The sequence below is a fragment of the Ruegeria sp. YTSC230 genome (assembly GCF_059609665.1).
In genome coordinates this window covers 172,779-230,449 of sequence record NZ_JBXWMC010000005.1, presented here as the reverse complement: position 1 = coordinate 230,449, position 57,671 = coordinate 172,779, and the positions used below count along the sequence as shown (strand labels likewise).

Here is a 57,671-nt window from a genome sequence, read left to right as displayed (position 1 = left end):
GCCGAGTTGGGTTGGACCACAGTTGTGTTTTCGCGGTTCAATCCGACTTCTTCCAGAACAACCATGCTCCAGCCTGACATGCGGCAAATGGTAGAACCTACGAAGTCCTCGAATTTGGTCGCGCTGGCGTAGTCGCTTTCCGGCAATGTGAAGAAGCCGCCTACGATGTCGTATACAGGGACAGAAGCCACAAATTGCGTACAACGCGCTTCGGTTTCTGACGACCATTCGTATGTGCGGTTCGTACAATCCGGAACGGTCCATGCGATCGAAATATCGAACGCGCCAAGCGGCAACAATGTGTCCAGATGCGAGCTCCAGTCATCGACAAAACTGACCGAGTAGTCGCGGCTGTTGCCGGCACGTTGAAGACTGGTCGTAGCCAGACGGGTCATGATGCCGCCGCCGCCCAGTGCTTCACTGGTAAAGGGTTCCCAGCCGTTACCCGCAACCATTTTGATCGGCGGGGCATAGACATTCGAACGCTTGACGCTTGCTGCACGTTGCTCTTCCGCAGCGATCAGCTCCTGCGCGGATTGACCGTTTGGCAGGCTGCCATCTTCACAGGGCAGGGCCAGAACCAGACCTGGCGCAAGGTCGTTCGGGTTGGTGATGATGTTACGGTTTGCGTTGAAGATGGGCTGATAGTTCGACGTTCCGTAGGCAGCGATCGCGATGGTGGCCATCGTGTCACCGTCCGAGACCGTGTAGTTTGAACAGGCTTCCTGCGCTGCCGCTGCGCCTGCGGTGAGTGTGAGGACGGCAGTCGCCGTCATCACCTTGGTGTTAAATTTTTGTTTGTGCATTGTTTTTCCTCCCGTGGGTTGGAATTTGGAAAGTGGATCCTTAGCCGGATGAGGCTATTAGTCGTTCATTGTGCTCATTCAGTGTGTCCGAGATGATGGCGTACCATTCGCCAGACTCCCGCATTTCGTTCAGGCCTTTGTTCAGCATCGCCAAGTATTGTTTACCCATTGGGTTGGACCGGTGAGTAATGAACCGCAAGGCTGAAAGTGTCGTGACATACGGGTTTTCGACGAGATCGTTCTCGTTGAGACCCATTTCAGCCATTGCGTCGGCAAAAAGCTGAACTTCGAAGGTCGCGACATCCGCGGAGCCAGTTAGGACGGCATCCAAGCATTCCCGCGCGGTAACGGGTTGCAGCAGATCGATGGTTTTTTCTGGTTGCAGACCTTCTTGTTCGAGGTCGTGGATGAACCAACCTTCCATACGGCAGACGGTTGCACCTTTCAGATCTTCAAAGCTTGTCGCACTGGCGTAATCGCTTTGGGGAAGTGTGTAGAAACCCAAGACGATGTCGTACACAGGTGCTGACGCGTGGAATTGCGTACAGCGGATTTCTGTTTCCCAGGACCATTCGTAACTACGGTTGGTGCAATCGGGCATGTTCCACGCCATCGACACGTCAAACGCGCCCAGCGGAAGCAGGGTTTCGATATGCGAGTTCCAGTCATCGACAAAGCTGATCGAATACTCGTGCGCATTGCCTGCCCGTTGCAGAGCCGTTGTTCCCAATCGAGTGATGAAACCACCGCCGTTCAGGGTCTCATCCGCGAACGGAGCCCAGCCGTTGCCCGTAACCAGTTTGATTGGGGCTTTGAACGAACTTGTTTGGGTCGAGCTCGCAAAACGTTCTTGCTGTTCAGCAATAATCTCGCGTGCGCTTTGGCCGTTCGGCAAGCTGCCGTCCTCACACGGAAGCACAAGCGCCAGACCAGGTGCCAGATCGTTGGGGTTGCTAATCGAGTTCCGGTTTGCGTTGAAAATTGGCTGGTAGTTTGACGTACCGTAAGCAGCAATCGCAATGGTGGCCATCGTGTCACCATCCTGTACCGTATAATTCGTACAGGCTTGCTGGGCGGCGGCGGCTCCGGCGCTTAACGCGATGACGGCAGCAGAGGTCATCGCAACGTTATGGAGCGGTAGTTTAGGCATTAGTTGTTTTCTCCAGAGATAGTAATTGAGAAGGCTTAAAAGTGTTTCAGCCGTTTTCCATTTGATGGCGTAGGGCGGTTGACACGATGTCGCGCCATTCGCCGGATTGCTGCATGATTGCCAGACCTTGATTCAGCGTCTCCAGGATCGCTTCGCCATCTGGATTATCTTTATGCGTCATGACGTTAAGGGACTTGATCGCCGCCAGGTTGGGGTTTTCAACAATTCGGTGTTCGTATCCCAGCCGTCCGATTGCTTCGATCGCCAGATGAGCTTCGATTGCGACGATGTCGGCTGTCCCGTCCATAACGGCGTGAAAGCAGTCATCAGGTGAAACCGGGCGCACAAGCGAGATTGCCGGTTCATACAACCCGACCTCATCCATGTGTGACAACGACCAGCCTTCCGGCCGACAGATGGTTGTCCCGGCGAAGTCAGCATAGGTCAGTGTTTGCTCATAGCCCGATCCTTCGCGGGCAAAGAACGTGTCCACAACTTCGTAGAACGGGTTAGAGAAGTCGTACGTTTCGCACCGCGTACGGTCCTTTTCCGACAAAGTCTCTGCTGCCTCGCAGTTCGGACGCGACCATGGGAAGGTGGCATCGAACGCCAGTGTCGGCATCAGCAGGTCCAGATGCGATGACCAGTCATTGACGAACTGGATCTTATAAGCCTGCTCGGGTGCGGCACGCAGCATCGCTGTCTCGACAAGGTAGGTGTAGAGCCCGCGATTGGGCAGGGCCTCGTCGGTGAAAGGCGCATAGTTACCGCCAGTGATAAGCAACAACTGACGGTCGCGGATCTCTGGGCGTTCGCCGGCGTCTGCATTACGGATCAGCGCTGCGGCTTCTGCCCGCGCGGATTCGATCTCATCCTTGGCAGCCGATTTTGCAGCGATCACTGCATCTTCGCTTGCCTTTTTGGCTTCAGCTTCGGCTTCGGCAACGCGGGCTTCAGCCTCTGCGATGGCTTTCGCCGCGCGATTCTCGGCTGCCTTGACCAGCTCGGCTGCCATTTCGGCGGCCATGGCTTCGGCTTCAGTCTGCGGCGCGGCCGGTGCACGCCCGATCTCTTCCAAACAAGGCATGGTCAGAACGTCGCCTACCCGAATGATGTTCGGATTGTTTCCGATCACGTCCCGGTTTGCATCGTAAATGATACGAAAGTCTTCAGTCGAATAAACTTCGATGGACAACTCGCGCAGGCTGTCGCCGCGTTGGATTTCGTAGGTTGAGCATGCCTGTTGTGCCGAGGCGGTACCCGCAGCGGCAGCAAGTGCCAGGCTTGATATGATCAGATGGTTTCTCATGGGTCCTGTTGCTTTGCCTTGTTTAGTTTTTTGTAAGTTTGACAACACCGATTGAGATGTTGTCCTGATCTGGGTCGCCCTTAGCGTTCAGCGCGGCCTGCAGCGCCCCGGCTATGTCTTGTGCAAGCCCGCTGGTATTGGATTGAAGAATGGACCGAATTTCAGCGTTGCTGAGATATTGGAGGCCGTCGCTTCCCAGAACCAAAACATCCGAAGGTGTCAGGTCCAGCGGGGTTTCCGGGCAATCGACCTTTGGAATTGCCGCACCCATGATGACCGAAGTCAGTTGGTTGCGGTCAGGATGCGCCAGGGCTTCGGCCTCGGTCAAAGTCCCTTCGGCCAATTGTGCATCAATCATAGGAGCCATCGAGTGATCTTCGTTGATCTGCGACAGCTCTCCGTCCCGGAACAGGTAAAGCGGGCTGTCGCCGATCGAAATCCAGAACAGCCGCTGGCCCAACAACAAAGTGCCCAACATGGTTGAGCCCATGTTGAATCCAGTACCTTGTTCCTCGGAATAACCGGCAATGGACGCATTGGCTTGCATTGCCGCAAGGGGCAACGCGTCGATCAAAGCAGACTCGGGTGTCGTTGAACCTTCAAGCTCGGCATCTAACGCGTCACGCCAGGCCTGGATCACAAGGTCCGAGGCGACTTCACCTGCCGCATGCCCGCCCATGCCGTCAGCGACGACGACATAGCTTGCATTCGCCGCATCGAACGTGCGCGAAGCAACCGCGTCCTCCTGCGTGTCACGCTGGCCCTTGTCCAGGATCAACGCAATATCATATGCCGGTGTCGCCAGCATCTATTAGGAATCCCGCCAGTCAAAGCCATCGTCACAGAAGGCGGCAAAGCGGACTGATGTTTCGCTGATGCGGATCAGATCCCCGCTGGACAGTGGGACGGTGCTGAGAACCGGCTTCCCGTTCAGACGCACCAGGTTGGCCTTGCCGCCGTGTCCCAGATAACATTTGCGGTCCTCGGGGTCATAAGCAATCACCGCATGGTTGCTGCGGGAAATACCAGTGTCTCCAAAGTCGAGCTGAATGGCCTGATCGTCGTTGCGGCCAATCTGCATCAAGCCCTCGGTCAGTGTTACGCTCGCACCCCGGCCCGGACCACCAGTGATGACCAGCCAACCAACCGGGAAAGACTGTTCGGCATTGTCTGTCTTGGCTGCAGGTTCTGCTGTCTCGATCAGGTCCTGCACATGCGTGTCGGCGCGTTCGAAACCCAGGAAGGTTGTCTTGACGCGACCACGACGATCTTCGGCAGCCGCGGGCTGCGGAACCGGTGCAACCTCAGCCAGTGTTTCTTCGGCGACCGGTGCTTCTGGCACCGGTTCTGCGGCGGGTTCGTCAGCGATTACCTCGATGATCTGTTCCGGCTCGGGTTCCTCGACTTCAAGTACCTCGTGCTCGACAATCTCTTCGACTTCTTCCTCAACTGCCGAGTGCAGCGTCAACACGGTTTCTTCTTCGAGCGCGGGTACTTCGTCTGCCACGTCCTGAACTTCTGCGATAACTTCAGCGACGACGACATCATCTTCAGCCTCAGTTGCATCTGCTACGTCTTCCTCAGAGAATTCCGGCATTTTCTCTTCGGGCACCAACTCATCGGTTTCTTCGTAGCTGTCCGAGGACATATTGCCGCCTGCCAGCGCTTCGCGCAGGGCATTGAAATCGGCGATTGGTTCGGCCTTTTCCGCCTCTGGCGCTACCGCTTCTTCGGCTTCGTTCTCTTTCGGTTTGCCGGCACCTTCGAGAAGCCGGCTAAGAGGGCTTTTGTATTTGAACATGGTGTCGACACCTTTATTCCTTGGCACAGGACAACGGTCCTATGGGGCTGCTTCTTACCTCTGTGCGCGGTTGCACAACGGCACGGATATTTGTGACAACAAGGTCACTTTCTATTTCCGCGACGGGCCGGTTCCCGTCAGGGGTGCCGAATTTGGCGCTACCCTCAGCAAATACATACTGGCAGATCACATACGAACCGGTCAGATCACTCCTGCGCTAATGGCATGTCAGCATCCGTCTCGACGCCACTGCGCAAAACGCTGAAACGGGCCTGCGGCTGGTCTTCGGAAACGAGTTTGGCCAACAAAACATCAAGGCTGTCCGAGCTATCAATGCCAGTGCCAGAAATTGTCTCTGAGACCAGGACATCCCCTTCCTGCAAGCTGCCTGCCGCCTCCGGCGGAACCGAGCTTAGAACTGTTGTCCAACCCGCACCGTCTTTGTTCAGAATTGTGAAAACGTAGCCATTTTCCAAGCCGATCACGTGCATTGCGGGCAGTGCCAACAATCCGTTCTGAGGGCGGGTTTCACCCAATGTGCGATAGCGGGCAGAAACGCGGATGTAGCCGTCCGGGTCCACATTCAGATCGTTCAACACCTGAGCAGCAAAAGTCGTATCTGCCTGCACTGGCTTGCCGTTCAGAGTGAAGATCGTGGCGCCGCGCGTGACCCACTCACCCACAATTGACGCGTCCATATCCTGGTCAACACCAGTTATCGCAATCACGTTGCCGGTCGAAGCCCGGCGGCGTGATGTCTGAAACGGGATGTCTACGTCCCAGTGAGAGAATGCGATCTGCTGTTCTGCGAGGTTCACCGGTTCCGCCGGAACAGGCGGTGTCGGCTCGACGGTCCCGGCTTCAGCCGTTTCCGTCGCCGCAGCTTCTTCCTGCTCCGTGGCAACCGGATCTTCATGCGCCTGCTCGATAGGCTCTGGAGTGGGTGCGACCTCGGCCTGCGTGGTCTCAGTTGGTTCTGATGCCGGCTCCACTTCGGCTGCGGTCACTTGCTCGACCGGTTCCTGCTCGGATGTTTCGACTGCGGCGGTTTCCTCCACCGTTTCCGTTACTACGGGCGTTTGCGTCGATGCGGTGTCTTCGGCCGGAGTTTCCTCTCCGGACATCAGAAAGAACCCGCCCGCCGCCAAAGCGGCGACCACGGCCACACCCGCAACAATTTTGCCTGCACCACTGGACCCGCTTTTGACCACGGTATCCACCGCGACCGGAACTTCATCCTTCGATGTGAACGTGGCTAGCCCGTCGTCGTTCTTGTCCTCATTGCCCAGTGCAATGTCAGTGTTTCCGGCAAGCAATGCGGTGACAACGGCTTCGGCGTTTTCGCTTTCAGCCTTGATCCTGGCTTTCTCTTCTTCTTCGTCTTTTTGGTCCATCGCCACGATCACCGACACCGGCCGATAGTCAAAGCTGTCGAACATCACGCCGGGGCCGCGGAACATGCGTAGCCAATCTAATGCGGTCTGCAGGCGATCCGTTGCGTGAACTTCCATCGCCTTGTCAATGGCTTCCAGGAACCCGTCGGGGTAGCCTTCGATACGCCCCGCCAGCGGTGTGTAGGGGTCCGTCTGACCGTTGTTGAATGCGTTCAGGCGAGTCTGACCGTCGATCGGACGTTCGCCGCTGATGGCGTGATACAGGGTCGCCGCAAGAACATAGAGGTCACTGCTTGGCCCTTGTTCCGCGCCGCGTACATAAAACTCATGCGGCGAATAACCATCCTTGATAACCCGGAGGGTCATCAGCGCGGCGGACTGGTGCGCAGCCTGTTCGCGCGCGGCGCCAAAGTCGATCAGTACCGGATCACCATTTTCGTCGATCAGGATGTTGTCGGGCGAAATATCGCGGTGCAGCATGCCGCTTTGGTGGATGAAAGACACCGCCGACAGCATTTTTTCAGTGACCTGAACGATAAAGTCCGGGCCAGCTTTGTTTTTGGAATCTTCAACGTAGTCCAGCAGATCGCAGCCACGGATAAAATCCATCGCGATATAAGCGGTCTCGTTGTCTTCGAACACCTGATGAACGTCGACGATATTGGGGTGTACCAAGCGAGCGTGATTGCGTGCTTCGAGGATAAACAAGTCGATGATTGCGCGCAGATCGTCCTTGTAGTCCGGCTCGACCGGTTCAACCATATCGCCGTTACGACGGCAAAGGGCACCGGGATAGCACTCTTTGATCACAACTTCGCGTTCCAGACTGTCCCGCGCGAGATAGGTGATCCCAAATCCGCCATTGCTGATAAAACGCAGGATCTCGTACTGCCCGCGCAACAGCTTGGCGCCTGGTTGAAGACCTTCGATTTTCGGTTCGTCGTGCGTCGCGCCGACGGCCTGGTTGTGGCTCATTTCTTTCCGCCCGTTCTAATCGTTTTGCGGCTTACTTAACTGGGCTTTCAGCCCGCGAACTCACAACCAAACACAACCGCAGGACACTCATGTACGTTAGACGTTTCAAATTTGACTTTATTGGGGCCGCCCGATGGCTTCACTAAGAACCCAGCGCAAAGAAAATCTATATATCGTGCTCTTTCCCATACGAAAATCTAAATGTTGATTTTCTAGCGGCAATACTTGCGGACTGAGTGCCTGTTTTTTGCGGATTGGTCACTAAATCCGAAACAATAAACGCGCGATTCTGAGGGCTTCGAATCGCTGCATTGCGGCTCAATTAAAACGGGTAGGCGTCAGGTTCCGGTTTTTGCCTGAACGGAATCGACGCGGCTGCCGGCCCAGGCGAGGTTATCGCTGAGCTGGGCGAGGATGCTGATTGCATCCTTCAGTGGCGCGTCACCGCTTTCGAATTGCAGCAGCAAAAGAAGATCAGTGGCCTTTTCAAACTCACCGGGAATCCAGTCGGCTTCAGTGGCGATTTCGCCCCCTTGCTCCAGACGCTCTGCAAAATCTTCGACGATTTCCTGACAACTGTTCAGGAATGCGGCGGGTTCAATATCCGATGTCTCGCGCAAGTCGTCATAGATGCTGGCAATTGCCGCCAGCCAGTCTTCAAGGATCGGGTTTTCAAGCGGGGGAAGGGCGGATTCCAGCGTCGCATGAATTGAGGGCGCTTCGACCTGCGCTGGTTCAGCTTCTGCGATGTTCAGGCTGGCCAGAAACGGAAGAAACTCCTGCTCGATGTCATTTTGGGCAGCTTCCAAATCCTTCAAACGCCGCTCGGATGCGACTTGCAGGACCTGTTCGGCCAGATTTTGACCGCCACAGGTCTCCCACAGATCAAAATCAGGCTCGGGTTCTTGCGCCATAGCCTTGACGGCGACCGGTGTGCCAATGGGCACGACAGACCGGAAGAATTTACCTTTTTCTTTTTCCAACCGGTGCAGAACACGGTCCAGCGCGTCCCGAACCGGGGGGAGATCCGCGTGGGTTACGGCCAGCAAACTGTTCGAGCGCAACTCTTGCGGAACTTGTGCCCACAGGTGGCGCTCAGTCTCACGCCAGGCATTGGTTCCGTTCGTGCACCAGATGGCACAATCGACATAGGACAATAGGTCCAGAGTGGACTTGTAGGTGTCATCCAGGGCGCCGGTTCCCGGCAGATCGAATAATGAGATCTCTTGCAGGGCAGGGGTATTCAACCCAACCGAGATAAAATCAGGGTTATCAGCTGCGGCTTTTTCCAGCGCAATGCCGGAATAGACTTTGGGCTCTTTGTCCCACCAGCCAACCGTGGTTTCCGGTGCGTCCGCATAGGCCACGATGACCAATGGCAGTTTCAGATGCTGCGGACCCGTTGGCAGAATGTCCGCCCCGGCCAGCATGTTTGCGAGGCTGGATTTCCCGGCCCCGAATTCCCCGGCAAAACCGATATTGACCGCATTCGAAAGCCGTTCGGCATGGAACAAGGCGCGCTCGCGCATCTTGTCCAGACCGGCCTCTGACGGCAGGTTTTCGGTGGCGGTCAGGAAGCGTTCAAGCTTGCGTACTTCCTGTTCGGTTCCGGGAAATTCAATCATTCCGCAGCCTCTGCTAATTTCTTGTCCGCGCTATTGCCGCCGAATACCGCATCCAGATCATCTGCGACACGTTGCGCCTGATCGAATGCTGCCTGTGCTTCTGCACGAACATTGGTTTGGCCGGTTCCGACCCGTTGTTCAAGATGTCCGGCCAACAATGCCATATAATGGTCAAGAACGGTGTTCAGACGCTCAAGCAGATCGGCGCGCGCCGTGTCCACCAGATCGTCCCCGATCATTTCGAATTCCTGAACGATCATCCGCTCGGCCCGAGCGACCACACTTTTGCGCGAAATCAGCCGGGACAACCAGCTGACGCGCAATTCCACGGTGATGCCCCGGGTCAGTGCAGTGGTATCCGGACGGAACCACCGAACCGCACTGGTGTTCATCCGACTATCGGCCGGGTCCTGCCAGCCGGGCAGGGCGCGAAGCGCGGCATTGCTGTTCATGTCGACGGCGTAAAGTTCGCTGAGCATTCGCTGCCGCACCACCTGTGTTGCACCCTGAACCAGCTCGCGCATGCGATCCCGCAGCGGCGAAAAGTTCAATTCAGTGTCACCGCCCTTGGCCAACAAAGGGGAATCGCCATTCGGTCCGCGGACAACGGCGGAGACGGCTTCGGATACAGTGTCATCCATGACGCCGCGAAGATTGGCCAACACATCATCCATATCGTCAATGATCTGTGTGGTTTTTTGCGAAACCAGCGAGCGCAGCTCGGCCAATGTTTTGTCGTTTTCGTCGCCGTCGGTAATGTCGGCGGAGTTTTCGTCGTCAATTACGCGCAGATGGGCCTTAGACCGTTCCAGCTCACCTTGCGCAAAACTGTTAAGGTGCTGCCAGGCCATCTTGAGCTGTTCGTCACGGGGCCCTTGGGTCAAGGCGTGCGTAACGTGGCGGCGCAGATCGGGTAGACCAGAGGCGATCATTGCGGCAAAGCGCAAAACGCCCTCACGGCTGATTGGGCCGGGGCCCTGTTTGATCTCTTCTACACCGTCCAGATATTGCTTCATCTGCTCGGGGTGGGCGCGCAGCCAAGCCAGAACGTGATCGTGGTTCACGCCGGTATCGTCACCAGTCAAGGCATAATGGGCCCATTGGGCGCTGCCCATCAGAACATCAATGTCCGAGTTGCCCAGGGCTTTTTCCAAGCCATCCAACACGTCCGTCCGGACTTTTCCAGCGTCCTCAGCGCCGCCGCCCAGTTCGTCCACGCGGTTGATGAAGACGACGATCTGCCCCAGTTCCAGTGCCTGCATCAGGCGGAACAGCTTAAGATCCGCCCGGGACAGGGCCTGATGCGCGGACAATACAACAACAAAGAAATCGGATTCCTTGAGGTATTGGCGCGAGATTTCTTCGCGGATCAGCAGCGGGTCGTTGACGCCGGGCGTATCCGTGACCGTCAGCGGGAACGGAAAATGGCCAATGTCAAAGTAGACCTCGGCCTTGCGCGTAATGTCGCTGTACAGTCCCCGATCTGAACCGGGGTCGTATTCTTCGCTGTCGGTCGGATCGTCACCCGCACAAACATAACGGGCCAGATCGTCCGAGTTCAACTGCTCCAGATCGTGATGCTGACCCAGCAACTGCTCATAGCTGTCGCCCAATCGCAGTTGGGCGCGGGTTTTCATCGCGTCGACCTGTTCTTCGATCATCTCGCGTTTATAGCTGTCCTCGTCATCGGGGAACATGTTGCGCAGCTCTTCGCCCTCGGCGATCAGAGCCTGCCACTGACGGTTATCGAAGAAATGAAATTCGGCCCCTTGGGTTCGACCCGAGGGGTGACCGAAATGCATATCGGTGATTACGGTCGTCCACGGATTAACATCCGAGGGCAGGTATTCGGCCTGCCCCGTAAACCCATTGATTAGGCGGGACTTGCCAGCCTTGATTTGCCCGACAAATGCAATTGACGGTTTCAGATTTGATAGATCGCCTACAATGCGCGAAATAAACTGGCGGGTCTCGTCGTTGCTGACCCCGTTCATGTCTTCGGCGATTCGAATTAACTCACGACGGTTATTTTCACTCATACTGTTACCCTGGGTACTTGCAATCACAGATTGAATTAGTCGAAAAATTGAATATTACGGGCGCTATCATTTGGAACGCTCCGTCAGAGATGTCCACAGATTCACAATGGCGCCTAGCTTACGCGCCTCGTGAACGACCATGGAGAATTCCTTGCCGTCATTCAGGACGGCCAAACCAGAACCTTTACCGCCGGACGGACGCATGACGATCAGTTGCGGATGATCCAGCGCGGCGGCAGCGTCATCATCCCAGCCCGACAGGTCACGCGCGAACTGCGTCAGCAAAGTTTGATCTGCATGAAATGGCTGATCCTCACTACAATCGCCGTCTGACTGAACCATTCCCCCGTCTTCGGCTTTGACCTGGATGCGACCAACGGCCAAACGCTGGCTGCGCTGATAGAACTGGGTGGCCAAATCGCTGGCTTCGTCTGCTGCTTCCACATCATTTGCGGGTTCGGCAGTGTCCGGAACGACCGCTATGACGGGTTCAGCAGGCATTTCGATCATCGTGCAAGCACTAGCGATTTCGCTAAAAGTGATTCCGACATCGTCCGCTTCCAGCGTGGCGTCCGGCCGCAGGGATATCAGGTTGAGCGGTGCAGGCGCCGCGGCAATATCGGTTACCAACTGTGCCAATTGGCCAGCCAGCGTATCGCGCTCTTCGGTCTCAAAATCAGGCGCAACGCCGGACCGGACACGAAAGACATCAGTAACCCGAGAGCTGTTGACCTCAATCGCGAGACAATCGCCATTGGCAGCCGTAAACTCTAACCGGCGCGGCAAAACAGTGCCACGGATGGACTGCAACACCTTTTCGCGACGCTCAAGCGCAGTGTCACCAGCAAGCGCGACGGCTGGCTCCAGCCGGGCCACCGATGATCGCCCAATGTCCTCGAGCAAATCGAGTATGTTTGTATCCATCATGCCGTGACCCCCTCTGGTCCCGTCTAAACTGCGGCCGCGACGGGCCCCAGACTGAGATGCGATTTTGTCAGTGCCAATCCTACATTCGCGCTGTTGCGACAGATGTAGCAGACCACATGATCCGGATAGGCCTGCGTCCGCAAGAAAATGTTCAACCGATCCTTTGAAAACACCGCGATTTCCCCAAATCCCGGATTTTCGGTATCAGCATTACCCGATTTCCGCAGCAAGGCTTCAAAAGCACCCACGCCGCCGCCCTGAAACAGGTTCGCCACTGCAAGCGCAAGACTGTCCAGCACTTCGGCGTCCTCTTGATCGCGGACACTGGTCCCCAATAACATCCCTGTTTCCATGTCGACATACCCGGCTGCGACGCAATCGGGTATCGTTTCCATCGCAGATTTCAGTGCGGCTTCGATAGACATCGGGCTTCCCGTCCTTCTACTTTGGTTTCACGTTATAAAACATGCCATTCAGCCCCGCCCTTGTTCCCGGCTTTCGGAAGCGTTGAAACGTCTTTTTTTTCGTCACGGGCGCCGTGTTCAGCGGCGATCTTGTCGAACTCTTCCAAGAAGGCCATGAAAACCTTTTTCAGGCCTTCCGAGTCGTCGGGAAGATCCTCACCAGCTGTGATCTCGCGCCACATCGCCGATGCGCTGAGTGTTGATCCGGCCTCCACATTGAGCAGTTGCTCAAGCGATTCAGACTCGGCCTCCGCCTCGGATGACGTGCCGTTCGGCATATGCACGATCTGTGTTTCCATCAGGCCGCTGGTTTCAGGTTCCGGTTCGAATTCATCCGCCGCACCATCCGATTGCTCGGCGAGCAAGGCGGCGATGGAGGACACTGACACATCAGCGCTTTGCGCGTCTGCGCCGGGTTTGTCGGTCTCAACAGTTTCAGGTACGTCGGCCAGCTTGTCTCCAAGCGACGCCACAAAAGGATCCTGACCATCGGCGCTAACGTCCGATTGATCTGCTTCGACTTCGGCTTCCAGTTCCAGGGGCTCTTCTTCGTCGAGATCCTCGTCATCCAGTTCAAGAAACGCGTTTTCTTCGGAAGGGATCTCGACAACATCCGCCAAATTCAGAGGCTGACTTGGCGTTTCCCGGAAGAAAGAGCGTAGCTCGTCCTGATCTGTTTCGGGCGTGGTCTCTTCCGAGATCGCGGTCATTTCAGCCCGCAACCGTTCGGCCTCATCCGCGTCAATGCGGGGTGCGCGTTCAGTGTCGCCTGAGCGTGCCTCGACCCGGGCAGGACGGACCGGAAAGCTCGTAACGACTTCGTCCTGCAGATTTTCGTCCTGAACAGGATTGACCAGCTTTAGCGGGGCAGGCTGCTCTGCGCTCTCGCCGTGTTTGCGTGGGCGGATAGGTTGCACACTGGGCATATGGGCAAGGCTGTTGTCGATCTGGTAACGCGCCAGCATGTCTGCTCGGTTGTCCATGATCTGTTCGGTGATCTCAAGAAAGCTGTCCACCATCTTGCCGCCGCCACTGCGTCCCCACATTTCGGCGTCGCCACTCTTGTCGCGCGCGGTAATAGCATCGCGGGCCGAGAACAAAATCGATCGATTGAACAGATGCCCGGCCTCGCGGTTTACACGGCGCAACACCTTCTGACGGTCCTTCGTGCCCAGTGTATCCGCGCGGGTGACCAACAACAGCGAGTTGTGTTGCAACCGTTCCGGCAGCGCGACCCATGTCGCCCGTTCGGTCTCGCGCCAGGCCTGGGTGGCGTGTGTGCACCACAGCACCCCATTGGCTTGACCCACGGCGCGACGCCAGACATCGGTTGAAATCTTGGGGTCCGAAATGCCGGGCGTGTCTATCAGATCGACCGCCTCGAGAATGTCGGATTCAAGGAAAATACGAACGAATTGAGCGTCATTGACGCCGACGGATTCCAACGCATCTAGCTCGATGTTTTCGCGTTTGCCGTCATGGCGTTGTACATATGCAGATTGCTTGCCCCAGCTGAACCAGACGGGCGGCAACTGCGTGGCAGTCACCTGAGTCGGCAGCGTGTGCGACCGAAGCAGAAAGTTGATCAGCGTCGATTTGCCAGCGCTGAACTCTCCCATAAGCGCAAAGATCGGCTTGCGGCGGGACCACTGCTCAATGCGTTCCCATGCCTTGGGCGAGACGAAACGGGTTTGTGAGTCTTTTGCCATATCGCTACTTATGCTGCCTCGTTACTAAGATCTTTCAGGATGTCGCCCAGAATATCGTCACGCGATTTCTGTGGTGCCAGTCCTGCCATCAGAGCTGCGTTGCGGCTTGGGTCACTCTCGGCCGAAGCCGAAATGCTAAGCAACGTCTCTTTCTGCTCGCGCATGAAATCCGACAGGATCGCGCGAACGTTTTCCAACACGGCTGCGACCTGATTTTCCTCGATGTCCTTGGTGATCGAATTCGCCTCGGACGCGATCAGGCGCGTATAGTCGGCTGCATAGGCTTCGAACCCTTTGCGGCGCTGCCACCAGCGACGCCACCAGGTGCTTTGCAAGTCCAATGCGATTGTTCGTCCAATTCCGAGTGGGGGTGGGACACGCGGAACAATGGGTGCTTCGATACTGAACTCACCCAGGTGGTTGCCCAGTATCTTCTGATACAGCGTCTCAATATCTGCGGCCGCCGTGTTGTACAGCGCACCTGCTTCTTTGCGCATCGACCGCGCAAAGCTGAAATACGCTGCCTTTTGCAAGGTCCGCAGACCCGCCGGGTCATACTGCCACGTGCCTTGTTCGCCGTTCCGCTCAAGGTGGGCAATCAGCGAATCCGTTGCACGTTTGACAAAGTTGGCTTCCGCTGAATTCAGTCTCTCCAACACCTTCGCACGTAAGGATGCGGTCAGTTCAGCTACTTTCTTTTCGTATTGATCCGAGAGTGTGGCGATCGCGTCCTCCGGCGATACACCATCCAGATCACGCACAAGACCTTCACCGCCCGAAAGGGTCTTGGCAACGGCCGTGGCGCGGATTTGGCTGGCTATGTTGCGGGCGCGGTGGCGGACGCGATCCAACAAACGGGTGCCCGCGCCTTCGGCGATGCGCTCGTTCATGGCCAACAACAAATCGGGCAGGCCGGACAGCGCCCAGATTTTGTCGAGCGAGGGTGCCTGATCGCCAAAACCGGCGGCCAGATAGAACGTGTTCAACGCCTCGCGGGATTCATCGGACAGAATCTCGGGGTTGCCCGTCAACGCGGCCTCAGCCCACAATGCGCTGCCAAAGACAACGCTGGTATTGGCATCGATATTGTTCTGCTTGAGTGTGTCCTGAATACGGTCACGGATTTCGGGGACCTGATTGACTGGATCAGCCAGTTCGTCAATTCGGTTCACAAACAGGATGATCTGCCGGTTCTCGAACTGGGCGATAATCCGCATTAGCGCCATGTCCATAGTTGTAAGCGCCTGGCTGGCAGCCAGAACAACAACGCAGACCTCAGATCCGCGCAAGCTGCGCAGGGTGATCTGTTCGCGGACCATAAAGGTATCGTTGACACCCGGCGTGTCGCACAGTTTCAACGCAATCGGGTATTGCGGAATGTCCATATACAGTTCCGCCGACTTCGTCACATCGGCGAACCGCCCGGTCTTGGGGTTGATGTCCGGGTCATCTTCGTCGCCCAGACAGACATAGCGCTGGATCAGCTCTTCGTCGAAGTAATCATATTGATGGCTCTGCCCCAGAATCAGGTCGAAATGCTGGCCCAATCTGGATTCGGATTTAGCCTTCATCTCGCCGATCTGGCGGCGAATGTCATCCATCTCGTCATCGGCGCCGGCGCGATTTGCCAGCTCACCCAGACGGCCGCCGCCGACCATCAGGTTGTCCCATTCTTCTTGTTCAAAGAAGGTAAACTTGGCGCGTTTGTCGCCTTCGGTACGGGTGTTGATGTTCAACGTGGTCACCACCGATGTCCACGGGTTCACATCCGATGGCAGCAGGGCGGGGCGCCCAGCCAAGATGTTCACGATCGAAGACTTGCCGGCCTTGACCTGCCCGACCATCGTAACGCTGGCCGAGAAATTCTCCATCCGCGTCTTCAGCGTGGCAAGGCGGGCGGACGAGCGCGCATCCGCCACCTCTGTCAATTGATCAATCTGTGCGGTCAGCGAGTTCATCGCTGACGTCATGGGCGTCAGTGCCTCATTGCCAACTGACAAAAGATGGTCGTTGCGCGCCATGTTCAGCCTCCGGTTCCTGTCGCGGCCAACGTGTCTGTTGGCGTGCTGGTCATGGTGTCGATTCGGGCGATCAGATTCAGCGCATTGCCCAGGATAGCGGCTTCGGCGCCCGGCGAAATCGACTCGAAGGTGTGGCAATCCGCCAAAACTTCGATCGAGCTGAAGCGCTCGCTATTTTCAAGGCGGGCAAGACGACGCCCGGTCGGAAAACCCTCGGATTTGGTTTCGGGCAGCGGCATACGCGAGTTTGCAAGCAAGTATTGCCGCCCCGAGCGTGTGCGCAACGAGACGCCAAACCCGGTGTTTGGATGGTCGCGGTTCAGGGATTTGAGTTCGCCAAGAAAACTTTCACGCGCAAGACCAACGGCTTCTTGCTCGGCAGCAGCGGAGTTCATCATATTGGTCACGTTTCAGACCCTTGTACTGGAGTTGAGCGAAAAAACTCGTACAGCGCCCGAAGGCAAAAAAGACTCATTAACTCCTTATGCCTATAAGCGGCTTTCAAGGCGGTCTTATTTTGACGCGAATAAGATTTTTTGGCGTTTGAATTGTGTCGCAATTGTGGTCGGCGGTATTTTTAAACCACAACTTACGAGCGTATTTTCGGCATCGATGTAGACAGCGCCATTTGTCGTTTGCAGCATTCAAGAGGACAAAACTTGCAACGGCGCAAATGTGCGATACTTTTGAGGGCGGATTTAGTAATTTGTTAATAAAAGTCAATTAGCCATCTCTTTTGAACCCAACCCAACATAATTTACGCAGAGGACGTCTGTAAAATTTGTGTTTGTTGGAATCGTCTTTGGATTCTCACCATTGCAGGGTCTTAAATGAGAGGCACTTTACTCAACGTTAGATAGTTTTCAAACTGTCACCAAAAGGACCTGAATGTTGCTAAATGCAAAACAATGAAATTGAAAAAAATTGACCTGGGAATCTTTTTTATCTGCTCGGAAAACGCCAATAATCAGACTGCTTTCCTGCCGCGAACAGCAACATATGAGAATAACCTGCATCCTGCTTGGCAGCGGCGTCCAGCACACATCTATGTGCACGGCGGTCAGTTCAGAAGCATGTTCCGCCGATGTCATCAATAATCTTGTGCACAACTCAATTTTACCTCTCGCACTCCGCAGCAAGCTTTGCTATTCACGCCGACATTCTGGCACTGAGTGCTTGGGTTGCGGGTGTGGCGAAATTGGTAGACGCACCAGATTTAGGTTCTGGCGCCGCAAGGCGTGGGGGTTCAAGTCCCTCCACCCGCACCATATCGTTTCAGAGAATTTTCCATTCCGGATCGCATTTGCGGGCATTCAGGCAATCGATAAAGTTCTATAATGGATAGCCGACTGGATTTTGACACCTGAACAGTCGGGTGCGTTCGCGAAGCGAACGATAAGGTGACTGCACCCATAGTGAAAACACCGGTCTCCATGTCTTGGAACGGCGGGTTGCATGGCCTTCTTTTCAGAACGTGTTGTCAGGAGAACAGGTAGTAGGTCGTTGGGGACGTGGCCAAAATAGCCAACGCAGCGACTAGCCAAACCAAAACACAAACCCAGTAGGTTCCCGGTTTTTCGGCACGGGTTACCCGTTCCCACAAGTAGGTCGAACCAAATGCCAAGTCTCTGATAGCCCATATCAACAAGCCAAGCCCCACATAGAACCAAATATCCATAATTCCCTCGCATGATGAGTTTGGTGCAATTTAGATTGTCATAAATGATTGCGCAATTGTGCATTGATCATTTACGGACAATTGCCAGGAAAAGAACTTGTCTAAGGCTGGCCTGTCGGCGACCTCTTCACGTTCATAGTACGCGCATGCGGACCCGCAACGTCGCCGCTATTGCCCGGCCAATCCCATCTGGCGCACGGCCAGATCGCGCAATATCTCTTCGGATCCGCCGCCAATTGCCATTACTTTGATTTCGCGCCAGACACGCTCGACAGGGTTACCCAGCATGTAGGCGGCACCGCCAAAGATCTGCATCGCTTCGGAAGCAACAAATTGCAGCGACGTCGTGGCCTGAACTTTGGCCTTGGCAATTTCGGCGACAGGCATCAGGCCCTGCTCGATCGCCCAGCAGATCCGCTCGATATATGCCTCATTCATATCTAACCGGGCGGACATTTCTGCAAATTTGTGGCCAATGACCTGATGTTCGACCAGTCGCTTGCCGAATGTCTCGCGTTCCCGTGCCCAGTCCAGCGCACTATCGTAGCATAGTTTCATCATTCCCAACGAAGCGGATGTCAGGCCAAGCCGTTCAAAGTTAAAATTGTTCATGATTGCGATGAAGCCCCTGTTCTCAGGCCCCAACAGCGCAGTAGAATCCAGCTCGCAATCATCGAAATGCAGCGTTGCTTGCTGTGAACTGTGCCAGCCCATCTTGCCACCCAAAGGTGTACGGCTGAATCCGGTCGCGTCATGAGGGACTAAAAACAACGAAATGCCGGTCAATCCTGGGCCACCGGTACGGGCACCAACCACAAACCATTCGGCATCCATCCCCCCGGTGATATAGGTCTTTTCCCCGTTCAGAATCCATTTGCCGCCTTTGCACTCGGCCCTTGTTTGAATATTGGCAACGTCCGACCCTGCGCCCGGTTCGGTGATCCCAAGGGCCGACATCATGCGCCCCGAGATGATCTCGGGCAGCACTTTTTGTTTGAACTCCTCGGAAGCGAATTTCGCAATTGGGCTGATTGAAATCGTGCGTCCCCCTACGGCGGCTCCGATACCGGATGCCCCACAACCAAACAGGATTTCGCTATAATCATGGCGCATAAAGGCGTTGTCGAAACCCAGGCCGCCATATTCCTCATCGATCCCAAAGCCATATACTCCGAACTCAGCAATTGCTGCATGCAGTTCCCATGGGACGCTGCGATCCGCCTCCCATTGCTCAATATTAGGTTTGATTTCGGCATCGACAAACCGCTGGAAATTCCCGCGGAAAGCTTCGCGTTCAGGGGTCATGAAAGGGGATGGCAGGGTCATTCGACCTCCTCGACGTCATTTTCGGGCAATACCTGAAGCTGGCTTTCCATCATGCGAGCAAAGCGATCCATCATCTGCGTAAGGTATTCTGGCGACGAAACAAATTTCTCATGCAACAACAAACCACGCAGGAAATTCCGGGCGATGCTCCACAACAATTCAGTGTCGTCACGGTTGCCTGTTGCGCTGACATACCGGGCTGAGATCAGGCTCAGGTTCGATTTGTCCCATTCTCTTAGGCTCTGTTCAAGCATTCCGAACAGTGCTGGGTCGGTTCGGCAAGCAACCAGAATCTCGACTATGGCACGTCCGCCTGCGGAATTTACGATATTGGCCCAGGCGGACATAATCAGATCATAGACGGGCTGAGGGGCGCGATCATGTGGCCAGAGCGGGTTTTGCACATTGCCCAGCAGTCGCATCGCGGTAGCTGCGACCAGGGCCTGTTTCGTGGGGAAGTGATGCGTAATTGCCCCGCGTGAGATGCCCGCCTTGGCTTGCACCTTGGCAAAAGTAGTCTCGGCATACCCAAGGTGATCCAGACAGGTGACCGTCGCATTGCAGATTTTGGCCTGCATATCCCGGGACCTTTGATCCTGGACCGAGGGTTTTTTTGGCATCGTATCCGTCATCTTCCGTCGCGTCGCAGTGGCAAATCTTCGTTGACCAAGGAGGTCAGTTGATCATAAAAACAGAACAGTCGGTCTGTAAACTGCAGATCGTACCCAAGCGGGAGAGACGTGGCGTGACACATTCTCTGCGGATCGGAGGAGCAAGTGGTTTTTGGGGGGAAGCCCCTCATGCGACACAGCAATTGCTGCGTGCCCCTCAGATTGACTTTCTAGTCTACGACTACCTGGCCGAAATCACCATGTCGATCATGGCCCGAGCCCGCCTTATAGACCCCCAAATGGGATATGCGGTGGATTTCGTCTCTGACGTAATGGCCAAAAATTTAACCCAGATCGCCGAGCAAGGGGTCAAGGTGTTGTCAAATGCAGGCGGGGTCAACCCAGTTGCCTGTGCTGGTGAATTACGTCGCAAATCTGCTGAATTGGGATTGAACTTGAAAGTTGCAGTGGTCGAAGGCGACGACTTGCTGCCGCGTGTTGCTGAGTTTGTCGATCGGATTGAGATGTTTTCCGGTGCGCCGATGCCACCGACCGAAAAGATCGCCTCGGTGAATGCTTATATTGGGGCAGGGCCGATATTGGCGGCGCTGCACGCCGGGGCTGACATCGTCATCACAGGCCGCTGCGTCGACAGCGCACTTACGTTGGCCGCGTGCATGTATCATTTTGGATGGCGGCACGAGGACCACAACTTACTGGCTGCCGGGTCGCTTGCGGGGCATCTGCTGGAATGTGGACCCCAAGCCACTGGCGGGAATTTCACGGATTGGGAAATGGCGGGGGATATCGCCCAAATTGGCTATCCGATTGTCGAGGTAAGCGCAGATGGCGGGTTGGTCCTGACCAAGCCGAAGGGCACGACGGGATGTGTGGCCCCAGCTTCGGCCTGCGAGCAGATGCTGTATGAGATCGGCGACCCGCAGTCCTATATTCTGCCTGACGTGATTTGCGACTTTTCCAATGTCAGGATTGAGCAATCCGAGCCAGACCATGTAACCGTTTCGGGTGCAAAAGGCCGCGCGCCGACCGGGCAACTCAAAGTGTCCGCCACCTGGGCGGATGGCTATCGCGCGGGCATGACGATTCTGATCAACGGGCGTGAGGCACGACAAAAGGCGAAGACTTTTGCCCAAGCGGGGTTGGATCGCGCGCGCGCTGTCCTGCAACGGATGGGCACCCCCGACTATCGCGAGGTGTCGTTTGAAACCTTCGGAGGTCGGCCTGGCGACGGCGATTACGAAGAGATCTCGTTCAAGGTAGCCGTGAAACACGATGACCCTCGCGCGGTTGGCGTATTCCTGCGTGAAATGACCGGGTGCGCACTGGCCGCACCGCCGGGGTTGCACATCTTTACCGGAGGAGGGCGTCCAAAGCCCTCGCCAGTCGTTGCCCTGTTTTCCTTCTTGGTGCCAAACAACACGCTGACCTATTGCGTAACGATGGATGGGGACGATATCGCATACAATCCGCCGAAAACGTCCCCACAAGACCCGGAACCTGTCCCGGCAAAAGCCCCGGAAATAGCCGACGAAAAGGTGACCGAGTGGATCACATGCCCCTTGGAAGATTTGGCCTGGGCTAGATCTGGAGACAAAGGCGACGCCGCAAACATTGGGGTCATTGCACGTCATGCTACCTTTTTGCCCTACATTTGGGCCGCGCTGACCGAAGCGACGCTGGCAGATGTTTTTTCTAACCACCTATCTGGCAGGGTCGAACGGTTCTATCTTCCAGGAACGCATTCCATGAACATTCTGCTGCACAATGCGCTGGGTGGCGGTGGCGTCGCCTCGTTGAGCAACGACGCGCAAGGCAAGAGTTATGCCCAGATATTGCTGGCCACACCGATCAGGATTCCTGCAGAGTTATTCTCATATCCCGAGCGAGGAGAAAGCTGATGGGTTTTGTCAGTAAAGTCGTCCGCGATTCTGACAGCTTTGCCAAGAACCGAGCCGATATGCTGGCTCTTGTCGACGAGATGCGCGCGCTTGAAGCGCGTCCTGTCGCCCTGTCAGAGAAACGGCGCGAACGGATGGAAGCCCGGGGGCAGATCACACCCCGTGACCGTTTGGCCCAACTGTTGGATCCTGGCATGCCTTTTTTGCAACTGCACGGGTTGGCGGGCTACTGCGTCGATACATGCGATCCTGAGCAATCGGTTCCGGGCACGTCATTGGTCATCGGCATCGGCTTCATCTCGGGCGTGCGCTGCATGATCATCGTCGACGATTCAGGGATCAAGGCCGGCGCGATGGTCGAGATGTCAGCTGCGGCCTTCCTGAGCGCGCAAGACATGGCATTGAAACAGAACCTGCCTTTTGTGCATCTTGTCGAAAGCGCCGGTGCAAACCTGATGGAATACAAGGTCGAATTCTGGGCCAATGGCGGCAAACTGTTCCGCAATCTGGCCCGCCATTCGGCCGCAGGGCTGCCCAACATTGCAGTGCTGCACGGCCCGTCAACCGCCGGTGGGGCCTATATGCCCGGCCTTGCAGACTATGTCGTTGGCGTGAAGAACAACGGCATGGCCGCCTTGGCCGGTGCCGCCTTGGTTCACGCGGCGACGGGCGAAAAGGCCAATGACCGTGATCTGGGCGGGTCCGAGATGCATGCCACCACATCCGGGCTGGTCGACTATCTGGCCGAGGATGATGCGCACGGTATCGAAATGGCGCGGAACGTGATGGCCCGGCTGGATTGGAACAAATCCTTGCCTGTGCGTCGCAGCAAAGAAGTGCAGCCACCGAAATATGATGCGGATGAGATCGCAGGCATTGTTCCAACAGATTATCGCGTTCCCTATGACGTCCGCGAGGTTGCGGCCCGCATAGTAGACGGCTCGGATTTTGAGGATTTCAAGCCCGAATATGGCTCAGCGACTGTCTGTTTGCAGGCCGCAATCAATGGTATCGCTGTGGGTATTCTTGGAAACAACGGGCCACTGGACCCTGCAGGCGCGAACAAAGCCGCACAGTTTATCCAGTTATGTGGTCAGGCCGATATTCCCCTTATTTTTCTCAATAATATCACAGGGTTCATGGTCGGCACCCAATATGAACAAAGCGGCATGATCAAGCATGGGGCCAAGATGATCCAGGCCGTTACGTCGGTCGATGTGCCCAAGATCACGCTCTATGTCGGGGCAAGTTTCGGGGCCGGCAATTACGGGATGTGCGGCTACGCCTATGACCCGGACTTCCTGTTCGCCTGGCCCAATGCGGCAACGGGCGTGATGGGAGGTGAGCAAGCCGCCGGGACGATGGAACTGGTTGCGCGCGCAGGGCTCAAACGCAAAGGGATCGACCCCGACGAAGCCAAACTGACTGCGCAAAAGGCAGCGATCACAGCACATTTCACACGACAGGAGAATGCATTTTACACCTCGGGCCGGTGTATCGATCATGGCGTCATCGACCCCCGCGACACGCGGCGTGTGCTGGGTTTTTGCCTTGAAACCTGCCTTGAGGGTCGCGCGCGAACGGTCAAACCCAGTTCGTACGGGGTGCACAGGTTCTGACCATGCTGCATTACTCACCAAATCCACATCCAAGACAGATAGCAGAGGCTGAGGCATGACATTCGACACGCTTCTCGTTGCCAATCGTGGGGAAATTGCCGCGCGTATCATGCGAACCGCCCGGTCGCTTGGCCTGCGCACAGTGGCCGTTTATACAAGCGCTGACGCTCGGGCACCCCATGCCGAACTTGCTGATGAGGCAGTTTGGATCGGTGAAGGGCCGATTGGTGCCAGCTATCTGAACGCAAAAAAGATCATTGCTGCGGCTCAGGAAACTGGGGCAGGGGCGATCCACCCGGGCTATGGGTTTTTGTCCGAAAATGCGGGTTTTGCAGCGGCAGTCGAGGCCGCGGGTCTGACTTTTATCGGACCCGATCCCGAAGCGATCCGGCTGATGGGCGACAAGGCCGTCGCCAAACGCCTTATGATTGGCGCGGGCGTTCCCTGCGTTCCAGGGTATGAAGGCGATGATCAATCGGGTGCCGCACTGGTCGCTGAAGCGAGCAAAATCGGTTTTCCCATCATGGTCAAAGCCGCAGCTGGTGGCGGTGGACGCGGAATGCGCGTGGTCCAATCTGCCGACGCTCTTTCTGAGGCGATTTCAATCGCAAGATCCGAGGCCGAGAGCGCTTTTGGATCCGGCGAACTGATCCTTGAGAAAGCGATCGGTGATGCGCGCCACATCGAATTTCAGGTTTTTGCCGATGGGTGCGGGAACGTAATTCATCTGGGCGAAAGGGAATGCTCGGTTCAGCGTCGCCACCAAAAAGTCATCGAAGAAGCCCCAAGCCCGGTCATGACGACAGAGTTGCGCGCAAAAATGGGGGCTGTGGCGACTGAGGCGGCCCGTGCGGTGAGCTATCGCGGCGCCGGAACCGTGGAGTTTCTTTTGGAACCGTCCGGCGTGTTCTATTTCCTTGAAATGAACACCCGACTGCAGGTTGAGCATCCTGTGACCGAGATGGTCACTGGCCTCGACCTAGTGGCGCTACAGATTGCTGTCGCGCAGGGTGACGCCCTTCCAATCTCTCAGGAAGACGTCACCATGAACGGTCACGCCATCGAGGCGCGGCTTTATGCCGAAGACCCTGCTAACGGATATCTGCCGGCGACCGGTCCAATTGATTTCTGGCAGGCTGCGTCCGGTCCCGGAATGCGTGTGGATTTCGGCATTCAGCAGGGACAAGAGGTATCGCCTTTCTATGACGCCATGCTTGCAAAGATCATCGCGCACGGCCCAACCCGCGAAACGGCACGTGCGCGGCTGATCAAGGCTGTGAATGAAACTATTTTGCTGGGAACGGTGACAAATTCGCGGTTTCTTGCAGATGTGCTGCAGCACAGAGATTTCATTGCCGGCGATGCAACTACAACATTTCTGGATCGGACCTACCCCCGGGGCTTTCCTGCGTACCGCGTAACTGCGCCGGACATCGCCTTGGCTGCTGCGCTGTTGTTGGATGCGGATCAGGCCGGCGCAAGGGCTGCGGCGGGCTATGTCTCAGCCGAACAGCTGGGTTGGTCCAGCGCGGCGTTACCGCCGTTCGCCGTGACGCTTGCCTATGGTGACGAAGAGATACAAGCGCACGCACTCTCTCGCCCCGATGGATGGACGGTATGGGTTGAGGGCAACGCGTATGATGTCTCGTTTATCAAGCGCAGCAGCGGGAAGGTCCGGGCACGCATAAATGATAACACCGTCGACGCCACCGCACACATAACCCGCGACACAGCCCAGATCGCCATCGGCGCCGAGCGCCTGACGTTTCGACGCCTGCGTCCCGGTGCATTGGATGCGGGAACGATCGCTAGCGGTCGCGTCACCGCCCCCATTCCGGGTGCCCTAGTCGAGGTGGCGGCAAGACCCGGTCAAAGCGTTTCCAAAGGCGATTGTCTGGCCGTTCTCGAAGCCATGAAGATGCAACACCAGATCACTGCCGCCGTTGCTGGCGTCATCACCTCTGTCCACGTTGAGGTCGGGCAACAGCTGAGCGCGGGGGATGTGATGATCGAGATTGACGAAATATAGATAGAATTGGGTGTGTGTCGGTCACCGCCGCTCAGACACTGCATCCGGGGACATCGGATAGGCAAACACAAAATTGAGGGAACAAGCAGTGCAACAGGCAACGGATTTTCTGCAAGAAAGCGAGGCATTGTTTGCCATTCTGGACGATATTTCGGGTGATCAATGGGAAGTGCCAACTCAGTTCAAGGGGTGGACGCTGAACGATGTTCTGGTGCATCTGCACTATTGGAACCAGATGGCAGATCTGTCGCTTCAGAACCCCGACGCGTTCACTGCGCGCATTGGGGCATTGCTTGTCAAAGCCAAGGCCGAAGGGCTGCGCGCAGCCGAGAACGAAGCGATCCTGCTGCGTGGGAACGAGCTGCGCGATTCCTGGCGGACACTTTATACAGATATTGGTACACGTTGGGCCGATCTCGATCCCAAGCGCCGGGTGAAATGGGCCGGTCCGGATATGTCTGTACGCTCGTCGATCACGGCCCGTCAGATGGAGACTTGGGCACATGGGCAAGAGGTTTTTGACGTTCTTGGTGTCGAGCGCGTCGAACATGACCGGGTCAAGAACATCGTCATTCTGGGTGTGAACACGTTTGGCTGGGCCTATCAGGTCAACGGCAAACCTGTGCCCGAGGCGATGCCGCGGCTTGAACTGACCGCGCCATCCGGAGCCTTGTGGGAGTTCGGTGAACGGGGGGACAATCGGATAACAGGCCCTGCGGTAGAGTTTGCACAGGTCTCAGCCCAAACCCGCAACATCGCGGATACATCGCTGAAGGTGGAGGGGCCGGTTGCTGCCGAATGGATGTCAATCGCCCAGTGTTTTGCCGGTGGTCGCGAAACGCCTCCTGCACCGGGCAGCCGTCACCGCGCTCGGGGCGCGCAGATCGCGTGAAAGAAGTTGAATGTAAGCCTTGAACCCGGCACAAAAGGAACCACCCGTCCGACCGAAAGCGAAGATATGCTGCTGTTTAATGTGACAAAACTTGCATCTGGCCTGATCGTCGCTGTTGTCATCGGCTGGCTGCTGGTGCTGGGCAAAAGTATCCTTCTTCCGGTGCTTCTAGGCATAATCGGGATATACATTCTGGACTCGACCGCCTCGACAATCGGCCGTGTTCCGGGGTTGCGCCACATTCCACGCCGCGGGCGCCGTTTGCTTGCGCTGCTTGCCATATTTCTAACGTTGGTTCTGATAGGGGTCTTTCTTGAGGCAAACGCGCAAGCGGTCGCCCAGAATATCCCGCGTTACCAAACCAATTTAAAAGCGTTGATTGACTCGGCAATGGCGATGTTGGGCGTCAAAAAACTGCCAGATTGGTCCACGATCGAGCAGACGATTGCTGGCAAGTTCGATATTTTGGATTTTGTGCAGGGGACGCTTTCCACAGTGCAGGGTTTCGGGACGGTCATGTTGATGACAATCCTTTATATTGTGTTCATCCTGTCCGATCTGGATGACATGCCGGAAAAAGTTAGAAAGGCTTTGGGTGATGCCGAAACAGCTGACCGGTCGCTGCAAATCGTCGCCCAGATCAACCAGAAGATTGGCAGCTACCTAAGTGCAAAGACCCTGATCAACGTCATTTTGGCTGTGATCTCATACGTGATCATGTTGTTGCTTGGGATCGAGTTCGCAATGTTCTGGGCCATATTGATCGGACTTTTGAACTATATTCCGTACCTGGGTTCCATTGTTGGCGTTCTGTTTCCCGTAATGCTGAGCCTCGTGCAATTCGGCGGCATCTGGCACGCCGTTGTCGCGCTGATCGCGCTTATGGCCGCTCAGCTGTTTGTCGGAAACTTCCTTGAACCCCGCTTGGTCGGAAACTCGGTGAACCTGAGCGGATTTATGGTGCTGTTTTCGCTGACGATCTGGACCGCGATGTGGGGTCTGGCAGGCACCATACTGGCGATACCGTTGACTGCCGTGGTAATGATTATCTTGTCGCAAATCCATTCTACGCGACCGCTGGCGATTTTGATGTCAGAAAGCGGCGAACTTGACTGATTGCTCCAAAGCCCGGTTTTAAGTGTTTAAAAAATTCGCCATCTTCGGTGCGCGACCGCCACCCATTAGTCGGGGTGGCAGCCGGCTTAAAATCTTTGACGTTTAAAGTTTAATGCGGAACGCGGCAAAACCATCGGCGCCTTCGCCTGCGTCTTCGATCACCACTCCTTTGACATCGCTCATATAGTCGCGCGCTTTGGGGCCGGTTTCGAAAAGCACCGTGGTATCTGCGAGCGGGGCGAAGGACCAGTTGGCGTCCGCTTTTGGATCAATTGTGCCCTGCTCGACAATGTAGCGAACGATGACGTCGCGGTTGGTATCGGGGGCCTCGAAGACAACCGTGTCGCCCAATGCGCCCGGGAAAGACCCGCCGCCAGACGCGCGGTAATTGTTAGTGGCGATAATGAATTCCATGTCATCCGTAACCGGCGTGCCGTTGAAGGACAGGTTCACAATCCGCGCCGCGTCTGGGTTCACTTCTTCGCCTTTTGGTCCAAATCGCGAGGGCTGGGACAGGTCGATCTGATAGGTCACGCCGTCCATTACATCAAAGTTGTAGGATGGGAACTCTGGGTTCAGCAGGATTGCGTCGGCCGAGCCCGGCTCGACCTGATTGAACATGCCTGCCGAACGCTCCAGCCAGCCTCGAACCTGTGCCCCGTTCACGCGGACCGCCCGCACGGTGTTTGGATAGAGGTACAGGTCAGCCACGTTTTTGATAGCCACATCGCCCACTGGAACGTCGGTATAATACTCTGGCCCACCACGCCCACCGGCCTTGAAAGGGGCGGCGGCTGATAGGATGGGCAGCCCTTCGTGCTCGGTGCCCTTCATCATCTCTTCAACATACCATTTTTGCGCGATCGACACGATTTGCACCGATGGATCATCCGCGACGAGTGCGAAGTAGCTGTGCAAAGGCGCGGACGTCTTCCCAACGGCGCGGCGCACATAGGCCAGTGTTTCGTCGTGATCTTTGGCGACCGAATCCAGCACGGTCTGGTCGTCGCCAACCAGCGCGGTGATTGAGCGATCTTCGTTGCGCTTTGAGATCGGGCGCGCCTCGGACGTCGTTGTTACAACGCGCCATTCATTCCCGTCGCGTTCCAGCAACAGGTCCAGCAGACCCAGATGCGAGCCCCAGAAACCGCCCATGACTGCTGGTTTGCCCATCAGCGTGCCTTTTTCGACGTCGATACCCGGGCGATCCGCGAATGTAGGCGAGGGGAAGACCAGATGATTGTGGCCCGTGACCAGCGCGTCGATGCCATCGACGCCGGCCAGCACGACCGAGGCGTTCTCCATCCCACCAGTGTGATCGGCCTCACCGATGCCCGAATGCGACAGGGCGATGATCAGATCACAGCCTTGCTCTTGCATTTCTGGCACATACGCTTTCGCCGTATCGACGATGTCGCGGGCCTGAACCTTGCCTTCCAGATGCTTGCGGTCCCAATTCATGATCTGAGGTGGGGTAAAGCCAATGACGCCAACCTTGATCGGATGCTTACTGCCGTCGCCCATTTCAATCTCGCGGTCGAGAATGGCGTAAGGCTTGACCAGGGTCTTATCGTCGCGTGGCCCCGCGCCTTGTTCCTTGGCAATATTGGCCAAAACGACAGGGAAATCCGCCCCGGCGAGTGACTTTTCCAGAAAATCCAAACCGTAATTGAACTCGTGGTTGCCCAAAGTAGCGGCGTCATAGCCCACGGTGTTGAATGCGGCGATGATCGGATGGCTGTCGCCTTCTTTCATACCACGCTCATAGGCGATGTAATCGCCCATCGGGTTGCCCTGCAAAAAGTCGCCATTATCCACAAGCAACGAGTTGGTTGCCTCTGACCGAATGTCATTGATGATCGATGCGGTGCGCGACAGGCCTACCGTATCGCGCGGCTTGTCTGCGTAGTAATCATAAGGGAAGACATGCACATGGATATCGGTGGTTTCCATGATCCGAAGATGCGCCTGATTGTCGGCAGCAGCGGCCGAAAACGGGTGTAGGGTGATTGCGGCGGCGCTGGCCGTAGTTGTGGCAAGGAACTGGCGGCGAGACATCGAAAAATGGCTGGAGGAGGTCATTCGGAACCTTTCAATATGTTGGCTAACGCGCCTTCTGCATGACTTACAAAACAACCGTGTGACACTGGTATCCAAAGCGTTTGCAGCGGCGCGGCGCATGCGGGAATGTTTGGTACTGATGCCCATTGTGATCTGCTTACCCAATCATGGCAACATGTGTCGATTTGAGACGGTTGATTATCGCGCGGTGCATATTGCGGAAATAGCGACAGCGGCATTGGGATAGAATGTTCCGCATCGTTTGCTAAAGCGGCGTTGGCACAGCGGACCATTGCAAGCATCCGCGTTTTTCCGCCTGAGTGACGCAGATGGTAAAATTTGGTTGTGATAACGATCTTTATCTATAAAAGAATGTGTAGCCATGAGAGTTCTCGAAAAGTATCTATAAAATGAAAAATACCTTCCCGATATGGTCCCGCGACGCTGCTCAAGCTCTGTATGACCTTCCGCTGATGGATTTGCTGTTTCGCGCGCAGACAGTGCACCGGGAGAACTTTGATCCCAACAAGGTCCAGACATCGAAACTGCTGTCGATCAAAACAGGTGGCTGTGCCGAAGATTGCGCCTATTGCTCGCAATCAGCACGGAACGGATCCAAACTGTCGGCCTCGAAACTGATTGAGGTTCAGCGCGTTCTGACCGAAGCCCGCAAGGCCCGCGACGGCGGTGCAACCCGTTTCTGCATGGGTGCCGCATGGCGCGAACCCAAGGACCGCGACATGGATGCGCTTGTCGCAATGGTCGAAGGTGTGCGCGAGATGGGGATGGAAACCTGCATGACCCTTGGCATGTTGGACGATAATCAGGTGGTTCGTCTGCGCGATGCGGGGCTGGACTACTACAACCACAACATCGACACGTCCGAGCGGTACTATCCCGAAGTCATCACAACACGCACCTTTGCGGACCGCATTGACACGATGAACCGCGTGCAGGATGCGGGCATCAAGGTCTGTTCCGGCGGCATCCTCGGGATGGGGGAAGAGGTTCAGGACCGGGTCGATATGCTTGTCACTTTGGCCAATATGAACCCGGCGCCGGATTCAGTGCCGATCAATATGCTGATGCCGCAGGAAGACACACCATTGGCAGACGCGAAGCCCATCGACCCGATCGACTTTGTGCGGGTAATAGCCGTGGCGCGGATAATGATGCCGCAGTCTTATGTTCGTCTGTCCGCAGGGCGCAGCGATATGAGTGAGGAATTGCAGGCCATGTGCTTCTTCGCCGGTGCGAACTCGATCTTTGTTGGTGAAACGCTTTTGACGGCAGAAAACCCCGAAGAAGACACTGACGCCATTCTGTTCAAGAAGCTGGGTCTACAGGCAGAAACGTCAGTTGAAAAATCCTGTCTGGACGCTGCTGAATGAAGGCATTGAGTCGTCTGAGCTCGATGCTTGAATTGCTGGGCACCCGGCATCGTCGCCGGGTGTTGGCACCTCGGCGCGGTCGGGACTTTGCTTCCAACGATTACCTTGGTTTGGCACAATCATCGCTCCTGCGGGATGCAGCCCAAAAGGCATTGGGGCGGGGTGTGCCACTGGGATCCGGGGGCTCTCGTCTGTTGCGGGGCAATCACCCTGAGCATGAGGCGCTGGAACATGAGGCTGCCGCGTTTTTCAACGCTGAGGCGGCTTTGTTCATGGGCGGGGGTTTTCAGGCAAATCAGGCAATTTTTTCGACCCTCCCAGCAGCCGAAGACCTGATCCTTTATGACGCTTTGGTTCATGCCAGTGCGCATGAAGGCATGCGGATGGGGCGTGCCCAAACACGTGCGTTTGCCCATAACGATGTGGCAGCGGCCCGCCTGGCAATTGAGGGATGGTTGGCAGAAGGCGGAACAGGCCAAATCTGGATCGCCGTGGAAAGCATCTATTCCATGGAAGGCGACATTGCGCCTCTGAACGCGCTATCGGATCTCGCCCTTGAACATGGTGCCATATTGGTCGTGGACGAGGCCCACGCGACCGGAGTTTTTGGTCCGAACGGTAGAGGCTTGGCACATGGCCTGAAGGCTGATCTGCTGACTCTGCACACCTGCGGGAAAGGATTGGGGGTTTCGGGCGGGTTGATTTGCGGCCCGCGGGTGATGATCGAAACACTGATCAACCGCGCGAGGCCGTTTATCTTCGCGACAGCCCCGTCGCCCTTCAATGCGGCCTTGGTTCGGGCGGTGCTGCAGCATCTGCAAACGGATCGTTCGTTGATACTGAACGCCCAGTCCCGAACCCGCCACGCGCATACCATCGCACGTCAGTTCGGAATACCCAAAGGGGCGCTTAACAGTCACATTATCCCCATCATTCTGGGTGGTGACGCCAAAACCCTGGAAACGGCCGAAAAATTACAGGCCAAAGGTTTTGATGTCCGTGGTATCCGGCCGCCGACCGTGCCGCGGGGCACGTCGCGCTTGCGCGTGTCGATCACTGGCAACGTGGGCAAGGATGACATAAGCGCTCTGTTCGAAACACTGGCGCATCAACAGACGGAGGCGGCATGAGCGCTGTTATCGTCACAGGCACCGACACTGGTGTCGGAAAAACGGTTTTTGCTGCGGGCCTGACGACCGCGCTTGGCGCAACCTATTGGAAGCCGGTGCAATCCGGGCTTGAGGATGCAACGGACACAGAAACCGTCGCGGCGCTTTCCGGTGCCGAAATTTTGCCGGAAGCCTATCGCCTGAACATGCCAGCCTCACCACATTTGTCGGCCGAAGACATGGGTGTCGAGATTTCGCCGGATCGGCTTGCGCTGCCGCAGGTTAACGGCCCCTTGGTCGTCGAGGGGGCAGGCGGGATCATGGTGCCGCTGAACCGCAAGACCTTTTTCCTTGATGTCATCTCGGGGTGGCAGGCACCCGTGGTTCTGGTGGCGCGGACCGCATTAGGCACGATCAACCACACAAGCCTGTCCCTGATGGCCTTGCGGGGTGCAGGTTGCAACGTCGTCGGTGTAGCGTTCGTAGGCGACGCCGAACCTGAGGTTGAACAGACCATCGCTGAGATGTGTCAGGTTACCTATTTGGGACGCTTGCCGTATCTTGAAACCCTGACGCGGGAAACGCTGTCGGATGCTTTCGATGCGATTGACACAGCAACAATTCGGAGGGCTCTGTGACTGCTCTGGAGTTTGATGCCCGCCACCTTTGGCATCCCTATACGAATGTTCTGAACCCCGGTCCGATGCATCTTATCACCGAGGCCGAAGGGGTATGGCTGATCCGCGAAGACGGCACTCGGATGATCGACGCTATGTCGTCGTGGTGGTGTGTGGTGCACGGGCATCGTCATCCGGCCATTACTGCTGCGATGCAGGAACAGCTGCAGCAAATGCCCCATGTCATGTTCGGTGGCCTGACGCATCGACCCGCAATTGACCTGGGACGCAAGCTGGTCGAGCAGTTGCCTGACGGGCTGGATCGCATTTTCTACAGCGACAGCGGATCGGTCGCGATTGAAATCGCTTTGAAAATGGCCGTGCAGTTTCAGATGTCGCTGGGTCACACGGGGCGCACGCAGTTTGCGACCATTCGCGGCGGGTATCACGGGGACACATGGAAAGCGATGAGCGTCTGCGACCCCGAGAATGGGATGCACGGGCTGTTCAGTGGCGCGCTGTCGATCCAACATTTCCTGCCACGCCCGCCTATATCATTTGACCAGGAATGGACGGATGATCCAACCCTGAATGGGCTGGATGCTTTGGAAGAGCTGCTGGAAACCAAAGCCGATCAGATCGCGGCCCTGATCCTTGAGCCTGTGGTGCAGGGCGCGGGTGGTATGTACTTCTATCACCCCAAGTGGCTAAAAGGCGCGCAAGACCTGTGTAAAGCACACGGAATTCTTGTGATTTTTGACGAAATCGCGACCGGGTTTGGTCGCACGGGCGAACTGTTCGCGATGAACCACGCCGAAGTGGTTCCGGACATCATCTGTTTGGGCAAAGCTTTGACTGGCGGCCATATTACTCTGGCCGCGACCGCCACGACTGAAGATGTCGCGCGCCGAATTGGGGAAAGCGAAGCCAGCGTTTTGATGCACGGCCCGACCTATATGGCCAACCCGCTGGCCTGTTCTGCCGCGGTGGCCAGTCTGGACCAACTATCGGTCAGAGATTGGCGCCTCGAAGTGCACGCGATCGCCGACCAGATGAAGCAAGAGCTTGCCCCCGCACGTGAATTGCCAGGCGTTGCCGATGTGCGCGTGCTTGGCGCGATCGGGGTCATCGAAATGGAGCAATGGGTTGATCCTGCGGTTGCGCATGCGCTGGCACCCGATGCCGGCGTTTGGTTGCGCCCGTTTGCCCGCAACATCTATTGCATGCCGCCTTACATCATCTCTGCGAATGAATTGAGCCGTGTAGCATCGGCCATGATCTCGCTCGTCAAAGGCATGTCATGAAACAGCGGTGGTTATCGCGTTCGGGAACGGACGGGTTGATTCTGGTTTTTGGCGGTTGGGCGCTGGGGGCTGCGCCTTTTACTGGACTTACAGGGCGCGGCGATGTGCTATTCGTCGACGACTTCCGCCACTTTGACGATCCTCTGCCTGATATTGCGCAATATGACCACGTCAATTTGATTGCCTTTTCTTTAGGCGTCGCTTCTGCGGGCCACTGGCTGGCGCAAACTGGGTTTCGTCCCGATCGGCTGATTGCTATCAGTGGCACGCTATGTCCGGCTGACCCCGAGCGTGGAATCGCACCGGATATGATCCGCGCCACAGCGGATAATCTGACCGAAGCCAGTTTCGCAAAGTTCTGTCGCCGTGCTGGAATGAACAGGCCGGTTCCTGAAATTGATCTGGAGGCTGCGCAGGCAGAGCTTCACGCCGTGATCGACCGTGGTGGCGCACCCGAGGTGGCGTTTGACCGGATTTGGATCCCCCAGCGGGACCGTATTATCCCGACCCCCGCGCAAGAGGCGGCATGGGCGCACCAACAAGCTGCCGTGCGTGGTATTGCCACCCCGCATGTCCCGTTTCGCGACGGTCAGAACTGGCAGGAGTGGGTCGCATGAACGTACAGATCGCAGACCGCGTTCAGCGCAGTTTCAGCCGCAGTTTCCGCAGCTATCACGGCTCGGCCAGCCAGCAAGCCAAAATCGCGGATCGGCTGGTCCAAGAGATGCGGGTCGGCGGCGCGCCGCATCGTTTCGCGACCGGATTGGAATTTGGCTGTGGTACCGGCCACCTCACGCATCGGGTGTGTAGCGCATTCGATATTGGCCAGTTGACGGTCAATGACCTGTCGCCCGAAGCAGCTGAGACCGCAACAGCGGTCGGCGCAGACTTTTTGTGTGGTGATGCCAAAACTGTTGAATGGCCACCTCAGCCCAATTTGGTCATTTCCGCATCCATGATCCAATGGCTGTTCGATCCCGAAGCCTTCTTGCAAAAGGCGGCCAACGCATTGGCTCCTGGAGGTTGGTTGGCGGTTTCAGGCTTTGGACCAGAACAGTACCGGGAGCTGATGAAAGTCGGCTCCACAGCCAAAGCGCCGGGCCTGTGCCGATCTGAAGATTTGGCCGCGGCGGTCGAAGGCCGGTTAGAGATTATCAGTTGCGGCGAAATTCTCTCTGCATTGCGCTTTGATACGCCCCGAGGCGTTCTCAATCACCTTCGAAGAACTGGGGTCAACGGGCGCGCGCAGAAGGCCTGGACCAAAACCAGCCTTGCCCAATTCTCGGAACACTATGTCCGACACTTTGGTGACGATGATGGCGTGACCCTGACATATAACCCAACATGGATCGTGGCCCGCAAACAAGGTTGAATATTGCTACCAATCAATGCGCTCATAGGCTTCGGTCTGGATACACGAGATCTCAGAGCTCGGGTTGGTCAGTACTGTTTCGGCCATGACATCAACGTCGGTTTCCGCGTCACTTTGCGACTGATCTATGTGCCACGACGCCGGCGGTTCAACCTGCATTGTCGCAGCAAGCGTTTCGGACAGATCAAGGGCAAAGTCTTTTGCAACTTCATCTGTTTGCCCGACGTCCAGTGCAAAGGGAATCTCCGAGGTCAATTGCGCCCCATTAAATCCGGTGTCCGTCACCAAGATTTCTCCGTCGATTGAGCCTTCGAATCCTGGGGGCGGGGATATCTCAAGAAAGTCGAGATCCCAGCCGGACAGATCCGCCGAACCGCCATCAGTCATCAGTGAATCCTCACCGCTGATCAGAAGCGTATTTGGTGGTAGCCCTTCCAATGATACAACAGCCTGATCACTTGCTTGGTCCAGCTCGATTGCGACTTCAAAAGCCCCGTTTTCACCAAAATTCGGGGCTGGGTCGGCCTGCAAAAGCTCACGCCCCGTTGTGTCGGGCCCATCCCATTCCAATTTCAACCCCGCACGGCCGTAGTTCTCAAAATACCGAACTTCGATATCATAAGTGCCAGGTTCCAGGTCGATTTCTCCGGACCGCGTCCGGAACCCATGCAGACCATCATTGTCCACAATCCTAACCCCGTTGACGAAGACTGCTACGCCATCGTCCGCACCGGCAAAAAAAGTGTAGGAGCCGCCTTCTTCTATTGTGATCTTACCTTCGAGCTTTGCCCCAATCGTATCCCTTGAACCGCCTTCCCAGAATGAGTTGCGACTGTTTTCAAAATTGATTTCAGGCACAAATTCCCGATGCGCCGGGTCAGCGGACCAGTCGATGTCGTCCAACTTTGACAACCTGTTGTCCATGTCAAAATAACTGGCACGGAATCCGCCCACAATTTTGACATCTGGTGAGGGCAGGTCGGCCTGAGTTACTTCGAAAGTCAGGTATTGTACGCCGTCGTGACTGCTGTTTTCACCGGTCGGCGTAGAATGATGCAGGGCCGCTTCGACTATTCCCGCAAACTCTGGCGGCGGTGTTATGGTGATCATCTCACCTTGCCAGCCTTCCATCTCTGCGATCCCGTCCGCGTTTGCTGTGAATGCGGTTCCGCCAGCCTCGACAATTGTTCCGGTGGGCAGACCTGTCAGTTCGAACGTGGTTTCATCGGTCACGCTGAGCGTTCCCATATCCACATCAATGGCCAGCGGCATCCCCGAAACGGTTTGGGCCTCGGACATGTCCGGGGCTGTAACCACCTCACGTCCGTCAAGACCTGGGCCCTCCCATTCAAGCTTCAGTCCAGCCCGGCCGTAATTTTCGAAGTATCGGATTTCGATCGAATGTGTTCCCGGTTCAAGCTCAACTTCACCTGTTCGAGTTCGAAACCCGTGTAGCCCATCATTTTCAACGACCGGTTGGCCGTTGATTACCAACATCGAGCCGTCATCGGCGCCCAGAAAGAAAGTGAATGTTCCGCCTTGCTCAACCTCGATACTGCCATTGATCTGGACGCCAAACGTGTCTTTTGCGCCTCCATCCCAGAATGTGTCGTGACCGTTAGCGTAGTTGATTTCGGGCTTAACTTCTTCATGGGTCGGCTCTGCGGTCCAGTTGATGTCTTCCAGTTTGGAAAGACGATGATCAACGTCGAAGTATTTGGCGTGAAACCCTGACGAAAACGTCATCTCGTCCGTATCTGCCACATTGACCGTAAAGCTTTCGATCTGACGTAACCCGCCTTCGTCAATCACCGTGACATCAATAGTGACCGAGGATGCCTCTTCATAGTCCATTGCCACGCCGGGTTTCAGACGCAGTTGATTGTCAATAACTTCGAACCGGTCATCCGAGATTTCAAACTTATGGGTGTCGTGCAAATCCGCATCCACGAAACTGAGTTGCCCCACAACGGCCCCATCGACGTTTTCGGCCACTGTCTGCTGCGCGGCGGTCAGAGTGATGTTATCAACCAGGGCGCCGTAGGTATCATTCTGGCCCTCAGGTTCGCGCAGTTCCAGCGTGTCTTGCCCGGTTCCAACAACCTGCATCTGGAACGTCTCCCAATCAGCGGATTGCGGGTCCAGCTCCGCCACCAGATTGCCGTTCCAATAGACCTCGACTGTATCGGTTCCACCTGCGAGGCGCTCACGCAGGTCAATGCCCAGATCATAGAGCTGACCATCCTCTGTCTGGACGACCTGGGAAATACTGTCGATGCCCCGACCATGATCCATCTCGAGCAGCTGATCGCCATCGGATGCACTCGTACCGCCTAAATGATCCCAGATTTCCATTCCATGTGCGTCTTGCCAGGATCCGCTTTCATCCGAGCCAAAGCCTTTCCACCTGCCTTTATCCAAGTCAAATTCTTCGAAACTGCCATTCTGAATGAGGTTTTCAGAGGTGTTATCCAGCACAAGACCTATCGGATTCTCGTTCAAATTCTGAACCTCCACGATGAAACTCTCGGCCAGGGTGGCCCCACGAGAGTCCTTGACCGTGACGTCGACTTCTATCTGTGCCGTTTCCTCATGATCCAGTGCAATCCCGGGCTTTAGTTGTAACTTGCCGTCAACGATGTCAAAGCGGTCGTCCGAGATGTCAAAGCTGTGCATGTCCGACGCATCCGGGTCGACGATCGAGATGTTTCCGATCACCGCGCCGTTGGCGTTCTCGGCGACTGAAGTGTTGTCCAGCACAAGGCCTGTCGGACCCTCGTTCACATCCTGAACCTCCACGATGAAACTCTCGGTCAGGGTGGCCCCGCGAGAGTCCGTGACCGTGACGTCGACTTCTATCCGTGCCGCTTCCTCATGATCCAGAGCAATGCCAGGCTTTAGCTGCAACTTGCCGTCAACGATGTCAAAACGGTCGTCTGAGATGTCAAAGCTGTGCGTGTCCGACGCATCCGGTTCTACGATGGAAATGTTTCCGATCACCGCGCCATTGGCGTTCTCTGCAACAGATGTGTTGTCCAGAGTGACCTCTTGCGGCGCGTTGTTTTCGGTCTGTGTGTCGGTTGAAACTGCCGGCGCTGCATCCAGATTGGGTACGCTTGGCGGCTCTGGACGAGAGGCCGGACCGCTTACATGGGTTTTTCCCACACCTTCGGTTGTTTGGGGCGTTGAAATTGCAGCACTGATTGTTTCCATTCCGGCCGCGCTTTCGTCAATTTCCGTCGCCTCTGCCTTGGGGTTCTGTGCAATTGACCCAGCCGACGAGCTCGTTGAATGAAAAGTGTGGGCGACAGGATCAGTGTTTGTGACGTTGCCGGATTGTTGTGCATGCACGGTGCGAGGGTTCAACTCTTCCGGGGCACCCTCGCTCCGAATGTTAGGTTCCATTGTCCCAGAGAACTGTTGGCCTGTGTGTAACGAACTGCGCGTCGGATCTTCGCTTGGCCCGACAACATTGCGGGAAAGATGAGAGGCGATCTCGTGTTTTTCATCCCTATCCGACGGTACGGACCTTGGGTGAAAATTCAGGTCGTTCTCTTGTTTACCCATCGCACAATTCCCCAAACAACAGCTGATTCACTGAATTTGGTAACACGCGTCCGCCGATATTTGGCAACTAAGCGTTTAAACTTAAAGGTAAATCCTAGGCAAGATGCGTCGGAGAATTTACGGGTCTTAAATGGAAACCGGCCACTCCTGCTGAAATGATCGAGGGGGTGAAAAGCATCATGGAACCGCGTGGATTTGTTGGTCGTATTTCGGCTCCTCACTTTGATTTCCCGCTTTGGGTTGCCTCTCTGACTATGAATGTTCTGTCGCTTTTGATGCCGATTTCCATCTTGCTGATATTCGATCGGGTTATCCCATTTCAGTCTACAGACACGCTGCGCGTATTGACGGTGGCACTGGTGATCGGAGCCTTTTTGGAGCTGTTGCTTAGACAGTGCCGTGCCGTCCTTTTGACAACCACGGCTGAGGGGGCAGCGGTCTGGAATTACCACCGCTTTATGACCAAAGTCCTGAACGCGAATTCTCTGGCCTTCTCGCGCGAACCCGCCAGCAATTATGCGGAACGCTACGCAGCTATCGGCCAGTTGCGGGACTACCATTCGGGACAAGGGCAAACACTCTCGATTGATCTGCCCTTTACGGTCTTGTTTGCGATTTTGATCGGATTGATCGGGGGGTGGCTGATTTTGGTGCCATTGGGCGCGTTCTGCGTTGTGATCATCTTCGCAGCGGTCATGAAGCGGGGGCAGTGGGCTTTGTTCAAGCACCGCAAGTCCCTGGACACACGCCGATACGCGTTCTTGACCGAGATTTTGTCGAACATGCCCACGGTCAAGGCAAACCGGATGGAGCCACAAATGGCCCGCCGCTTTGAATTGCTTGAAGATCAGACCGTCGATAACAGCAAAAAGCTGATCCATTTCTCGGGCTTTGCACAAAGCTTTGGAGCCATCTTTTCGCAGATGACTGTTGCTGCGATGGGGCTGCTGGGGGCCTACCTGGTGATCATCAACCTGATTGGCATCGCCGAATTGGCCGCCTGCATGCTGTTGAATGGTCGAATTATCCAGCCTTTGACCAAACTGATGGCGATGTGGGTTCAGTCGGAAAACTCTGCCATTTCACAAGCACGATTGCACGAAATGGAACAGCTTGAAATCGGGCAAAGTGTAGGGCTTTCCTACGATCACTTGGGTCAGATCATGGTTTCCGGTTTGTCCATGCGCCGTTTGAAAGGAGAGGGGGGAGCTTTCTCGCCCCTCAACATTCAGGTGGAGCAAGGGCAGGGCGTTTTGATTGAGCCCGAAGAAAGCTGGATGGTCGAAGCGTTGTTTGACGCAATGACGGGGCAGCGAGAACCAGATGAGGGCAGCTTGTCCATTGGTGGCATACCGGCCTCACAGCTGATCGGGTGGCGCGGGCACGATGCGCTGGTTGCGCTCGAAGCCGAGCCCGCGATCCTGTCGGGAACACTGCTTGAAAACATCAGCGCTTTTGGTGACGCAGAGACCGTTGATCGCGCCAAGCAGATTGCCGTCGCACTTGGGCTAGAGAAACGCATTCACCGTTTGCCCATGGGTTATGCAACCCAGCTTAACACCGGAACCGGGTTTGAGGCCGACCCGGTGAACCGTCATCTCATTGCATTGACACGGGCCTTGGCTCTGCGGCCGCGGGTGCTTTTGATGAATGAACCAACAGCGGTTTTAGATACAACGGAACGCCAAGCTCTGGCGGATTGCCTCCAATCCATTTCACCGCGGCCTACGATGTTTGTGGCAAGCCCGGACCCTCGGATGAGGCAGATAACGCACAAGTGCGTTCGCTTAAGTTTGTCAAACGCCCTGGATCTGGCGGCATGGGCGGTAGACGCAGATCTTGAACGGACTGCCGCGGAAGCCATGAAAAAGGGTGCCGCATGACCGTAATGAATACTCAGATTGCAAGCGGGTTGCTATTTAGACTGCTATTGGCGGGCGGTTGGCGCAATAATGAAGACCGGCTGCTTGAGGCGTTTCCGCACGTGCTGGATCGGCTCCGCCCGGATGACATTTTCGAGACGTTGGAAAACCTCAATATCCCCTACACGCAGATCAGATGTCGTGAACGCGAGATCACGGATCACGAATGCCCGGCATTGATCATACCGAGCAATGGTGCCTGCTACCTTGCGTTGGATCGGATAGGTGGCACGCTGCAAATCAGCGACGATCTGAACCCAGATCTGAACCACCTTAAGCCCGGCCGCCGATGGTGCACCGTCATCCGGATCGACCGCTTCACGCATCACCAGACAGACAGGCGGTTCACATCTGTCCGCTCGGCATTCGCAGAATTAGGCCCGATGTTGCCCTGGCTGCTGATCGCCTCGTTGTTGTCCAACGTTCTGGGGCTTATGGCTCCATTGCTGATCATGGGCATCTACGAACGAGTCATCCCGTCGGGTTCTGTTAGTTTGCTGGTTTCGCTGATGATTGGTGTGGTGATTGTGGGGGCGTCAGACCTGTGCTTCCGCCATGCGCGCACGCGGGCGCTGGCATATGTTGGCTGGCGTGGAGAGCGTCAGTTGATGGTTGCCCTGTTTCGCAAACTGATGTCCTTGCCGCTGAGCCAGCTCGGGAAAGCGGATGTAAACCAACAGCTATCGCGTTTTCGCCAATTCGAATCCTTGCGCGATGCATTTACCGGGCAGGTCATGACGACCCTTCTGGATCTGCCATTTGTGGTGATTTTCTTTGCGGTCCTTGCATATCTCGCACCGCAGGTCGGGCTGCTGACGCTCGGCTTGGCGGTCTTTCTTGTCTTGCTTGGTGCAATCATCATCCCACACCAAAAACGGTTGGATCAAAAAACGGCAGAGGCCGCCGCCGCTAGCCAGTCGGCCGTTCAGGACGCTATTCTTCACCAGCGGGCCATTGCAAATCTGGGGATGCAAAACCAATGGTTGGACCGCTGCATGCCTCTTGCAGAGCGAGCAGAAGCGGCCGCGCGCCGCAGCCGTCAGTTTCAGGCGCTTGCGCAATCATTGGCTCAATCCGTCACGGCACTTGCGACGATGGGGGCAATCATCTTGTGTGCGCATGGAGCGTTGCGCGGTGATATCAGCTTTGGTGCGTTGATCGCTTCGATTGCGTTGGTGTCCAAAATTCTGGTGCCGATTCAGTCTCTGTATTCCAGCTTCCCCCAGATCCTTTCCTTCCGAAGCAGTCGAAATCAAGCGGATCGTGTCCTTGAACTTGGCGAGGAGATCGAAGTGGGGCTGGAACAAACGCACCAAAAAACTTTATGCGGCTCGATTATGTTTTCCTCTGTCACGTACCGGCCGGACCCTTTGAACGCGCCTGTCCTTTCGCAAGCCAGTTTCAACTGTGATCCGGGCGAAGTGGTACTGGTCATGGGCCGCGATGTGGCAGGTCGCACAGCGGTGCTTGATCTGATCGACGGCCTCAATACGCCTTTGGCTGGTACGATTGAACATGACGGCATCGACATTCGTCAGATTGCCAGGGACGAATTGCGTAAATCCATAACCTACACCACCTATAACATGTCGATGTTCTACGGCACTGTTGCCCAGAACTTTCGATTGGCTTCGCCGTCTCTTACTGATGACAACATAATGTCTGCTTTGACCGACATGGATTTGCTGGATGACCAAGGGCTTCTGCCAAACGGCATCGACACTCGTTTGACCGACGGTGACCTGGCGCAGATGCCATCGGCAACCTTAAAGTCGCTGGTCCTTGCACGCAGCATGGCGCGACTTTCTTCGGTCTATCTGTTTTCCGAGCCAACCAACGGCCTTTCCGACCATCGACGGGCGTGTTTCAGAAACTGGATCCGCGCGCAGCAAGGGCGCAAGACAGTGGTCATAGCAACGGCGGATCGCTCATTCATGCAGATTGCAGACCGCTTCATCTTTCTGAACGGGGACAAGGTTGTCGTGAACAGCACTGGTGATGCGGGGCGCAAGAAACTTCAGGCCGTATTGAAAACGCTTGGGAGGGAATAGTGAAATCAGGTTCAAAGAAAAGTGACACGTCCGGTCCAATGGAACGCGCAAATTGGAGGCGTCGAATGCGGCGGCCACGATTTGCGGCTTTCCTGTCGCTTGCGCTTTCCGCCATGGTTGGATGCCTGGTGGTTCTGGCAGGGCAAACTGCTGTTCCCCAGGTCACCCGCGCCACAGGGACGATCCTGCCAGTTGGCGCGTATCCACAAATCGAAACGATGCCCGGCGGCATTGTCCGGGCTGTTCACGTCCGCGATGGTCAGTTGGTTGAAGCGGGGGATTTGCTGGTTGAGCTGCATCACCCGGATCTGACGCGGGAAAGAGATGTTACGTCCGGCCAGCTTGCTGCGGTTCAGCGAGACTTGGCCACAGCGTCTGCTGTACTGGCGGTATTGGATCGCGAAGCTGTGCCTGACAAGGCGGAAATTGATGCGCTCAAGGGCAAGGGCCTGACTTCTGCGGCCGCAAGGCTGGACCTTTATGCTGAAAGCCAACGCATTCAGCTGGCCTCGATCAAACAGCAAGAAGGGACGTTGGATATTCTGATACGGGCCACGCAATTCGCGCAGGACCGCGTTCGAAAGAAAGAGGAGATTCTTGAGAGATACGCACAGTTGCGGACGCAGGGTCTAAAATCCCTGAGCGATTTCCTTGAGGAAGAGGATGAAGTGGACGCGGTTCGCGCGGCTGCATCGGACGCCCGGGTGCGCCTTGCCGAAGCCCAGAGCGCATTGATGCTGGCCCGCGCAGCCAAAGCAGAAGAAACCCTGGCGTTGCGAGATGAGGTGCTGACCCGATGGGCCGAACTTGAGCAAAAGCGCGTGGAGTTGGAGATATCGCTAGACGTCGTAAATTCCAAATTGTCTGCACTGCGTATTTCTGCCCCAGCACGTGGAACTATTCAGGCGGTAACATTTCCTAACCCAGGGGAAGTCATCGCGCCGGGCGAAGTGATTTTTGAGATTTTGCCAACCCGTCGCGCCTTGGTCGTAGAAGCACGTATCGCCAATTCCGAGGTCGGCCATGTTGCGGTGGATCAGCCGGTTTCAGTAAGCGTAGACACGTTTGATGCCAGGCGTTTCGGTAAGGTTGAAGGACGCCTGCAATCCATCTATCCTGTGCCTCTGACCGATGAACAAACCGGTGAAACCTATTTCAGGGCCTCGTTTCAATTGGCCGAAACCAAGGTTGGTACGGGCCCGTGGGAACGTCCACTTCAAGCTGGGATGACTGTTGTTGCGGAAATGACGACGGGCGAACAGACGCTGCTTTCCTACCTGTTGAAGCCTGTGCAGATGACAATGGAACGTGCATTCAGTGAGCGGTAGTTTGCAGCTGCAGAGCGTCAGCGCATTGTCAGCACCATGGACCCATTCCTGCTTGCCTAAGCGGTCAGTACAGCAAATTGAGCATCAGGAGTGAAACAACAAGAAACAGGATCGTCATGACCCCCCCTGAGCGCACAAAGTCCATGACTTTATACCCTGCAGGACCCATGATCAGGGCGTTTACCTGATGGGTCGGGATTATGAAGCTGTTCGATGTTGATATGGCAACCGTCAGGGCAAACACGGCCGGATTTCCGCCAGCTGCCACCGCAATGGAAACGGCCAATGGCACAAGCAGAACAGTGGCGCCGACATTGGACATCACCAACGAAAACGCCGTAGCCAGAACCGCAACGCCTGCCTGAAGGGACCAGATCGGCCAGCCGTCCAGAATGATCATGATCTGTTGTGCAATCCACGCAGCCGTGCCGGTATTCTGTACCGCCTGACCCAATGGAATAAGGCATGCGAGCAGAAAAACAGTATTCCATCCGACCGCACGGTAGGCTTCATCGACACTCAACACACGTGTCAGCATCATTCCCGCGGCTCCGGTTAATAGACAGAGCGAGAGCCGAATGTCGGTGAACAGGATCATCGACAAGGAAACGGCGAAAAACGCCAGCGCCCAACCGACCTTTTGCGGGCGCAGTTCGTCTTGCGGGAAGTCGGTGGTGACGACCACAAAATCGGGATCGCGCTTGATCCGCATCAAGTTGTCCCACCGTGTATGGGCCACTAGCATGTCGCCTGCGTGAAACTCCTCAAGCCCGATTTGAGTGGACTCGTGCGTTTCGGATTCAACATGGCTGAGCGTTTCTTCGCCGCGATGAATGGCAAGCAACGACATGCCATATGTTTTGCGGAACAATAGCTCGCGTGGGCATTTCCCAATCAGTTTGCTGTCGGGTGTTATGACAACTTCGGCGATGCCTGCATTGGTTGGTGCGAATTCTTCGACAAAGATGTCCAACGCCGGCAGCACGGTCAGCCCGTATTTCTGCGCAAACTCCTCTACGACCCAGCGTCGACCAATGATCGCCAACCGGCAAGGTGCAGCAATTTCGGCCGTCAGGACCTGAACCATCGAGGTTTTGCCGCGATAGAATGTCGAAATGATGTACAGGTGGTTTTCGTGGTTTATGTCGGCCAAAATCTGCCCGACCAAAGGGCTTTCGGCTGGAACGATTACTTCAAAAACATCGGCTTTCAGGCCGTAGACACGTTGCAGATACTCCTGCGTTCCCTGTCCGGTTCCAGTGTTTTCCGATCCCTCATCACCCGGTAAAACCCACCGACCCAGCAGCAGAAAGTAGGCAATGCCAGTCAGGATCAGAACAATCCCGATCGGCGTCACAGAAAACAGGCCGAACTGTTCCATTTTCTGACCGTCGGGCAGGCTATTGTTGGCTGACTGGATCAGATCGTTCAGCAATATAAGAGGCGAAGATCCGACCATCGTCATTGTTCCGCCAAGGATGGCGCAGAATCCCATGGGCATCAGCAAGCGCGACAACGGGATGCCCGATCGGGAAGATATTCGACTGACGACCGGAAGAAACAGCGCAGCGGCCCCAACGTTCTGCATGAACGAGGAAATGACCCCAACAGTGCCCGAAATAATAGGTAGCACGCGTTTCTCGGACGTACCGCCATATTTCAGAATAACAGCGGCGACTTTGTTCATTATGCCGGTCTTGTCGAGGCCCGCGCCGACGATCATGACCGCGATAATGGAAATCACCGCATTGGATGCAAATCCATCAAACAGGTGCGGCACGTCAGCGAGTTTTTCGAGCCCGGGCGCGTAACTGAGAAGGCCGATAAGGACCAGAACAAGTATGGCAGAAAGGTCAATTCTGACGATTTCGGATACAAAGAGAAATACGGTGAAGGCAAGAAGGGCGCAAACAACACCCATCTCAAAGTTAAAAGCCACCTGTTCCACAAACGTCACCAGGAATTCGTTCTTACATTAAAAGAACATCTAACCCATCAACGCTGAATTGTCATGATGTTTCAAAACCACAAGCTTGGACGAAACAAAATTACCACCAGTGCCAAAGCGCCACGTTTCGAACCGGTGTAGGGGCCCCTTTGATTGCTTGTCAGGCTGGGGCCTACACGCCTCTCAAATCATCGTGGTCAACCACGCCCACGGTAAGGCGGCACACCCTGATCCGGGATCCAGACGCCTTCGGGCGTTGGGCCAGTTTGCCAGAACACGTCGATCGGAATGCCCCCGCGCGGATACCAGTACCCTCCGATACGCAGCCACCGGGGTTCCAGAAACTCTTGCAGCCGGCGGGCAATCGAGATGGTGCAATCTTCGTGAAAGGCACCATGATTGCGGAACGAGCCCAGAAACAGCTTGAGTGCCTTGCTTTCCACCAACCACTGATCGGGCACGTAATCTATCACCAGATGGGCAAAATCCGGTTGGCCCGTCATTGGGCAAAGCGAGGTGAACTCGGGCGCGGTAAAGCGCACGTTGTAATCCACATCAGCCTGCGGGTTCTGCACGCGTTCCAGAACCGCCTCTTCCGGGCCGGCTGGCATTTTGGAGTCTCCGCCCAACTGGGTGAGGTTGCTGTAGATACTATCAGTCATCTTGTCTCTCCTGTGGTCAGACGCCGCGTTTGTTGCCCCAGATCAGCACGTGTAGCTGGGGCAGAATGCGAGGCGCGAACCATCCAGCATTCAAAGTCTTGTCGATCAGCCATTCCATACGGCTGGTGGCATTGTTCAAATCAACCGGGCTGGCCGGATCGGCTTCCGGGTTACCGGGTTGAAGATACAGCGGAAGGTCCGGATACCGGTCGGCTACGCTGCGTGCCCAGTTAAAATCCGTATCGTCAAAGATCACGATCTTGAGGACAGTTTGCGCGGGGCGCACGTTGAGGCAGGCGCCAAACGCCGTCCAATCCATATCCTCGCCACTGCTGGGGGGTTTCGGGCTGAGAACAAGCATAGCAAGGTCGGAAAACCACGGCTTTGCGATTGACCCTTGGGTTTCGCATGCAAAGGCATAGCCTTCCGCTTTGCCCTGCCGGATCAGCGGGCCAAAGTCCTGAATCGCAGGGTTGCCGCCAGACAGAGACACGGTCAGTGGCCGCCCGCCTGACAAACGCTGAACCTCAGACCAGACGGCCTGCGTTTCCATTGCTGCCCAATCGTGGCGATAGGCGCTGTCGACAGCATGGAGGCTGTCGCACCAGCTGCACCGGAAATCGCACCCGCCCGAGCGTACAAATACCGTCGGCTGACCGATCAGCGCGCCTTCGCCCTGTACTGTGGGGCCGAAAATTTCTGATATTCTAAGGGTCATGGGCGATACTCGGCCCATGTCTTGGGCGTCTCGGACACTTTCACCGCAGCGGTTTCGGGCCAGCGGGCCGCGCACCAGTCAAAGAAATGCCGCGCAAGGTTCTCTGCGGTCGATACGACGTTCAGCACATTGTTCAGATGCCGGTGGTCGAATTCATCGTCGATATAGGTCTTAAGCGGTTTCAGCTCGTGGTAATCCCGCACGAACCCATCCGCGTTCAACTCACGCTGGGCCAATTCGACCACGACGACATAGTTGTGACCGTGCATCCGGGCACACTGATGATCTTCGGGCAGGTGGGTCAGCTGGTGCGAGGCGGAAAAGTGGAACTCTTTGGTGATCCGGTACATCAGACCTGTGCCCCCGCGATGGCCGACTTCCAGAATTCGGCGTCTTCGTATTGCGTCGGGTCCGGCACACCGGCCAGATCAAACGCCTCGCGCCGTTCAACGCATGTTCCGCAACGGCCACAATGCACGTCGCCGCCCTTGTAACAGGACCACGTCTGATCGAACGGGGTATCCACGCGCGCGCCTTCGCGGACAATATCGGCTTTGCTGCGGTGCACGAATGGCACATGCAGCGCCACATCCGCGTAACCGTCCAACGCGGCGCGCTGCATGGTGTCAAACGCATCTGTGAATGCCGGACGGCAATCGGGATAGATGAAATGGTCGCCGCCATGCACAGCTGTCGCGACTGCGTCGTCACCCTGCGCTGCTGCCACGCCATAAGCGATGGTCAGCATGATCGCATTGCGGTTGGGGACAACCGTGACCTTCATCGTTTCTTCCGCGTAATGCCCGTCAGGCACGTCCACATCGTCGGTCAAGGCCGAGCCTGTCAGCGACGCGCCGACAGAACGCAAGTCAATCACGTGATGAGGCACGCTCAGCCGCTCTGAACAGAGGGCCGCGAATGTCAGCTCTTTGGTGTGGCGCTGGCCATAGTCGAAAGACACAAGCCGTGACAGGTTTCCTTCCGCGGCCAGCACATGCGCAAGCGACACGGAATCCAGTCCGCCGGAGCAGACCAAAGTAGTTTTCATGTTTTCAGTCCTTGTTTTGATAACCGGGTAGGCTGCGACCGGCGGGCGGGACGCTTACGGTCTTTTGCCGGTAAGCGCAATGCACGAATTGGTGGAATCGAACGGCCGTTGTGCCTCCTAAGGACCGGGGAAGCGCGGCGGCAAAAGCCCGGCCTGAAACCAACTGACCAATGTCACGATGGAAAAGACGGGCAATCCTGTGGCGCGCTGAATATCTGCCGCGTATGGGCACATATTCGTGCATTCCAGAACAATTGCACCGAGATCAGGGTTTTGAAACTGCAACGCAAGCGCGGCATCAACGTTATCGGCACGGGCCTTATCAACATCCAGGGCAAGTTCGTTCCCAAGTATCGCGCGAGTGAATTCGTGCCCGCCTTCGGTGGAACCAATGGGTGTATCGTCGGGAACCTGAGCAGAGCGCAGATGATCACTGGTCAAAGTGGAGGCAGAAATGGTCAGAACCCCCGTGCGTTTTCCGGCCGGAAGGATACCGTTCACCATCTGCACCTGCATCAAAGATGAGGTCACGACCGGAACCGGTACAGCCTCGGACAGCTCTTTCTGAAACAGGGACAGAAACCCGCAATTGGTGGTAATGCCGTCCGCGCCGTCCTTGACCAGTTCACGCGCGGCATCGATGAATGCGTCCAACATGCCCTCGGCCCGGTGCCGAACGACCAGGTCCGGCGAGGCATCCCGCACAATGCGATAGAGCACCGGAAAAGGCCATGTCAGCGCATTTCCCATATCACCGGGGATGCGTGGGAATTGGGCGTCTAGCATCAGAATACCCACCGACGCTCCGTAAATGGATTTGCCACCTTGGGCGATCATCCTTGCGCCTCCTCGATAATGCGGGCCGAGATGTCTTCGGACCCTTCCATGTAGATACTGGATATCCCGTGGCGCACGGCGTCCTGCACCTGATCTATTCGCTTGGAGATATGGGCACCCAGTACGCGCGCGGCCTCATCCGCGTCGCGATCCAGCAAGGCCTGCATGACCCGTTTATGTTCGTCTTTAGAGCGTTGAACCCGATCCAAGCTCATGGAAACCCAGCGGATATATCGGATGCGTTCGTTGATCCGGGTCAGGGTTTGCACCAGTTCGTTGTTGCCCGATAGCCTGGCAATGCCCAGATGAAAATCTTCGTCTCTGCTAACCGCTTCTTCGACGGTAAGGCCGGTGATGTCGATGCCGGTCGCGTAAAGCTCATCCCGAAGTGTTTGTAGATCTTTGTCAGACGCCTTCGCGCAAGCAATGCGCGCGGCGGCGGATTCGATGATCTGGCGCAACTCGAACAGATCAAACACGCTCTGCGGGTCCAGCGGGCGGCAGAAAAAGCCCAGGCCAGGGCGAAAGTCGAACAGGTGTTCGGCCACCAACCGGTTCAGGGCCTCGCGCAGGGGGGTTCGGCTGACGCCTAATTCCCTCGACAAAGCCACTTCGTTTAACCGATCACCGGGTCGAAGGTGAAACGAGACGGCCATCGCCTTTACCTGATCATAGATGTCGTCAACGCGTGGACCTGCCATAAGTGCCGCCTTTTTCCGTTTGCCAAGGGGTGCCACAGGTTGCTCTTGAAATCAATATACAAAACTGTATACAGTTCTGTGTGCAGATTGAAATCAAAGGAAACCCAGCCATGACCGGGACGAATTATCTGACAGGATCCGAAGCAATGGTGCGCATGTTGGAAGCACACGGCGTGAAACACATGTTCGGCCTGTGCGGTGATACAACGCTGCCCTTCTATGACGCGTTGGCGCGGATGGATCATGGTATTCAGCACATACTGACCCGGGATGAACGTCACGCGGCCTATATGGCGGATGGATACGCACGCGTCACTGGCAAGCCGGGTGTCTGCGAAGGCCCGTCCGGAGGCGGGGCGACCTACATACTGCCGGGGGTGATCGAGGCCAGCGAAAGCTCGGTTCCCATTCTAGCGATCACCTCTGATGTGGCAACGACCAGCCGCGGAAAATACCCGTTGACTGAGTTGGATCAGGCTGCGCTGTTCAAGCCGTTGGCAAAGTGGAATGCGTCTCTGGACGACGCCTCGCGTTTGCCTGCGATGGTGCGGGCTGCGTTTCGTGCAATGACGACCGGAACGCCAGGCGCCACACATCTGGCGCTGCCCTTTGATACGCAGAAAGGTCCGGTGGACGAAGCTGAGGTTTGGGCAGATGCACGCCACCGCAGCTATCCCGCTGAACGGGCTGGACCGGATCTGGATGCCATTGAAGCGGCTGCGGATATCCTGGCCAAAGCCAAATCAGCAGTCATCGTTTGCGGCGGCGGGCCGGTTCTGTCCGGGGCCGAAGAGGCATTGCACCGTGTTGCCACCCTGTTGGATATCCCAGTTGCCACAACAGTTTCCGGTCAGGGTTCCATTGCCGAAACGGATCCGCTGGCCTTGGGCGTCGTTGGCTCGAACGGTGGTGTTCCGGCCACGCGCGCCATTGTGGATCAGGCCGATGTGGTCATATTTGTCGGATGCCGCGCGGGGTCGGTCACGACCGAACGCTGGCGCAGCCCCGGGCGGGATGCCACCATCATCCATATAGACAGCGACCCGATGGTGATCGGCGCAAATTATCAGACCGAAGTCGCCATCTGTGCCGATGCCCGTTTGGCGTTAGAGGCTTTGGCGGGGTCGCTTGAGACGCGGCACGATCTGCCAGGTTTTGGTGGAGCGGCCCAAGCCCGTGCGGCCTGGGAGGCCAAGTTGCAAGCGTTCGCACCGCTTGCAGCCAGTGGCGACACCCCGATCCGGCCCGAAGCCGTAATGGCGGCTCTTGCAGACATCCTGGACGATGATGCGATTGTTGTCGCTGATCCGGGCACCCCGTGCCCTTACTTCAGCGCGCACTATCGTTGGCACAATCCGGGGCGGCATTTTATCACCAATCGGGCGCATGGAGCGTTGGGTTATTCGCTTGGTGCGGCCATGGGCGCCCATGTGGGTCGGCCATCGGTCAAGACACTGTCCGTTATGGGGGATGGGTCGTTTGGCTTCACTTGCGGTGAGTTTGAAACGATGGTGCGGCACAAAATGCCGATTACCTCGATCGTATTCTCGAACTCAGTCTTTGGTTGGATCAAAGCGGGTCAGGATGCAGGCTTTGGGCAGCGTTACTACAACGTCGATTTCAATCGGACCGATCACGCCGCTGTTGCGGCGGCATTTGGGGTCAAATCCTGGACGGTGAAAGATCCGGATGATCTGCGCAGAGTTTTGAAGCAGGCCGTTGAGCATGATGGCCCGACGCTGGTCGACATCCACTCACAACAGCTTCACGAAGCTGCGGCACCGGTGTCGGAATGGGTGGCGTAAGACGCGATGGACGGGGTCAGTTGGGCCAGAAACTCCTGCGCAATCATCGATAAAGGACGGCCTTTGGCGGTGATTATTGCAAGATCCAGCGTGACTGCTGGTGTGAAAGGGCGGGTTTGATATCCGCCCTCCTCATCGAAGGTCACTGTGAACGGATCAACCATCGCGACGCCCATGCCCTGTTTGACAAAGCTTAGCAGGTTTTCCGACAAATGCGTGTGTATTCGCGTCTGCCAGGTACGTTCTGCAGTCTGAAAAATGTCGCGGGTCCTGCGATGGGTTTGGTGCTCGGGGCCCATGACGATGAACGGCTCATTCTCCAACAGCTCTGGTGTCAGAATGTCATGGGTCGCCAAATGGCTACCCTCGGGGAACGTGGCCATCGTTTCAAAATGGAAGACCTGATAGTTCAGCGTATCGTGGAGTATTGGCATCTCGACGATCCCGATCTCGAACAAGCCCGAGGTTACCCACTCCTGTATTTTAGAAGAATACTGGGACTGGAAGCTGACGGATAGATTGGGGCGTGACCTGGCAAAACGGGCAATCTCTCGCGGCATGAAACCGAACGACAACAAATGGGGCGCCGCGACCTGCAACTGCCCGGGATGCTTGTTCTGAAGATCCGACACGGCCTGCGCGACGTGATCCAGCCCGCGGACCACGGTATCGACCTCTCGATACAAAAGCTCGGCCTCTGGCGTCGGCAAAAGACGTCCTTTGTTGCGTTCGAACAAGGGCAACCGGGCCTCGCGTTCCAGCTGGGCCAACAGATTGCTGATGCCCGGTTGCGAGATTCCCAGAACCGACGCGGCCCCAGTTACGGTACCCGTTTCCATGATGGCGTGAAACGCCTGCAACTGACGAAAGCGCAGAGACATAGCTTAACCTATCATTTCTTATGATGGACTTATGAAAACATAGTATTTGAAATGATATGTAGGTCAAGGCAGGCTTCCACCTACCGCTGGGGAGGACGAATGGTCGATCTGTCACAAAAAATCATCGGCTACGACCTGTGGCACCTTGAACTGCCCGTCACATCCCGCCGGGACCACGGCATTGGATCTGTCGAAGGCGTGTGCGAGGTCGTTGTCCTTCGCCTGACGTCCGAGGATGGTAGCCACGGATATGGCGAAGCCTCACCATGGTCGGTATTCACCGGAACGCCCGAAGCGACATACGCCGCCCTGAATCGCTACCTCCGTCCGTTGGTCATGGGGGCGAGGGTTGCTGATAGAGCCGCCATCATGGAGCGTGCTTCATATGCGGTGGCGCATTGCACCGAGGCTAAAGCGGCGTTGGAAGCAGCATTGCTTGACTTGACGGGTAGGATCAGCGCCGTTCCGGTCTGGGCCTTGTTGGGAGGGAAATGCCGCGACGCGATCCCGCTAAGCTGCTCCATCGCTAACCCCGATTTTGCGCAGGATATAGATCTTCTGGCCCGATTGGAGGACGACGGCGTGAGGATCGTGAAGTTGAAGACTGGGTTCAAGGATCATGCTTTTGATATCATGCGCCTTGAGTATTTGGCGAAGCATTACCCACAGTTCTCAGTGCGTGTTGATTACAATCAAGGCCTGTCAATCGAGGACGCTCCGGCGCAGGTGCGGGACGTGGCATCGTTCAATCCCGATTTCATCGAACAACCGGTACGCGCACATCACTACGGCATGATGGCGAAGCTGCGGCAAATGACGGATGTGCCGCTACTCGCTGATGAAAGCGTCTTTGGCCCCGAGGACATGGAGCGGGCTGCAAGCGAAGGGATCTGCGACGGTGTCTCGGTCAAAATCATGAAATCCGGAGGATTGACGCGCGGGCAAACGGTCGCTCGCATGGCCGCCGCACACGGCCTGAGTGCTTATGGCGGAGATATGTTCGAGGCAGGCCTGGCACATATGGCAGGCACTCACATGATCGCCGCCACACCGGAAGTCACGCTGGGCTGCGAGTTTTATCAGGCCTCTTATTTCTTGGCAGAAGACATTCTTGAGGAGCCTTTCGAGGTGAAAAGGGGCCAGGTCATAGTCCCTGACACACCGGGTCTTGGAGGGAAGCCAGACGAGGCAAAGCTGAACCACTATGCTGTTTCTAAAGCGGTGGCGGCATGAGCGAAAAAAAGACAATTGCCATCATCGGTGCCGGTATAGTTGGTGTCTCAACCGCCGTCTGGCTGCAACGTGACGGACATGATGTTATCTTGATCGACAAGGCCGGCCCCGGAGAGGGCACTTCGCATGGCAATGGCGGTGTGCTGGCTTCTTGCTCGATCATTCCGGTCACAGTGCCGGGGCTGCTTAAGAAAGCGCCAAGGATGCTGTTTGACCCGTCGCAACCTCTGTTCATGAAATGGGGCTATGTACCCAAGCTCTTGCCGTGGTTGACGCGCTATCTGAAACACGCAAACGCAGGTGACGTCGAACGTATCGCGGCCGCGCTAACCCCCATTGTCGGAGACAGCCTAAACGATCATCAGGCGCTGGCTCAGGGTACGGCGGCTGAGAAATGGATTATGCCATCCGACTACCTGTTCCTGTACGAAAACCGCCAGCATTTCGAAGGCGATGCCTTTGGTTGGGGTGTTCGGCGCAAGCACGGGTTCAAGTGGGAAGAACTAGAGGGTGCCGCGTTCCACGCCTACGACCCGATCTACAGCAAAGATATCGGGTTTGCTGCCAAGCTTTCTGATCACGGACACATCACCGATCCTGGGCGGTACGTGAAAGACCTCGCCGCACATGTCGAGGCCAACGGCGGCAGGGTCATCCGTGCTGCTGTTGAAGATGTCGTACACGATAACGGCAAGGTCACCGGCGTGCGGACCGCTGGTGAGACAATTGCTTGTGACACTGCCATTGTCACTGCGGGCGTCTGGTCCGGGCCTCTGGCCAGCAAATTGGGCGTTTCTGTTCCTCTGGAGACAGAACGTGGTTATCATCTTGAATTGGTGGAACCTTCCGCGATGCCAAAAAGTCCGGTTATGGTTGCTTCGGGCAAGTTCGTCGCCACGCCGATGGATGGCCGCATTCGGCTGGCCGGGATTGTCGAATTCGGCGGGCTGGACGCGCCGCCTTCAAGGGCGCCGTTCGAACTGATGCGCAAGAATGCCCGGGCGGCCTTTCCGGGCGTGACATGGAAGGACGAAGTAGAATGGATGGGGCACCGGCCCGCACCGGCGGACTCGATCCCGATCATCGGCGAAGTGCCGGGAATTGACGGAGCATTTATGGGGTTTGGCCACCATCATATCGGTCTGACAGGCGGGCCAAAAACAGGACGTCTGCTCGCGCAGATGATCGCGGGCAGGACCCCAAACGCAGACATGAGCGTCTATGCGCCGTCTCGCTACGCGACTTAAGAAATGTCCGGTAACACAAGCCGGCAAACAAAATTAAACAGGGAGAAAAAGATGAAGAAATTGACAAGCCTTCTGGCGGCAACCGCTTTGACAGCCGCAGCAACCGCACCGGCGATGGCCGAGAAATGGGATATGCCCATGGCGTATTCGGCGTCGAACTTCCACTCGGCCACGGGTGCGGAATTTGCCAAATGCGTGACCACAGGCACTGGGGGCGAGATTGAAATCGTTACTCATCCGTCCGGGTCGCTGTTCAAAGGCGCCGACATCAAACGTGCCATTCAAACCGGGCAAGCCCCAATTGGTGAGCGCCTGCTGTCCGGTCACCAAAACGAAAACGCACTTTTCGGGTTCGACTCGATCCCATTCCTGGCAACGTCGTTCGATGACAGCGCCAAGCTATGGGAGGCGGCAAGACCCTCGATCGAAAATCTGCTGGCTGAACAGAACTTGACGTTGCTCTATGCCGTGCCGTGGCCGCCGCAAGGGCTGTACTTTAAAGACGAGGTGAACTCGGTCGCCGACATGGAAGGCATCAAGTTCCGGTCCTATAACAATGCCACGTCGCGTTTGGCGGAACTGACCGGCATGTTGCCTGTGACAATCGAGGCTGCAGAAATCAGCCAGGCTTTTGCCACTGGTGTCGCAGACTCGATGGTGTCGTCGGGATCGACCGGGTATGACCGCAAAGTATGGGAAAGCCTGAATTATTTCTACGAGGTGGACGCGTGGCTGCCGCGCAACTACGTCATGGTCAACTCAGACATCTGGGCTGGCGTTTCTGATGCCAACAAGAACGTCATCAAGGGCTGTGCAGAGCTTGCCGAATATGCCGGCAATTGGCGCGCCAAGGAATACACCGGCTTTACCCTGCAAGGTCTGCGTGATGGAGGCATGACAGTCGGTCCGGCGTCCGAGCAGATGACCAACGAGTTGAAAGAGATCGGTGTCACTATGACCAATGAGTGGCTTGAGGCCGCAGGTGACGAGGGCAAGGCCATCGTCGATGCGTTCAATTCGTCTCAGTAATTGGCCAGAGATGGGCGGCGGATCAACCCGCCGCCCGTTTCCATAGAATAACTAATAGTGGGGACAGCATGGCGGCACTACGAGGGCTCAGGTCCGTATTGGATTTCATCTATCAGGCAGCAGGGGTTCTGGCAGCGCTTAGCCTGATCGCCATTTTGCTGCTGATCGTTGTGCAAATGCTGGCCCGCTGGACCGGTGAGGTTTTTCCCGGCGCCCCTGATTACGCCGGCTATGCCATGGCCGCCGCGTCCTTCCTGGCCTTTGCCAATGCGCTGAACCGAGGCAGCCACATACGTGTGTCGATCCTGCTCAATGCGGTTCCCGATCGGGTTCGCCGCATCCTCGAAATATGGTGTTTTTCCGTGGGTGCCGCGGTGATGTGGTACTTTTGCTGGTATGCCTATCGTTTTGTCTATTGGAGCTGGAAGTTCAACGATATCAGTCAGGGTCAGGACAAAACCGCGCTGTGGATTCCGCAGTCTGCGATGCTGATCGGCGGGGTCATTCTTGCAATCGCCCTGACCGATCATCTGGTCCACGTCCTCTTCCGAGGCAATCACCGTATCGTCCGTGATCTGGCCGATCAGAGCCACGGGGAATAAGCGCATGGAAAATCTGTCTGTCATCATCCTCTTCCTCTTTGTTCTTTTCACCCTGTTGGGCACCGGTGTCTGGGTCGGTCTGGCGCTTATGGGCGTTGCCTGGGTCGGAATGGAGCTGTTCACGACACGGCCCGTCGGCGACGTGATGATCACCACCATCTGGTCGGCGTCCTCGTCCTGGACCCTGACAGCTCTGCCGATGTTCATCTGGATGGGTGAAATCCTGTATCGAACGCGATTATCCGAGGACATGTTCAAAGGTCTGTCGCCGTGGATGGCACCTTTGCCCGGTGGATTGGTGCACACCAATATCGTGGGCTGCACAGTCTTTGCCGCCGTATCCGGATCGTCGGCGGCAACACTGACGACGGTTGGCAAGATGTCGATCCCTGAACTGCGTAAGCGCAATTACCCCGAACGGATGATCATCGGTACACTGACCGGCGCGGCAACACTGGGCCTGATGATCCCACCGTCATTGACGCTGATTGTGTATGGCGTGACCATCAATGAATCGATCACCAAACTGTTCTTCGCGGGCATCCTGCCCGGATTGGTGCTTGCGACGATGTTTATGGGATATGTCGCAATTTATTCGAAGCTCGGGAAAGACTGGAACCCAAACAGCGAAGATAAGCTGAGCTTTTCTGAAAAACTCAAGAACTCTCGCTTCTTGTTGCCCGTAATCCTGCTGATCATGGTGGTGATCGGCTCGATGTATCTGGGCTATGCCACCGCGACCGAAGCAGCCGCCTTTGGCGTGATCGGTGGTCTGCTGCTCGCAGCGGGACAGGGGTCGCTGACCTGGAAGACCTTCACCGAAAGCCT

The 57,671-nt window shown here is 56.2% G+C and carries 46 protein-coding genes and 1 tRNA gene (2 of these 47 cut by a window edge); 21 read left to right on the top strand and 26 right to left on the bottom strand.

Annotated features, from left to right (window positions below; genetic code table 11):
* From AC2FD9_RS12040 to AC2FD9_RS11980, 13 genes are all read right to left on the bottom strand, one after another.
* On the bottom strand, window positions 1-806 hold the 5' portion of the coding sequence (locus AC2FD9_RS12040; RefSeq protein ID WP_496697930.1) for a peptidoglycan-binding protein LysM. The gene continues 301 nt to the left of window position 1, outside the view; only the first 806 of its 1,107 coding nucleotides appear in the window; it begins with the start codon at window positions 804-806; its stop codon lies beyond the left edge, outside the window.
* Window positions 807-846: 40 nt separating this feature from the next.
* Entirely contained in the window at window positions 847-1,956 is a 1,110-nt protein-coding gene (locus AC2FD9_RS12035) for a transporter substrate-binding domain-containing protein (RefSeq protein WP_170559914.1), read from the bottom strand.
* 46 nt (window positions 1,957-2,002) lie between these two features.
* Window positions 2,003-3,265, bottom strand: coding sequence for a substrate-binding periplasmic protein (locus AC2FD9_RS12030; RefSeq protein WP_282119369.1), 1,263 nt, complete (start codon window positions 3,263-3,265; stop codon window positions 2,003-2,005).
* Between the two features lie 22 nt (window positions 3,266-3,287).
* Window positions 3,288-4,073: a PP2C family protein-serine/threonine phosphatase gene (locus AC2FD9_RS12025; RefSeq protein ID WP_496837056.1), complete on the bottom strand. Its 786-nt coding sequence runs from the start codon at window positions 4,071-4,073 to the stop codon at window positions 3,288-3,290.
* A 3-nt stretch (window positions 4,074-4,076) separates the two neighbouring features.
* Window positions 4,077-5,066 (bottom strand): FHA domain-containing protein, encoded by a 990-nt coding sequence (locus tag AC2FD9_RS12020; protein WP_496837054.1) that lies wholly within the window; start codon window positions 5,064-5,066, stop codon window positions 4,077-4,079.
* A 206-nt stretch (window positions 5,067-5,272) separates the two neighbouring features.
* Window positions 5,273-7,435 carry a serine/threonine protein kinase gene (locus AC2FD9_RS12015; protein WP_496837052.1) on the bottom strand — a complete coding sequence of 721 codons (2,163 nt, stop codon included), beginning with the start codon at window positions 7,433-7,435 and terminating at the stop codon, window positions 5,273-5,275.
* A gap of 338 nt (window positions 7,436-7,773) precedes the next feature.
* A complete protein-coding gene (locus tag AC2FD9_RS12010; RefSeq protein WP_108859664.1) occupies window positions 7,774-9,060 on the bottom strand; it encodes a dynamin family protein in 1,287 nt (428 codons plus the stop codon).
* Window positions 9,057-11,099: a dynamin family protein gene (locus tag AC2FD9_RS12005; RefSeq protein WP_496837050.1), complete on the bottom strand. Its 2,043-nt coding sequence runs from the start codon at window positions 11,097-11,099 to the stop codon at window positions 9,057-9,059. The genes AC2FD9_RS12010 and AC2FD9_RS12005 overlap by 4 nt, the downstream gene beginning before the upstream one ends.
* Before the next feature lie 66 nt (window positions 11,100-11,165).
* Complete coding sequence (locus tag AC2FD9_RS12000) at window positions 11,166-12,026, bottom strand: hypothetical protein (RefSeq protein WP_496837048.1); 861 nt, start codon at window positions 12,024-12,026, stop codon at window positions 11,166-11,168.
* Window positions 12,027-12,049: 23 nt separating this feature from the next.
* Window positions 12,050-12,451, bottom strand: coding sequence for a hypothetical protein (locus AC2FD9_RS11995; protein ID WP_109311066.1), 402 nt, complete (start codon window positions 12,449-12,451; stop codon window positions 12,050-12,052).
* Window positions 12,452-12,483: 32 nt separating this feature from the next.
* Window positions 12,484-14,199, bottom strand: coding sequence for a dynamin family protein (locus tag AC2FD9_RS11990; RefSeq protein WP_496837046.1), 1,716 nt, complete (start codon window positions 14,197-14,199; stop codon window positions 12,484-12,486).
* Window positions 14,200-14,207: 8 nt separating this feature from the next.
* A complete protein-coding gene (locus AC2FD9_RS11985) occupies window positions 14,208-16,220 on the bottom strand; it encodes a dynamin family protein (RefSeq protein ID WP_496837044.1) in 2,013 nt (670 codons plus the stop codon).
* Between the two features lie 2 nt (window positions 16,221-16,222).
* Window positions 16,223-16,618, bottom strand: coding sequence for a hypothetical protein (locus AC2FD9_RS11980; RefSeq protein WP_496706320.1), 396 nt, complete (start codon window positions 16,616-16,618; stop codon window positions 16,223-16,225).
* Window positions 16,619-17,403: 785 nt separating this feature from the next.
* Between AC2FD9_RS11980 and AC2FD9_RS11975 the strand changes: the two genes are divergently transcribed.
* Window positions 17,404-17,488, top strand: a tRNA-Leu gene (locus AC2FD9_RS11975).
* Between the two features lie 212 nt (window positions 17,489-17,700).
* On the opposite strand, the gene AC2FD9_RS11970 is transcribed toward AC2FD9_RS11975, so the two are convergent.
* The 3 genes from AC2FD9_RS11970 to AC2FD9_RS11960 form a co-directional block, all read right to left on the bottom strand.
* Window positions 17,701-17,898, bottom strand: coding sequence for a hypothetical protein (locus tag AC2FD9_RS11970; protein ID WP_282119378.1), 198 nt, complete (start codon window positions 17,896-17,898; stop codon window positions 17,701-17,703).
* A 168-nt stretch (window positions 17,899-18,066) separates the two neighbouring features.
* Window positions 18,067-19,224, bottom strand: a complete 1,158-nt coding sequence (locus AC2FD9_RS11965; protein WP_496755908.1) for an acyl-CoA dehydrogenase family protein — start codon at window positions 19,222-19,224, stop codon at window positions 18,067-18,069.
* On the bottom strand, window positions 19,221-19,844 hold the full coding sequence (locus AC2FD9_RS11960; RefSeq protein ID WP_496755910.1) for a TetR/AcrR family transcriptional regulator: 624 nt from the start codon (window positions 19,842-19,844) through the stop codon (window positions 19,221-19,223). Before AC2FD9_RS11960 ends, AC2FD9_RS11965 begins: the two co-directional genes overlap by 4 nt.
* 125 nt (window positions 19,845-19,969) lie before the next feature.
* Between AC2FD9_RS11960 and AC2FD9_RS11955 the strand changes: the two genes are divergently transcribed.
* From AC2FD9_RS11955 to AC2FD9_RS11935, 5 genes are all read left to right on the top strand, one after another.
* On the top strand, window positions 19,970-21,754 hold the full coding sequence (locus tag AC2FD9_RS11955; RefSeq protein ID WP_496837042.1) for an acyclic terpene utilization AtuA family protein: 1,785 nt from the start codon (window positions 19,970-19,972) through the stop codon (window positions 21,752-21,754).
* Window positions 21,754-23,373: an acyl-CoA carboxylase subunit beta gene (locus AC2FD9_RS11950; protein WP_496837040.1), complete on the top strand. Its 1,620-nt coding sequence runs from the start codon at window positions 21,754-21,756 to the stop codon at window positions 23,371-23,373. The genes AC2FD9_RS11955 and AC2FD9_RS11950 overlap by 1 nt, the downstream gene beginning before the upstream one ends.
* A gap of 55 nt (window positions 23,374-23,428) precedes the next feature.
* Window positions 23,429-25,402 carry an acetyl/propionyl/methylcrotonyl-CoA carboxylase subunit alpha gene (locus AC2FD9_RS11945; RefSeq protein ID WP_496837038.1) on the top strand — a complete coding sequence of 658 codons (1,974 nt, stop codon included), beginning with the start codon at window positions 23,429-23,431 and terminating at the stop codon, window positions 25,400-25,402.
* An 88-nt stretch (window positions 25,403-25,490) separates the two neighbouring features.
* Window positions 25,491-26,294 (top strand): TIGR03084 family metal-binding protein, encoded by an 804-nt coding sequence (locus AC2FD9_RS11940; RefSeq protein WP_496837036.1) that lies wholly within the window; start codon window positions 25,491-25,493, stop codon window positions 26,292-26,294.
* 6 nt (window positions 26,295-26,300) lie between these two features.
* Window positions 26,301-27,410, top strand: coding sequence for an AI-2E family transporter (locus AC2FD9_RS11935; RefSeq protein ID WP_496837034.1), 1,110 nt, complete (start codon window positions 26,301-26,303; stop codon window positions 27,408-27,410).
* A gap of 102 nt (window positions 27,411-27,512) precedes the next feature.
* On the opposite strand, the gene AC2FD9_RS11930 is transcribed toward AC2FD9_RS11935, so the two are convergent.
* A complete protein-coding gene (locus tag AC2FD9_RS11930) occupies window positions 27,513-29,492 on the bottom strand; it encodes a bifunctional 2',3'-cyclic-nucleotide 2'-phosphodiesterase/3'-nucleotidase (protein ID WP_496837032.1) in 1,980 nt (659 codons plus the stop codon).
* Window positions 29,493-29,881: 389 nt separating this feature from the next.
* Between AC2FD9_RS11930 and bioB the strand changes: the two genes are divergently transcribed.
* Genes bioB through AC2FD9_RS11900 form a run of 6 tightly spaced genes read left to right on the top strand, consistent with a single transcriptional unit; the run spans window position 29,882 to window position 35,264 of the window.
* Complete coding sequence (gene bioB / locus AC2FD9_RS11925) at window positions 29,882-30,862, top strand: biotin synthase BioB (RefSeq protein ID WP_496837030.1); 981 nt, start codon at window positions 29,882-29,884, stop codon at window positions 30,860-30,862.
* Complete coding sequence (locus AC2FD9_RS11920) at window positions 30,859-31,992, top strand: 8-amino-7-oxononanoate synthase (protein WP_496837028.1); 1,134 nt, start codon at window positions 30,859-30,861, stop codon at window positions 31,990-31,992. Before bioB ends, AC2FD9_RS11920 begins: the two co-directional genes overlap by 4 nt.
* Window positions 31,989-32,609 carry a dethiobiotin synthase gene (gene bioD / locus AC2FD9_RS11915; protein WP_496837027.1) on the top strand — a complete coding sequence of 207 codons (621 nt, stop codon included), beginning with the start codon at window positions 31,989-31,991 and terminating at the stop codon, window positions 32,607-32,609. The genes AC2FD9_RS11920 and bioD overlap by 4 nt, the downstream gene beginning before the upstream one ends.
* Complete coding sequence (gene bioA / locus AC2FD9_RS11910) at window positions 32,606-33,892, top strand: adenosylmethionine--8-amino-7-oxononanoate transaminase (protein WP_496837025.1); 1,287 nt, start codon at window positions 32,606-32,608, stop codon at window positions 33,890-33,892. The genes bioD and bioA overlap by 4 nt, the downstream gene beginning before the upstream one ends.
* Window positions 33,889-34,509, top strand: a complete 621-nt coding sequence (locus AC2FD9_RS11905; protein WP_496837024.1) for a pimeloyl-ACP methyl esterase BioG family protein — start codon at window positions 33,889-33,891, stop codon at window positions 34,507-34,509. The genes bioA and AC2FD9_RS11905 overlap by 4 nt, the downstream gene beginning before the upstream one ends.
* Window positions 34,506-35,264 carry a methyltransferase gene (locus AC2FD9_RS11900; protein ID WP_496837022.1) on the top strand — a complete coding sequence of 253 codons (759 nt, stop codon included), beginning with the start codon at window positions 34,506-34,508 and terminating at the stop codon, window positions 35,262-35,264. Before AC2FD9_RS11905 ends, AC2FD9_RS11900 begins: the two co-directional genes overlap by 4 nt.
* Window positions 35,265-35,270: 6 nt before the next feature.
* On the opposite strand, the gene AC2FD9_RS11895 is transcribed toward AC2FD9_RS11900, so the two are convergent.
* Window positions 35,271-38,831, bottom strand: coding sequence for a PA14 domain-containing protein (locus AC2FD9_RS11895; RefSeq protein ID WP_496837020.1), 3,561 nt, complete (start codon window positions 38,829-38,831; stop codon window positions 35,271-35,273).
* A 179-nt stretch (window positions 38,832-39,010) separates the two neighbouring features.
* Between AC2FD9_RS11895 and AC2FD9_RS11890 the strand changes: the two genes are divergently transcribed.
* The 3 genes from AC2FD9_RS11890 (at window position 39,011) to AC2FD9_RS11880 (ending at window position 44,132) form a co-directional block, all read left to right on the top strand.
* Window positions 39,011-40,714: an ABC transporter transmembrane domain-containing protein gene (locus AC2FD9_RS11890; protein ID WP_496837018.1), complete on the top strand. Its 1,704-nt coding sequence runs from the start codon at window positions 39,011-39,013 to the stop codon at window positions 40,712-40,714.
* Window positions 40,711-42,804, top strand: coding sequence for an ABC transporter transmembrane domain-containing protein (locus AC2FD9_RS11885; RefSeq protein ID WP_496837016.1), 2,094 nt, complete (start codon window positions 40,711-40,713; stop codon window positions 42,802-42,804). Before AC2FD9_RS11890 ends, AC2FD9_RS11885 begins: the two co-directional genes overlap by 4 nt.
* A 65-nt stretch (window positions 42,805-42,869) precedes the next feature.
* Window positions 42,870-44,132: an HlyD family type I secretion periplasmic adaptor subunit gene (locus AC2FD9_RS11880; RefSeq protein WP_496837014.1), complete on the top strand. Its 1,263-nt coding sequence runs from the start codon at window positions 42,870-42,872 to the stop codon at window positions 44,130-44,132.
* Window positions 44,133-44,196: 64 nt separating this feature from the next.
* Here AC2FD9_RS11880 and AC2FD9_RS11875 read toward each other — a convergent pair whose 3' ends face one another.
* From AC2FD9_RS11875 to AC2FD9_RS11845, 7 genes are all read right to left on the bottom strand, one after another.
* Window positions 44,197-46,053: an SLC13 family permease gene (locus tag AC2FD9_RS11875; protein WP_496706322.1), complete on the bottom strand. Its 1,857-nt coding sequence runs from the start codon at window positions 46,051-46,053 to the stop codon at window positions 44,197-44,199.
* Between the two features lie 224 nt (window positions 46,054-46,277).
* Window positions 46,278-46,742, bottom strand: coding sequence for a preQ(1) synthase (gene queF, locus AC2FD9_RS11870; RefSeq protein WP_496837012.1), 465 nt, complete (start codon window positions 46,740-46,742; stop codon window positions 46,278-46,280).
* Window positions 46,743-46,758: 16 nt separating this feature from the next.
* The gene (queE, locus tag AC2FD9_RS11865) at window positions 46,759-47,460 is read right to left on the bottom strand and encodes a 7-carboxy-7-deazaguanine synthase QueE (RefSeq protein ID WP_496837010.1); all 702 of its coding nucleotides are present in this window, start codon (window positions 47,458-47,460) and stop codon (window positions 46,759-46,761) included.
* On the bottom strand, window positions 47,457-47,810 hold the full coding sequence (gene queD, locus AC2FD9_RS11860; RefSeq protein ID WP_496836317.1) for a 6-carboxytetrahydropterin synthase QueD: 354 nt from the start codon (window positions 47,808-47,810) through the stop codon (window positions 47,457-47,459). The genes queE and queD overlap by 4 nt, the downstream gene beginning before the upstream one ends.
* Window positions 47,810-48,508, bottom strand: coding sequence for a 7-cyano-7-deazaguanine synthase QueC (queC, locus tag AC2FD9_RS11855; RefSeq protein ID WP_496837008.1), 699 nt, complete (start codon window positions 48,506-48,508; stop codon window positions 47,810-47,812). Before queC ends, queD begins: the two co-directional genes overlap by 1 nt.
* 117 nt (window positions 48,509-48,625) lie before the next feature.
* Window positions 48,626-49,345, bottom strand: a complete 720-nt coding sequence (locus AC2FD9_RS11850; protein WP_496837007.1) for an aspartate/glutamate racemase family protein — start codon at window positions 49,343-49,345, stop codon at window positions 48,626-48,628.
* Window positions 49,342-50,046, bottom strand: coding sequence for a GntR family transcriptional regulator (locus AC2FD9_RS11845; RefSeq protein WP_496837006.1), 705 nt, complete (start codon window positions 50,044-50,046; stop codon window positions 49,342-49,344). Before AC2FD9_RS11845 ends, AC2FD9_RS11850 begins: the two co-directional genes overlap by 4 nt.
* A gap of 110 nt (window positions 50,047-50,156) precedes the next feature.
* On the opposite strand from AC2FD9_RS11845, the gene AC2FD9_RS11840 reads away from it, so the two are divergent.
* Complete coding sequence (locus AC2FD9_RS11840) at window positions 50,157-51,851, top strand: thiamine pyrophosphate-binding protein (protein ID WP_496837004.1); 1,695 nt, start codon at window positions 50,157-50,159, stop codon at window positions 51,849-51,851.
* On the opposite strand, the gene AC2FD9_RS11835 is transcribed toward AC2FD9_RS11840, so the two are convergent.
* Window positions 51,812-52,732: a LysR family transcriptional regulator gene (locus tag AC2FD9_RS11835; protein WP_496837002.1), complete on the bottom strand. Its 921-nt coding sequence runs from the start codon at window positions 52,730-52,732 to the stop codon at window positions 51,812-51,814. The two genes, AC2FD9_RS11840 and AC2FD9_RS11835, sit on opposite strands and share 40 nt — an antisense overlap.
* 99 nt (window positions 52,733-52,831) lie before the next feature.
* Between AC2FD9_RS11835 and AC2FD9_RS11830 the strand changes: the two genes are divergently transcribed.
* From AC2FD9_RS11830 to AC2FD9_RS11810, 5 genes are all read left to right on the top strand, one after another.
* The gene (locus AC2FD9_RS11830) at window positions 52,832-53,965 is read left to right on the top strand and encodes an enolase C-terminal domain-like protein (protein ID WP_496755957.1); all 1,134 of its coding nucleotides are present in this window, start codon (window positions 52,832-52,834) and stop codon (window positions 53,963-53,965) included.
* Window positions 53,962-55,212: an NAD(P)/FAD-dependent oxidoreductase gene (locus AC2FD9_RS11825; protein ID WP_496837000.1), complete on the top strand. Its 1,251-nt coding sequence runs from the start codon at window positions 53,962-53,964 to the stop codon at window positions 55,210-55,212. Before AC2FD9_RS11830 ends, AC2FD9_RS11825 begins: the two co-directional genes overlap by 4 nt.
* A 51-nt stretch (window positions 55,213-55,263) precedes the next feature.
* On the top strand, window positions 55,264-56,241 hold the full coding sequence (locus AC2FD9_RS11820; RefSeq protein WP_496697866.1) for a TRAP transporter substrate-binding protein: 978 nt from the start codon (window positions 55,264-55,266) through the stop codon (window positions 56,239-56,241).
* A gap of 68 nt (window positions 56,242-56,309) precedes the next feature.
* On the top strand, window positions 56,310-56,843 hold the full coding sequence (locus AC2FD9_RS11815; protein ID WP_058272118.1) for a TRAP transporter small permease: 534 nt from the start codon (window positions 56,310-56,312) through the stop codon (window positions 56,841-56,843).
* Window positions 56,844-56,847: 4 nt separating this feature from the next.
* Window positions 56,848-57,671: the 5' portion of a TRAP transporter large permease gene (locus AC2FD9_RS11810; protein ID WP_282119406.1), read on the top strand. 490 nt of this gene lie beyond the right edge of the window; 824 of the gene's 1,314 nt are visible here — the first part of the coding sequence; the start codon lies at window positions 56,848-56,850; its stop codon lies beyond the right edge, outside the window.

What these genes read in the sequence shown, in the direction of transcription:
- AC2FD9_RS12035 (WP_170559914.1), bottom strand. Translation starts at nt 1,956, where the DNA reads ATGCCTAAACTACCGCTCCATAACGTTGCGATGACCTCTGCTGCCGTC.
- AC2FD9_RS12030 (WP_282119369.1), bottom strand. Translation starts at nt 3,265, where the DNA reads ATGAGAAACCATCTGATCATATCAAGCCTGGCACTTGCTGCCGCTGCG.
- AC2FD9_RS12025 (WP_496837056.1), bottom strand. Translation starts at nt 4,073, where the DNA reads ATGCTGGCGACACCGGCATATGATATTGCGTTGATCCTGGACAAGGGC.
- AC2FD9_RS12020 (WP_496837054.1), bottom strand. Translation starts at nt 5,066, where the DNA reads ATGTTCAAATACAAAAGCCCTCTTAGCCGGCTTCTCGAAGGTGCCGGC.
- AC2FD9_RS12015 (WP_496837052.1), bottom strand. Translation starts at nt 7,435, where the DNA reads ATGAGCCACAACCAGGCCGTCGGCGCGACGCACGACGAACCGAAAATC.
- AC2FD9_RS12010 (WP_108859664.1), bottom strand. Translation starts at nt 9,060, where the DNA reads ATGATTGAATTTCCCGGAACCGAACAGGAAGTACGCAAGCTTGAACGC.
- AC2FD9_RS12005 (WP_496837050.1), bottom strand. Translation starts at nt 11,099, where the DNA reads ATGAGTGAAAATAACCGTCGTGAGTTAATTCGAATCGCCGAAGACATG.
- AC2FD9_RS12000 (WP_496837048.1), bottom strand. Translation starts at nt 12,026, where the DNA reads ATGATGGATACAAACATACTCGATTTGCTCGAGGACATTGGGCGATCA.
- AC2FD9_RS11995 (WP_109311066.1), bottom strand. Translation starts at nt 12,451, where the DNA reads ATGTCTATCGAAGCCGCACTGAAATCTGCGATGGAAACGATACCCGAT.
- AC2FD9_RS11990 (WP_496837046.1), bottom strand. Translation starts at nt 14,199, where the DNA reads ATGGCAAAAGACTCACAAACCCGTTTCGTCTCGCCCAAGGCATGGGAA.
- AC2FD9_RS11985 (WP_496837044.1), bottom strand. Translation starts at nt 16,220, where the DNA reads ATGGCGCGCAACGACCATCTTTTGTCAGTTGGCAATGAGGCACTGACG.
- AC2FD9_RS11980 (WP_496706320.1), bottom strand. Translation starts at nt 16,618, where the DNA reads ATGATGAACTCCGCTGCTGCCGAGCAAGAAGCCGTTGGTCTTGCGCGT.
- AC2FD9_RS11970 (WP_282119378.1), bottom strand. Translation starts at nt 17,898, where the DNA reads ATGGATATTTGGTTCTATGTGGGGCTTGGCTTGTTGATATGGGCTATC.
- AC2FD9_RS11965 (WP_496755908.1), bottom strand. Translation starts at nt 19,224, where the DNA reads ATGACCCTGCCATCCCCTTTCATGACCCCTGAACGCGAAGCTTTCCGC.
- AC2FD9_RS11960 (WP_496755910.1), bottom strand. Translation starts at nt 19,844, where the DNA reads ATGCCAAAAAAACCCTCGGTCCAGGATCAAAGGTCCCGGGATATGCAG.
- AC2FD9_RS11950 (WP_496837040.1), top strand. Translation starts at nt 21,754, where the DNA reads ATGGGTTTTGTCAGTAAAGTCGTCCGCGATTCTGACAGCTTTGCCAAG.
- AC2FD9_RS11945 (WP_496837038.1), top strand. Translation starts at nt 23,429, where the DNA reads ATGACATTCGACACGCTTCTCGTTGCCAATCGTGGGGAAATTGCCGCG.
- AC2FD9_RS11930 (WP_496837032.1), bottom strand. Translation starts at nt 29,492, where the DNA reads ATGACCTCCTCCAGCCATTTTTCGATGTCTCGCCGCCAGTTCCTTGCC.
- bioB (WP_496837030.1), top strand. Translation starts at nt 29,882, where the DNA reads ATGAAAAATACCTTCCCGATATGGTCCCGCGACGCTGCTCAAGCTCTG.
- AC2FD9_RS11920 (WP_496837028.1), top strand. Translation starts at nt 30,859, where the DNA reads ATGAAGGCATTGAGTCGTCTGAGCTCGATGCTTGAATTGCTGGGCACC.
- bioD (WP_496837027.1), top strand. Translation starts at nt 31,989, where the DNA reads ATGAGCGCTGTTATCGTCACAGGCACCGACACTGGTGTCGGAAAAACG.
- AC2FD9_RS11905 (WP_496837024.1), top strand. Translation starts at nt 33,889, where the DNA reads ATGAAACAGCGGTGGTTATCGCGTTCGGGAACGGACGGGTTGATTCTG.
- AC2FD9_RS11900 (WP_496837022.1), top strand. Translation starts at nt 34,506, where the DNA reads ATGAACGTACAGATCGCAGACCGCGTTCAGCGCAGTTTCAGCCGCAGT.
- AC2FD9_RS11895 (WP_496837020.1), bottom strand. Translation starts at nt 38,831, where the DNA reads ATGGGTAAACAAGAGAACGACCTGAATTTTCACCCAAGGTCCGTACCG.
- AC2FD9_RS11890 (WP_496837018.1), top strand. Translation starts at nt 39,011, where the DNA reads ATGGAACCGCGTGGATTTGTTGGTCGTATTTCGGCTCCTCACTTTGAT.
- AC2FD9_RS11885 (WP_496837016.1), top strand. Translation starts at nt 40,711, where the DNA reads ATGACCGTAATGAATACTCAGATTGCAAGCGGGTTGCTATTTAGACTG.
- AC2FD9_RS11880 (WP_496837014.1), top strand. Translation starts at nt 42,870, where the DNA reads ATGCGGCGGCCACGATTTGCGGCTTTCCTGTCGCTTGCGCTTTCCGCC.
- AC2FD9_RS11875 (WP_496706322.1), bottom strand. Translation starts at nt 46,053, where the DNA reads ATGGGTGTTGTTTGCGCCCTTCTTGCCTTCACCGTATTTCTCTTTGTA.
- queF (WP_496837012.1), bottom strand. Translation starts at nt 46,742, where the DNA reads ATGACTGATAGTATCTACAGCAACCTCACCCAGTTGGGCGGAGACTCC.
- queE (WP_496837010.1), bottom strand. Translation starts at nt 47,460, where the DNA reads ATGACCCTTAGAATATCAGAAATTTTCGGCCCCACAGTACAGGGCGAA.
- queD (WP_496836317.1), bottom strand. Translation starts at nt 47,810, where the DNA reads ATGTACCGGATCACCAAAGAGTTCCACTTTTCCGCCTCGCACCAGCTG.
- queC (WP_496837008.1), bottom strand. Translation starts at nt 48,508, where the DNA reads ATGAAAACTACTTTGGTCTGCTCCGGCGGACTGGATTCCGTGTCGCTT.
- AC2FD9_RS11850 (WP_496837007.1), bottom strand. Translation starts at nt 49,345, where the DNA reads ATGATCGCCCAAGGTGGCAAATCCATTTACGGAGCGTCGGTGGGTATT.
- AC2FD9_RS11845 (WP_496837006.1), bottom strand. Translation starts at nt 50,046, where the DNA reads ATGGCAGGTCCACGCGTTGACGACATCTATGATCAGGTAAAGGCGATG.
- AC2FD9_RS11840 (WP_496837004.1), top strand. Translation starts at nt 50,157, where the DNA reads ATGACCGGGACGAATTATCTGACAGGATCCGAAGCAATGGTGCGCATG.
- AC2FD9_RS11835 (WP_496837002.1), bottom strand. Translation starts at nt 52,732, where the DNA reads ATGTCTCTGCGCTTTCGTCAGTTGCAGGCGTTTCACGCCATCATGGAA.
- AC2FD9_RS11830 (WP_496755957.1), top strand. Translation starts at nt 52,832, where the DNA reads ATGGTCGATCTGTCACAAAAAATCATCGGCTACGACCTGTGGCACCTT.
- AC2FD9_RS11825 (WP_496837000.1), top strand. Translation starts at nt 53,962, where the DNA reads ATGAGCGAAAAAAAGACAATTGCCATCATCGGTGCCGGTATAGTTGGT.
- AC2FD9_RS11820 (WP_496697866.1), top strand. Translation starts at nt 55,264, where the DNA reads ATGAAGAAATTGACAAGCCTTCTGGCGGCAACCGCTTTGACAGCCGCA.
- AC2FD9_RS11815 (WP_058272118.1), top strand. Translation starts at nt 56,310, where the DNA reads ATGGCGGCACTACGAGGGCTCAGGTCCGTATTGGATTTCATCTATCAG.